General features: G+C 69.2%; 52 protein-coding genes, 1 tRNA gene and 1 pseudogene. 28 read left to right on the forward strand and 26 right to left on the reverse strand.

Going from position 1 to position 53,050, the window contains the following annotated elements:
- The 3 genes and pseudogenes from VGO10_RS13020 to VGO10_RS13030 all read right to left on the reverse strand — a co-directional run.
- Positions 1–1,358 (reverse strand): annotated as a pseudogene (locus VGO10_RS13020) (hypothetical protein); the annotation flags it as partial.
- A 59-nt stretch (positions 1,359–1,417) separates the two neighbouring features.
- Positions 1,418–3,787, reverse strand: a complete 2,370-nt coding sequence (locus VGO10_RS13025) for a hypothetical protein (RefSeq protein ID WP_327468957.1) — start codon at positions 3,785–3,787, stop codon at positions 1,418–1,420.
- Positions 3,784–5,871 carry a hypothetical protein gene (locus VGO10_RS13030; RefSeq protein WP_327468959.1) on the reverse strand — a complete coding sequence of 696 codons (2,088 nt, stop codon included), beginning with the start codon at positions 5,869–5,871 and terminating at the stop codon, positions 3,784–3,786. The genes VGO10_RS13025 and VGO10_RS13030 overlap by 4 nt, the downstream gene beginning before the upstream one ends.
- A gap of 1,040 nt (positions 5,872–6,911) precedes the next feature.
- Here VGO10_RS13030 and VGO10_RS13035 point away from each other — a divergent pair.
- Entirely contained in the window at positions 6,912–7,601 is a 690-nt protein-coding gene (locus tag VGO10_RS13035; protein WP_327468961.1) for a hypothetical protein, read from the forward strand.
- Between the two features lie 479 nt (positions 7,602–8,080).
- On the opposite strand, the gene VGO10_RS13040 is transcribed toward VGO10_RS13035, so the two are convergent.
- Positions 8,081–8,154 (reverse strand) — tRNA-Pro (locus tag VGO10_RS13040).
- Between the two features lie 53 nt (positions 8,155–8,207).
- On the opposite strand from VGO10_RS13040, the gene VGO10_RS13045 reads away from it, so the two are divergent.
- The 4 genes from VGO10_RS13045 (at position 8,208) to VGO10_RS13060 (ending at position 12,349) form a co-directional block, all read left to right on the forward strand.
- Entirely contained in the window at positions 8,208–9,485 is a 1,278-nt protein-coding gene (locus VGO10_RS13045; RefSeq protein WP_327468963.1) for a DUF1015 domain-containing protein, read from the forward strand.
- 22 nt (positions 9,486–9,507) lie between these two features.
- Positions 9,508–9,912: an OsmC family protein gene (locus VGO10_RS13050; protein WP_327468965.1), complete on the forward strand. Its 405-nt coding sequence runs from the start codon at positions 9,508–9,510 to the stop codon at positions 9,910–9,912.
- A gap of 10 nt (positions 9,913–9,922) precedes the next feature.
- Positions 9,923–10,483 carry a CoA pyrophosphatase gene (locus VGO10_RS13055; RefSeq protein WP_327469058.1) on the forward strand — a complete coding sequence of 187 codons (561 nt, stop codon included), beginning with the start codon at positions 9,923–9,925 and terminating at the stop codon, positions 10,481–10,483.
- A 189-nt stretch (positions 10,484–10,672) separates the two neighbouring features.
- On the forward strand, positions 10,673–12,349 hold the full coding sequence (locus VGO10_RS13060) for a hypothetical protein (protein ID WP_327468967.1): 1,677 nt from the start codon (positions 10,673–10,675) through the stop codon (positions 12,347–12,349).
- Between the two features lie 205 nt (positions 12,350–12,554).
- On the opposite strand, the gene VGO10_RS13065 is transcribed toward VGO10_RS13060, so the two are convergent.
- A complete protein-coding gene (locus VGO10_RS13065) occupies positions 12,555–13,040 on the reverse strand; it encodes a hypothetical protein (protein WP_327468969.1) in 486 nt (161 codons plus the stop codon).
- Positions 13,037–13,456: a hypothetical protein gene (locus tag VGO10_RS13070; protein WP_327468971.1), complete on the reverse strand. Its 420-nt coding sequence runs from the start codon at positions 13,454–13,456 to the stop codon at positions 13,037–13,039. The genes VGO10_RS13065 and VGO10_RS13070 overlap by 4 nt, the downstream gene beginning before the upstream one ends.
- Positions 13,457–13,491: 35 nt before the next feature.
- On the opposite strand from VGO10_RS13070, the gene VGO10_RS13075 reads away from it, so the two are divergent.
- The 4 genes from VGO10_RS13075 to VGO10_RS13090 are packed head-to-tail and all read left to right on the forward strand — an operon-like array spanning position 13,492 to position 16,359.
- Complete coding sequence (locus VGO10_RS13075) at positions 13,492–15,054, forward strand: 3-hydroxyacyl-CoA dehydrogenase NAD-binding domain-containing protein (protein WP_327468973.1); 1,563 nt, start codon at positions 13,492–13,494, stop codon at positions 15,052–15,054.
- A 13-nt stretch (positions 15,055–15,067) separates the two neighbouring features.
- A complete protein-coding gene (locus VGO10_RS13080) occupies positions 15,068–15,256 on the forward strand; it encodes a hypothetical protein (protein ID WP_327468975.1) in 189 nt (62 codons plus the stop codon).
- A 51-nt stretch (positions 15,257–15,307) separates the two neighbouring features.
- Positions 15,308–15,772 (forward strand): sigma-70 family RNA polymerase sigma factor, encoded by a 465-nt coding sequence (locus tag VGO10_RS13085; protein ID WP_327468977.1) that lies wholly within the window; start codon positions 15,308–15,310, stop codon positions 15,770–15,772.
- Positions 15,769–16,359, forward strand: a complete 591-nt coding sequence (locus tag VGO10_RS13090; RefSeq protein WP_327468979.1) for a methylated-DNA--[protein]-cysteine S-methyltransferase — start codon at positions 15,769–15,771, stop codon at positions 16,357–16,359. The genes VGO10_RS13085 and VGO10_RS13090 overlap by 4 nt, the downstream gene beginning before the upstream one ends.
- On the opposite strand, the gene VGO10_RS13095 is transcribed toward VGO10_RS13090, so the two are convergent.
- The 5 genes from VGO10_RS13095 to VGO10_RS13115 form a co-directional block, all read right to left on the reverse strand.
- Positions 16,356–16,478 (reverse strand): hypothetical protein, encoded by a 123-nt coding sequence (locus tag VGO10_RS13095; protein WP_327468981.1) that lies wholly within the window; start codon positions 16,476–16,478, stop codon positions 16,356–16,358. The two genes, VGO10_RS13090 and VGO10_RS13095, sit on opposite strands and share 4 nt — an antisense overlap.
- A 366-nt stretch (positions 16,479–16,844) precedes the next feature.
- Positions 16,845–17,111 (reverse strand): helix-turn-helix transcriptional regulator, encoded by a 267-nt coding sequence (locus VGO10_RS13100; RefSeq protein WP_327468983.1) that lies wholly within the window; start codon positions 17,109–17,111, stop codon positions 16,845–16,847.
- Positions 17,112–17,199: 88 nt separating this feature from the next.
- Positions 17,200–18,219 carry a thioredoxin-disulfide reductase gene (gene trxB, locus VGO10_RS13105; protein WP_327468985.1) on the reverse strand — a complete coding sequence of 340 codons (1,020 nt, stop codon included), beginning with the start codon at positions 18,217–18,219 and terminating at the stop codon, positions 17,200–17,202.
- A 25-nt stretch (positions 18,220–18,244) separates the two neighbouring features.
- On the reverse strand, positions 18,245–19,381 hold the full coding sequence (locus tag VGO10_RS13110; protein ID WP_327468987.1) for a lysylphosphatidylglycerol synthase transmembrane domain-containing protein: 1,137 nt from the start codon (positions 19,379–19,381) through the stop codon (positions 18,245–18,247).
- A complete protein-coding gene (locus VGO10_RS13115) occupies positions 19,378–20,310 on the reverse strand; it encodes a phosphatase PAP2 family protein (protein ID WP_327468989.1) in 933 nt (310 codons plus the stop codon). Before VGO10_RS13115 ends, VGO10_RS13110 begins: the two co-directional genes overlap by 4 nt.
- A 122-nt stretch (positions 20,311–20,432) precedes the next feature.
- Between VGO10_RS13115 and VGO10_RS13120 the strand changes: the two genes are divergently transcribed.
- Positions 20,433–22,469, forward strand: coding sequence for a protein kinase domain-containing protein (locus tag VGO10_RS13120; protein ID WP_327468992.1), 2,037 nt, complete (start codon positions 20,433–20,435; stop codon positions 22,467–22,469).
- 84 nt (positions 22,470–22,553) lie between these two features.
- Here the strand turns inward: VGO10_RS13120 and VGO10_RS13125 are convergent, their stop codons facing one another.
- Both VGO10_RS13125 and VGO10_RS13130 read right to left on the reverse strand, forming a co-directional pair.
- Positions 22,554–23,153 carry a hypothetical protein gene (locus tag VGO10_RS13125; RefSeq protein ID WP_327468994.1) on the reverse strand — a complete coding sequence of 200 codons (600 nt, stop codon included), beginning with the start codon at positions 23,151–23,153 and terminating at the stop codon, positions 22,554–22,556.
- A gap of 327 nt (positions 23,154–23,480) precedes the next feature.
- On the reverse strand, positions 23,481–23,858 hold the full coding sequence (locus VGO10_RS13130; RefSeq protein WP_327468996.1) for a GtrA family protein: 378 nt from the start codon (positions 23,856–23,858) through the stop codon (positions 23,481–23,483).
- A 58-nt stretch (positions 23,859–23,916) separates the two neighbouring features.
- Here VGO10_RS13130 and VGO10_RS13135 point away from each other — a divergent pair, with 58 nt between their 5' ends.
- Positions 23,917–24,891, forward strand: coding sequence for a phytanoyl-CoA dioxygenase family protein (locus tag VGO10_RS13135; RefSeq protein WP_327468998.1), 975 nt, complete (start codon positions 23,917–23,919; stop codon positions 24,889–24,891).
- Positions 24,892–24,906: 15 nt separating this feature from the next.
- On the opposite strand, the gene VGO10_RS13140 is transcribed toward VGO10_RS13135, so the two are convergent.
- Positions 24,907–25,590 carry an FHA domain-containing protein gene (locus tag VGO10_RS13140; protein ID WP_327469000.1) on the reverse strand — a complete coding sequence of 228 codons (684 nt, stop codon included), beginning with the start codon at positions 25,588–25,590 and terminating at the stop codon, positions 24,907–24,909.
- A gap of 172 nt (positions 25,591–25,762) precedes the next feature.
- Here VGO10_RS13140 and VGO10_RS13145 point away from each other — a divergent pair, with 172 nt between their 5' ends.
- The 3 genes from VGO10_RS13145 to VGO10_RS13155 all read left to right on the forward strand — a co-directional run bounded on the left by VGO10_RS13145 (position 25,763) and on the right by VGO10_RS13155 (position 29,143).
- On the forward strand, positions 25,763–26,359 hold the full coding sequence (locus VGO10_RS13145; protein ID WP_327469002.1) for a sigma-70 family RNA polymerase sigma factor: 597 nt from the start codon (positions 25,763–25,765) through the stop codon (positions 26,357–26,359).
- Positions 26,360–26,483: 124 nt separating this feature from the next.
- A complete protein-coding gene (locus VGO10_RS13150; protein ID WP_327469004.1) occupies positions 26,484–28,610 on the forward strand; it encodes a hypothetical protein in 2,127 nt (708 codons plus the stop codon).
- On the forward strand, positions 28,607–29,143 hold the full coding sequence (locus VGO10_RS13155; RefSeq protein WP_327469006.1) for a gamma-glutamylcyclotransferase family protein: 537 nt from the start codon (positions 28,607–28,609) through the stop codon (positions 29,141–29,143). The genes VGO10_RS13150 and VGO10_RS13155 overlap by 4 nt, the downstream gene beginning before the upstream one ends.
- Here the strand turns inward: VGO10_RS13155 and VGO10_RS13160 are convergent.
- Positions 29,140–29,907 (reverse strand): gamma-glutamyl-gamma-aminobutyrate hydrolase family protein, encoded by a 768-nt coding sequence (locus tag VGO10_RS13160; RefSeq protein WP_327469008.1) that lies wholly within the window; start codon positions 29,905–29,907, stop codon positions 29,140–29,142. The genes VGO10_RS13155 and VGO10_RS13160 overlap by 4 nt on opposite strands.
- Positions 29,908–29,994: 87 nt before the next feature.
- Here VGO10_RS13160 and VGO10_RS13165 point away from each other — a divergent pair, with 87 nt between their 5' ends.
- The 5 genes from VGO10_RS13165 to VGO10_RS13185 all read left to right on the forward strand — a co-directional run bounded on the left by VGO10_RS13165 (position 29,995) and on the right by VGO10_RS13185 (position 34,954).
- Positions 29,995–30,792 (forward strand): enoyl-CoA hydratase/isomerase family protein, encoded by a 798-nt coding sequence (locus VGO10_RS13165; protein WP_327469010.1) that lies wholly within the window; start codon positions 29,995–29,997, stop codon positions 30,790–30,792.
- A gap of 302 nt (positions 30,793–31,094) precedes the next feature.
- Positions 31,095–31,934, forward strand: coding sequence for a cytochrome c oxidase subunit II (coxB, locus tag VGO10_RS13170; RefSeq protein ID WP_327469012.1), 840 nt, complete (start codon positions 31,095–31,097; stop codon positions 31,932–31,934).
- 20 nt (positions 31,935–31,954) lie between these two features.
- On the forward strand, positions 31,955–33,655 hold the full coding sequence (ctaD, locus tag VGO10_RS13175; RefSeq protein WP_327469014.1) for a cytochrome c oxidase subunit I: 1,701 nt from the start codon (positions 31,955–31,957) through the stop codon (positions 33,653–33,655).
- A 27-nt stretch (positions 33,656–33,682) separates the two neighbouring features.
- Positions 33,683–34,588 (forward strand): heme o synthase, encoded by a 906-nt coding sequence (locus tag VGO10_RS13180; RefSeq protein ID WP_327469016.1) that lies wholly within the window; start codon positions 33,683–33,685, stop codon positions 34,586–34,588.
- Between the two features lie 132 nt (positions 34,589–34,720).
- Positions 34,721–34,954, forward strand: a complete 234-nt coding sequence (locus VGO10_RS13185) for a hypothetical protein (RefSeq protein ID WP_327469018.1) — start codon at positions 34,721–34,723, stop codon at positions 34,952–34,954.
- An 81-nt stretch (positions 34,955–35,035) separates the two neighbouring features.
- On the opposite strand, the gene VGO10_RS13190 is transcribed toward VGO10_RS13185, so the two are convergent.
- Positions 35,036–35,470, reverse strand: a complete 435-nt coding sequence (locus tag VGO10_RS13190; RefSeq protein ID WP_327469020.1) for a cyclic nucleotide-binding/CBS domain-containing protein — start codon at positions 35,468–35,470, stop codon at positions 35,036–35,038.
- 128 nt (positions 35,471–35,598) lie between these two features.
- On the opposite strand from VGO10_RS13190, the gene VGO10_RS13195 reads away from it, so the two are divergent.
- The 6 genes from VGO10_RS13195 to VGO10_RS13220 all read left to right on the forward strand — a co-directional run bounded on the left by VGO10_RS13195 (position 35,599) and on the right by VGO10_RS13220 (position 40,722).
- Positions 35,599–35,994, forward strand: a complete 396-nt coding sequence (locus tag VGO10_RS13195; protein ID WP_327469021.1) for a helix-turn-helix transcriptional regulator — start codon at positions 35,599–35,601, stop codon at positions 35,992–35,994.
- Positions 35,995–36,177: 183 nt separating this feature from the next.
- A complete protein-coding gene (gene coxB, locus VGO10_RS13200) occupies positions 36,178–37,176 on the forward strand; it encodes a cytochrome c oxidase subunit II (protein ID WP_327469022.1) in 999 nt (332 codons plus the stop codon).
- Complete coding sequence (gene ctaD / locus VGO10_RS13205) at positions 37,173–39,086, forward strand: cytochrome c oxidase subunit I (protein WP_327469024.1); 1,914 nt, start codon at positions 37,173–37,175, stop codon at positions 39,084–39,086. The genes coxB (VGO10_RS13200) and ctaD (VGO10_RS13205) overlap by 4 nt, the downstream gene beginning before the upstream one ends.
- Before the next feature lie 16 nt (positions 39,087–39,102).
- Positions 39,103–39,945: a hypothetical protein gene (locus VGO10_RS13210; RefSeq protein ID WP_327469026.1), complete on the forward strand. Its 843-nt coding sequence runs from the start codon at positions 39,103–39,105 to the stop codon at positions 39,943–39,945.
- Positions 39,946–39,955: 10 nt separating this feature from the next.
- Positions 39,956–40,567: a cytochrome c oxidase subunit 3 gene (locus tag VGO10_RS13215; protein ID WP_327469028.1), complete on the forward strand. Its 612-nt coding sequence runs from the start codon at positions 39,956–39,958 to the stop codon at positions 40,565–40,567.
- A complete protein-coding gene (locus tag VGO10_RS13220; RefSeq protein ID WP_327469030.1) occupies positions 40,567–40,722 on the forward strand; it encodes a hypothetical protein in 156 nt (51 codons plus the stop codon). The genes VGO10_RS13215 and VGO10_RS13220 overlap by 1 nt, the downstream gene beginning before the upstream one ends.
- Before the next feature lie 538 nt (positions 40,723–41,260).
- On the opposite strand, the gene VGO10_RS13225 is transcribed toward VGO10_RS13220, so the two are convergent.
- Both VGO10_RS13225 and VGO10_RS13230 read right to left on the reverse strand, forming a co-directional pair.
- Positions 41,261–41,905, reverse strand: coding sequence for a c-type cytochrome (locus tag VGO10_RS13225; RefSeq protein ID WP_327469032.1), 645 nt, complete (start codon positions 41,903–41,905; stop codon positions 41,261–41,263).
- A 130-nt stretch (positions 41,906–42,035) separates the two neighbouring features.
- Entirely contained in the window at positions 42,036–43,625 is a 1,590-nt protein-coding gene (locus VGO10_RS13230; RefSeq protein WP_327469034.1) for a glycosyltransferase family 4 protein, read from the reverse strand.
- Positions 43,626–43,672: 47 nt separating this feature from the next.
- Between VGO10_RS13230 and VGO10_RS13235 the strand changes: the two genes are divergently transcribed.
- Complete coding sequence (locus VGO10_RS13235) at positions 43,673–43,960, forward strand: hypothetical protein (RefSeq protein WP_327469036.1); 288 nt, start codon at positions 43,673–43,675, stop codon at positions 43,958–43,960.
- A gap of 11 nt (positions 43,961–43,971) precedes the next feature.
- Positions 43,972–44,418, forward strand: a complete 447-nt coding sequence (locus VGO10_RS13240) for a hypothetical protein (protein ID WP_327469038.1) — start codon at positions 43,972–43,974, stop codon at positions 44,416–44,418.
- On the opposite strand, the gene VGO10_RS13245 is transcribed toward VGO10_RS13240, so the two are convergent.
- The 5 genes from VGO10_RS13245 to VGO10_RS13265 form a co-directional block, all read right to left on the reverse strand.
- On the reverse strand, positions 44,375–46,189 hold the full coding sequence (locus VGO10_RS13245) for a hypothetical protein (protein ID WP_327469040.1): 1,815 nt from the start codon (positions 46,187–46,189) through the stop codon (positions 44,375–44,377). The genes VGO10_RS13240 and VGO10_RS13245 overlap by 44 nt on opposite strands.
- A gap of 63 nt (positions 46,190–46,252) precedes the next feature.
- Positions 46,253–46,903 (reverse strand): hypothetical protein, encoded by a 651-nt coding sequence (locus VGO10_RS13250; RefSeq protein WP_327469042.1) that lies wholly within the window; start codon positions 46,901–46,903, stop codon positions 46,253–46,255.
- A gap of 79 nt (positions 46,904–46,982) precedes the next feature.
- The gene (locus VGO10_RS13255) at positions 46,983–47,585 is read right to left on the reverse strand and encodes a hypothetical protein (protein ID WP_327469044.1); all 603 of its coding nucleotides are present in this window, start codon (positions 47,583–47,585) and stop codon (positions 46,983–46,985) included.
- 3 nt (positions 47,586–47,588) lie between these two features.
- Positions 47,589–48,368 carry an enoyl-CoA hydratase/isomerase family protein gene (locus VGO10_RS13260; protein WP_327469046.1) on the reverse strand — a complete coding sequence of 260 codons (780 nt, stop codon included), beginning with the start codon at positions 48,366–48,368 and terminating at the stop codon, positions 47,589–47,591.
- A complete protein-coding gene (locus VGO10_RS13265) occupies positions 48,365–48,790 on the reverse strand; it encodes an HIT family protein (RefSeq protein ID WP_327469048.1) in 426 nt (141 codons plus the stop codon). The genes VGO10_RS13260 and VGO10_RS13265 overlap by 4 nt, the downstream gene beginning before the upstream one ends.
- 81 nt (positions 48,791–48,871) lie before the next feature.
- On the opposite strand from VGO10_RS13265, the gene VGO10_RS13270 reads away from it, so the two are divergent.
- Positions 48,872–50,068, forward strand: a complete 1,197-nt coding sequence (locus tag VGO10_RS13270) for a M28 family metallopeptidase (protein ID WP_327469050.1) — start codon at positions 48,872–48,874, stop codon at positions 50,066–50,068.
- Here VGO10_RS13270 and VGO10_RS13275 read toward each other — a convergent pair.
- The 3 genes from VGO10_RS13275 to VGO10_RS13285 all read right to left on the reverse strand — a co-directional run.
- Positions 50,065–51,459 carry an HD domain-containing protein gene (locus VGO10_RS13275; RefSeq protein ID WP_327469052.1) on the reverse strand — a complete coding sequence of 465 codons (1,395 nt, stop codon included), beginning with the start codon at positions 51,457–51,459 and terminating at the stop codon, positions 50,065–50,067. The two genes, VGO10_RS13270 and VGO10_RS13275, sit on opposite strands and share 4 nt — an antisense overlap.
- Positions 51,456–52,583: an alanine racemase gene (gene alr / locus VGO10_RS13280; RefSeq protein ID WP_327469054.1), complete on the reverse strand. Its 1,128-nt coding sequence runs from the start codon at positions 52,581–52,583 to the stop codon at positions 51,456–51,458. Before alr ends, VGO10_RS13275 begins: the two co-directional genes overlap by 4 nt.
- A gap of 49 nt (positions 52,584–52,632) precedes the next feature.
- Positions 52,633–53,050: ADP/ATP-dependent (S)-NAD(P)H-hydrate dehydratase (locus tag VGO10_RS13285; protein ID WP_327469056.1), on the reverse strand; the 418-nt coding region annotated here is incomplete at its 5' end.

The raw sequence follows: 53,050 nt of genomic DNA on the forward strand, positions 1-53,050 counted from the left end.
ACCGTCGACAGATCCGTCGAGTCATTGGACTGCGCAAAACTCAGATCAACCCGATACCCCGACGGCGCATCAACCTGCAAGCTCCCCGAACCAGGGGTCGGCCGGAGATCGATCGCCGGCTGAAACTGCGAGGCCAACCCCTCAGCGTCACACCCCGTCACCGGAGGCGCCGGCGACACCGCAGACTTCCACCGCCCATCCCCCACAACCGGGAACCCATCAGCCAACACCGGCCCCGGATGCAACCAAGAATCAACAAAAAGCTTTGTCACCGGCGACGCGGCCAGGCAATCCGCCGGATCTGACAAAAACGGCACCGGCGCACCACCCGACCCATTCCCCACCGACGGCACCCCATACAACCGCGCGCTGATCCGCGTGATCCAGATCCGATCCGCGCCCGGCGACACCACCGTCACCCCATACTGCCCGCTCCGCGGCCGCAGCTTCGGATACAACACCACCGCGTTGTTCAACACCTTGAACGCGAACTCCGCCGGATACCCCCGCTCCGGCACCATGTTGTACACCGGATACTCAGCCGCTGACTGACCGGCCGTCTCCAGCGCCAGCTGCCCGACGATGCTCGCCGACGGACACGACGGCAAGGCCGGCTGGAGATCGGTCAGCTTGCACCGCGGAGCCGCCGCCGCGTTACCGACAAACCCCGCCGGCAACTCGGTCACCACATCCTTGACCTCCTCCACCGGATACGGACGAGAGGCCGTTTGCTGATCAGCGGAGTAGGTGGGCAACGCGAACTGCGTGGTCGCCTGATCGGGATGACCACCCGCGACCGTGTCAGGCTGACCCGACCCATCCAACGACTGGGCGCTGAAATCCAACACGTCAAACACCGGACGATCGGCCACCGGCACCGCGTCAGAGAACGGCGCATCCGGCGCACCCCCACCCGACACCGACACCACATTGACCACCGAATCCGGCGCATCCGTCGCCGTCGCCACCAACAACTGCACCGACAACCCATCACCCGGAGCCAACACGGCACCGGTCGTGCACACCATCGACGCACTCGCGATCAACTCCACGGAGCTCGGGCAGTTGAGGCCGTTTGCCGACAAGCGGCGGATCCTGACCCCTGCCGGGAGGGCGTCGGTCAGCGTGATCGTGCCCGACGTCGCGGCATCACCCGTGTTGGTCACCGTCAACGTGTAGACATCGCCCGTGTCCCCACGAAGGAAGATGGCCGGGCTGTGGGTGACCGCGACCGTCAACACGGGAGCCTGGGCCTGCCCCGAAGCGGCATCTTGAGCGACCGCCCAATACTGCAGCGCAACAGAGATCACGAGCAAAAGCAACTGCAGAGACTTGGCAACGGCAACACGGAAGGGCATGGGGTTCGTCTCTCTCGCGCTCAACATCGGCAGGGGATCGGGATGGGAGCCGGCGCGCCTCATGACGGCACCTTCCCGACCGCGATGGCCGCACCGGCGACCAGCGAGCTCTTAGCTGCTCGGTTCTTGGTTTTGGCGTGGGTGAGTTTGAGCGTCGTTGACCGTGGCAGCGCGACCTTGGAGTCACGCACCGTGATCTTGACCGCCAACTTGCCCTTGGCCGCCAACTGGGTTCGGGCCCTCTTTGACAGTTCCAGGTTCAGCTTGAAGGTGCCAGGCGCGGCCATCACCCGCCGAGCCGACCCAACCCCCACCAACTTGCCGCCGATCGTCACGGTCGCCGTTGCGCTCACCGTCCCGGGCGTGTTGGCCGCACCCGTCAACGTCACCCTTCCCGTCGCGGCCAGGCGCTTGCGCTGAGCCACGGTCACCGCCCGCAACGAGAACACCGGATCGACATCCGGAACCGCGACACCTCCAGACACGTTCGGTGGCGGGGTCGCCAGCGCGGGCGGTGCGCTTGAGGCTGCTCGGCATTGGTCTTCGGTGCAGGGTGTGGGTTGGGTGAGGTCCAGCCCGCCGTTGATGCGTGCGGTGTAGAGGTCGAAGTTGGTGTCGCTGTCTGCCGCGGTCAGCGGCTGGCTGGTGTTGAAGAACACATTGTTACCCGAGGGGGAGATCGCCGATTCCTGCGCTCCGCCGGTGGTGATCGCTGAGACCTGCCCGTCGTGCCACTCATAGACATCGGAGGCGGTGTCGGTGTCGTGTGGTGCTAGCTGCTCGCTGGTCTGAAAGACCAGCGTGCGGCCGTCGGCCGCCATCGCTCGGGGGCCGTTGAAGACCACATCGGCGCCCGCCTGGTCGCCCCCAGCGCCGGAGGTCGTGGTCGAGAGCCGCTGGATGGTCTCGGTTTGGGCGTCATAGCGGTACAGATCGGCGGCGGTGTCGGTGTCGGCGCCCGGACCGGCGGTCACCAACGCGTCAGAGGTCGAGAACGCCAGATAGCGCCCGTCGTCAGAGACCGCTGAGAAGCTCAGGTCGACCTTGCCGACAAACACCGTCTCACCGCTGGGATGCGCCGCGTCCTTCTGCCACAGATACAGGTTGTGATCACCGGCGACCGCCGCGGCATCATGGAAGCCGTGATTGGAGGCCAGGACCCCGGTGGCAAAGAAGTACACCCGCGACCCGTCCTTCGAGACGCCGACAGCGTTCTGGACATCAGCGCCGGTCGCCGCGCCCGACACCTCGGTCAACGCAGCGCACCGGTTGAAGGGCACGACCGGCGCCGGTGTGCCCGGCGGGATGTCACAGGCGTAGAGGTCACTGGTCTGATCGGTATCACCATCGACCAGCTGTGCGCTCGTGGTGAAGAACGCCCGCGACCCATCCACCGCCATACCCTGGAAACCGGCGTCATCAGAGCCGGTGCACACCCGCGTGCACGCAGAAGCCGACATGTGGATGCTCGTCGTACCGTTGATCCGCGCCCAAACCGTCCCCCCACATGGGGGCTGAAAGAAGACGACGCGGCCGTCGTTTGAGATTCCGTTCGCGCACGTCCCCCCCGTGCTCACCAGGGCTCCCGTGTTGTCAACACCCACCAAGCGCGGGCGATCGTTGCCGGTCCCCACATACTCATACAAAATCGTGCCGGTGGACGAATCGCCAGGAAACGCAACCGTAGGCGGGACGCCAAAAACGACATGTGATAAATCCGACGATACGTTAGGTACACCGGGCGAGTCCAGAGGAAAAGGACTTCCGGTTCCAGGGGATCCGGGCGGACGCGTCGCAGGGTTGGCCGCGGGGCCGATGCGGGTGAAGACCCCATCAGGGGTACGAAGGTAGTAGTCCATCAGATCGTCCGACTGATTCGTGCGGCGCATGAGCCACAGCGAGGAGCCCAGATCAGCCGACAGCGCCTCGGCACCGCCGCGGGCACTGAAGCTGCTGACGTAATCCGGCCCGGAGGGGTTGGACGCGGTGGTCTGCCAGCCGGTGGCCGTCCGCCGGGCGACGTACTGGTTGCCCAACGCGCCCATGCCGTTGCCGGCGAAGTTGCCGAGCGAGGTGTATGCGACGGCGTTGTCGGTGTAGGTGGGTTGGTTGACGATCGCGAAGCCTTCTTTGAAGGGGCTGGTGACCAGCTCGTAGGCGCGGCACTCGGGGAGGCTGGTGGAGTTGTTCTGGGCGCGCAGGGTGGCGTTAGGACAGTCATCGGCCACGGCGGGCCCAGCGGTCATGGCGAGGCTGCCGATCGCGGCGGCGATCCCAGCGATGACGGCGTTGCGCGCACGGCGGCGGCGGGGGAGGTCGCGGTCCTTTGGTGGGGTGGGGTTGGTGGTGGGGGTCATGTTGGGGTCCTTGGCGGGTGCGGCGGGGACAGGAACGGTGGTGGTGGTGGTGGTGGTGTGTGGGGTGGTCATGCGTGACCGTTGGTGTTGCGGGTGTAGGTGAGGGTGGTGGTCTGGGTGTGGGGTAGGCCGCCGGTGGGGGTGTAACGAACCCTCACAGCGATTTTGAGCTTGGCGCTGTTGGTCTTGTGGAGGGTCTTGGCGCCGGCGCTGGTGAGTTTGATCTTGATCGTCTTGGTTGAGGCCTTGGCGATCTTGGTCGTGGTCGCCGTCGTGTGGCTACCGGTGCTCTGCAGCTTGCCCGGCCCCGGGACTTTGACCGCGAGGGTCGCGGTGTTGCCGGCAACCGTCTTTTTGGTGATCGTGAACGTGTTGGCCGGCTGCTGGTAGACCGCGATGGCGATCGTGTTAGACACCGTCGCGCAGTTGACCGTCAACCCCAGCGTCCCTCTGGCGTCGGTGGGGATCTCGACCCTAAACCCGCTGCTGGTCCAGTCCTGCGGGGTCAGGCTGCGGTCACCGAGGGTGACGGTGCCACCGACCCCGAGATCAGCACCGGTGATCTGCACGGTGCTTGCGGGCTTGGGATGTGCGTTGAACGCGTGCAGCACCGGTGCCGTGCAGCCATAAAGCGCCGAGGGTGGCGGCGGCGCCGGGAACACCCGCGGCAACGCCGGGCTGCTGAAGGTCACCTGATCGCTGTAATCGACACTGTCATTGCTAGACAAGACCAACTGAACGGCGAAGGTCTCATCGGCCGGCAACCCATCCACAGCAGCGCTGACCCCATGAACACCCACACCACCTGGGGCGGCCTGCTCGGCCGTCGCGACCGTGTAGGCGCTGTCTAGCGAGGAGAGCTCGAAGTGATAACTGCCCACCAGACCATGCGTGTCGACCGTCCCGGCCACCGTCGCTGTGCTGGTCGTGACGGCGGTCGCCTCAGCGGCGGTCGCGACCGGTGCGGGCGCGGTCGTGAACGTGACATCGGCGCCGGTGTGGGTGATCCCGTCGGTGGTCGCGACGAGCTGGACGTGATAGGTCGTCCCTGGATCAAGGCCGCTGACCGGTTGGGAGACGGCCTGCTCAGCGTCACCCGATCCTGCCTGGGTCTCGTCGGTGCTGGCCCCGTAGCTGGTGCTCGGGCCGTAGTCGAAGTGATAGGACGTCGCGACACCATGCGGATCGACCGTGCCGGTCAACGTCGCCTTACGCGTGGTCAGATCAGACGCTGTGGCCGGCGCGGCCGGCGCGGTGACAAACGACCCATCCGTGCCGTGCTGCGGGCCGCCGGTCCCGTTGTCGGCCACGATCCGGTAGTGATAGACCGTCCCGGGCTGCAGGCCGGTCAGAGACGCGGCGACCGGGCCGGCAGCATCCGCCCCACCCGCACTCGCAGGGGTGGTCGAGGTTCCGTAGGTGGTGTCGGTGCCGTACTCGACATAAAAGGTCGTGTCGCTGTGACCCGGGTTGACCGTGCCATGGACATTGGCGCTGGTCGGGGTGATCTCGGTCACCAACGGGCTGCCATCAACCGTCGGAGGCGTCGTGGCCGTCGTAAACGCCAGGTCATCACCGGTGATCGAGCCCGCACCATTGGAACCGACGATCCGGTAGTGATAACCGGTGTTGGGCCGCAACCCCGAAACCACCGCCAAGGCCGGAACCGCGCCCGAGCCACTGCCGGCATCGGCAACAGGTGTGCTCGTCCCATAGGACGTGTCAAGGCCCCACTCGAAGTGGTAGCTCGAGCTGACCCCGCCGGGATCGATCGCGCCGTTGAGCGTCACCGATCCCGCACCAACCCCCGACACCGGGGTCGTGGTCACCGTCGGACCGACAAAACTCGTGTAGCGCTGCACCACCGCGTTGGCGTAGTCAGCGGTGAAGACCGTCCCCGAACCCGGATCGACCGCCATCGCATACAAAGCACCCACCTCAGGCGCGTCAAACCGGCCGACCACCGCACCGCCACCCGCACCGAACTCGGTCACCTGCAACCCCGTCGCGCCGAAGCCCGCGACATAAACCTCACCCGAGCCCGGGTCGACCGCCACCCCGGCCACGACGCCGGCGCTGTCGGCAAACGACGCAGCCAGCACGCCCGACGTGCTGAACCGGTTGACGCGCCCCAGACACGATTCGGCGACATACACACTGCCCGCACCATCAGCAGCCAACTCCGACGGACACGCAAACCCACCCGCATCCGCCCCATCAAACGACGACACAAACAACCCGGTCGCCCCATCAAAGACATCAACCACCTGCCCACCACTGCCATCGGTCAAGGTCGCGGACGCGTACACCGACCCATCTGACGGATCAACCGCCACCGCTGCCCCACCATTGATCGTCGTACCAGACCCCGACGCATCCAACGCATACAACAAGGTCCCGGCCGTCGAGTACTTCAACACCACCCCGCTATAAGCCGGCGTCTCATACGCCGACACATACACCGCGCCAGCCCCCGAAGAATCAACCGCCAACCCACCCGGCAACGCATACAACGAACTACCCACCACATTCAGCGAAAACACAGACTCAAAGACCCCCGCGCCACTGAAACGCTCCACCCGCGGATCCGCAGACCCATCCCCCGGATCCACCCCAAACACATCCCCAGAACCCACCAACACCCCAACCCCCAACGGACCACCCGAAAACAACCCATCACCATTCCCAGCCCCACCAAACTGACCACCAAACCCATGCCCCACCGACCCCCACGCGCCACCACACACCACCAACAACACCACGCACATCACCCAAGCACAAACCAACACCCTCAACCCACCACGACCCGACCCAACAACCAAAGACCCCAACCCACCACGCGACCCCACAACCAAAACGCTCAACACCAACTCCTCATCATCAACCCACACGGACCCAAACCCCGGCTCTCCCGAACCCCACGCACGGCATCCAACTGCACGTAAATTGCATTCCTACACGAATCCGTTTCCTGTAGTCAAGTCGCAATCCACCATACGCCGATGCCCTGCTATAGAAACCGATCCGTTCTCAAGACTATGGCGGTGCCCAGGGCAGATCAGCATGAGCGTCCCAGGATCAGCTACGACGCTGGGGCCGCCGATCCCGGCGGCCCCAGCACCACATCCACGACACAGGCCTTAGCCCTGCAGGCCTAGGCCAACCGACCAGTGGTTCCTAGTCCCTCATAGTCACGTTGAGGTTAGTGCTGGCCAAAGTCCCGCTGACCGTGACGGGCGAGTTCGGAGCACCAGGGATGCCGTGGGCAAACGGTCCCGGTGCGCTCGTGAACGTGACCTCGCGACCCGTGTTGTTCCAGCTGCCGTTTTCCAAGTTGCCAGTCACCCTGACAGTGATCGGGGTGGCACATGCCGTCGCGTTGCCCGGAGTGTTCTCGAAGTGGACCGTCACGTCGATCTTGTGGATAGTGACGTTGGTAGTCGTGGTGTTAGTGATAGTCCACGGGAACGACGCTTGGTTCGCCACGGGAGTCGCAGTGCAGTTGACGGCCAACTGCGTTCCCATGCAGTTCTGGAACCCAGCGTTAGTGACAATCGCGTCCGAAGAGCTCCTGATATCGACATCGAACTGCGCGACCGCACACGTCGAACCGGCACCCGCCGCCGTGGTGAACGAAAGACGACCCGTGGTGGGATCGGGATTGGGCGAATCAAGGACCGCAGTCACCGGGAAACCGCCCGCCGGGTCGACAAACCAGCTGGCGGCCGACGCCACGCCCGGCAACGCAAACGCGCACAACGACAGAACTCCGGCAAAGAGCAAAACGCTCTTCTTCGACAACATCTTCATCTCAAAACTCCTTGTGAGTCCCGGCAACAACGCCGGGATAAATGGCTCGGTCCCGCCAGCGCCAGCCTTTACGTGAGCGACGCGCCTCGGGGCCCTACATAATTCGGGTCTGCCACCGCCAGGATCCCGCGACAACGCAGACCAACCAACCCGCTCCAAACTCGAGCACGGCTCCTTCCCTCAAAACACAGCGCCAGCCGGCAACACCGATCGATCCCCAACCAGCCGCAAGACCAACGCACCAACACCACCAGTAGTACGCCGCCGCCGAAAAAGTGTCAACCTCCGAAACCCGCCGCGACGGCAGCACGCAGGTCGGGTCGACCTACTGACGCGCGAGAACTCCCTGCAAAGACGGCACACTCATCGCCGTACGCGGTGGGCAAGAGCTATTGCTAAGGATCCCTGCCCCGCGGCACAACGGGCGCTTCTCCAAAATCCGGCGCGCGGCGAGCCGAGTCACCTGACAGTGTTACCTTACACTGTCACCTCACAGTGATAGTGAAACTCAGCGGGTTCACCTGCGCCGCCGGCGCACACCACCGGGCCTCCAGATCGGGACGACTGGATTCGAACCAGCGACCCCCTGCTCCCAAAGCAGGTGCGCTACCAGGCTGCGCTACGTCCCGTCCCAGCCGAGTCTAGTGGGCGAACGCCCGATCACCGGTAGATTCGCAAACCCATGGCCGACGTCCAAGCCTTCCGCGCCCTCCGCTACGACCTCGGCGTCGTCGGCTCCCTCCAATCGGTGATCGCGCCGCCGTACGACGTCATCGACCCCGAGCAGCGCGCCGCCCTGGCCGCCCGCTCCTCGCACAACGTCGTCAACATCGACCTGCCGGAGCCCCCGCTCGGCGGCGACGCCTACGAAGAGGCCGCGCGCCTGCTCGACCTCTGGAAGCGCCAAGGCGCCGTCGCCCGCGACCAGACGCCCGCCCTCTGGGCCCTCCAGCAGGACTACACGGGACCCGACGGCCGGCAGCTCACCCGCCGCGGCATCTTCGCGCGCGTACGCGTGGAGGAGTACGGCCCCGGCAAGATCCGCCCGCACGAGCGCACGCACCCCGGCCCCAAGGAGGACCGCCTCCGTCTCACGCGCGCGACGCAGACCAACCTCTCCCCCATCTTCAGCCTCTACGACGACCCCGCCAACGCCGCCTGGGCCGCGCTCGAGCCCCACCTCACCAGCGACCCCTGGGGCACCGCAACCGACGCCGACGGCACGCTGAACAAGCTCTGGCGCATCGAAGACGGTGGGGCCATCGCGCGGGTGAAGATGGCGCTCGACCCCACCGAGCTCCTGATCGCCGACGGCCACCACCGCTACGAGACCGCGCGCGTCTACGCCGAGGAGATCGGCGGCGAGGGCGACCATCGCTACGTGCTGATGTGCCTCGTCGCGCTGCAGGACCCAGGCCTGACGATCTTCCCCACCCACCGACTGCTCAACAAGGTCAAGACGCCCGAGATCCAGCAACGCCTCGGCAAGTACCTCAGAGAGCACTTCGACGTCACGCCGATCGAGACCGCCGAGCTCCGTCCCCCCGACGAACCCGACGGCCCGCCCACCCCGCTCACCATGGGCTACCTCGACTCCTTCCACCAGCAGCCTTACCGCCTCGTCCTCAAGGACCAGGCCCTCGCTGACGCCGCCCTGGCCGACTACCCCGAGCCCTACCGTCACCTCGACACCGCCGTCCTCGAGGCCCTAATCTTCAAGGGCGTCCTCGGCATGACCGAGGACGACATCTCTCACCTCGACGGCCTCGGCTACTCGCGGACCGACGACGAGGCGCTGCAACTCGTCCAGTCCAAGGCCTACGACTGCGCCTTCTTCCTGCGCGGCAGCCCCGTCAAGCAGGTCCAGGAGATCGCGGCCGCCGGCGTCAACATGCCGCCGAAGTCCACGTTCTTTTACCCGAAGGTCCCGACCGGACTGCTGTTCAACCCACTCGCGTGAGCCGCGTGCCATCATCGATGGCATGAAGGCGACCGCAACGCGGTCCGGCAGCCTGCGCCAGGCCGTCCGGATCCGCGACCACCAGTTCACCATCGACGAGCCGACCGACAAGGGCGGTTCGGATCAAGGCCCCAGCCCGCAGGAGATCCTGGCCGCCTCGCTGGCCGCGTGCACCGCGATCACGATGGAGATGTACGCCAAGCGCAAGGGCTGGGACGTCGGCGACGTGGAGGTCGCTTGTGATTACACGCCGGCCGAGCGCGGCTGTCCCACGCGCTTCAACCTCGTGATGCGCTTCCCGGACACGATGGGCGACGAGCAGGTCGAGCGCCTGCGCGTGATCGCCGCCAAGTGCCCCGTCCACCGGACCCTCGAGGGCGAGGTGATGTTCGACGAGCGGATCGAACGCGTCACGCTCGCGCGCTGACCTGCGCGAGCTGCTCGAGGGCGTCCTCCTCGACCCGGTCGAGGCGGCCGCCCTCGACGTCCACGGCCGCACCGACGCGGCCGTGCTCGTCCCGCTGTTCCTCAACGCCGACGGCGAGCCGTCGGTCGTGCTCACCCGCCGGCGCGAAGACCTGCGCCGCCATCCGGGTGAGATCTCGTTCCCGGGCGGCCGGCAGGATCCCGAGGACGCGAACCTGTGCGCCACCGCCCTGCGCGAGGCCCACGAGGAGATCGGCCTGGAGCCCAGCGGCGTCGAGCTGATCGGTGCCCTGCAGCCGACGCCGACGATCGCGACCGGCTACGCCGTCTACCCCTTCGTCGGGCTGATCGAGCCCGGACAGACGTGGCGGCCCGAGGAGGCCGAGGTCGCGCTCGTCTTGGAACTCACCCTCGCAGAGCTGCGCGCCGGCTACGCGCGCCGCCGCCTGACGCGCCGCGGCGTCCCGTTCAGGACCGACACCTACGTGGTGGGCGACCACCTGGTGTGGGGCGCGACCGCACGGATGCTCGCCGACCTCTTCGAGCGGCTCGACCGCCGCGCCGCGGCCTGACTCGGCAACGCACGCGAACCTCGCGTCCTGCCGACTGGCTCAGGGCACGTCGTCGAGCACTGCCGCTGACTGGTTACGGTCACTCAAATGCGCACGTCGCCGCCAGACGATCGGCCTGCCGGCGTCGGCCGCGCGCAGCGCTGGGCGTCATCATCGCGTCTCCCCCGCCGGAGCATCACGATCCCGCCGATGGCGCAGGCCGTGCTCATGGCGCTCGCGGTCTGCGCGCTGCTGATCCTGCTCGTCTGGCCTCTGATCAGCGACACCGAGTACCTGATGGGCGACGCCGCGGCCGACGCGGGGTTCATCGGGCATCAGGCCGACTCGCTGCGCCAGGGCTATCTCCCGTCGCACTTCGTGTACTCCGATTCGGGGATCTTCTACGCGGTCTTCGCGTTCTACGGTGGGACGCTGTTCGCCATCGCGGGCGCGATCTCACTCCTGGTGGGCTCGCCCACGGCCGCGCAGGCCATCGTCTACGCGCTCGCCCTCGCCGCGGCCTATGGCGGCTGGCTGTGGCTGGCGCGGATGGCCGGCGTGCGCTCGTGGCACGCGCACGCACCAGCGATCCTGTACGTCACGGCACCGTATGTGCTGACCAACGTCGACGTCCGCGAGGACCTGACCGAGTCCGTCGCGACGGCGATGCTCCCGCTGCTGCTCGCGTCGGCGCTGAGCGTGTTGCGCGCCGATCGCCTCCGCGCGGGTCCCGCCGCGGCGCTGGCGGCGTCCACCATAGTGCTGGGCGGCACCCACAACCTCACGCTGCTGTGGGCGACGACGGTCCTGGGTCTTGCTGCGCTGGCGCTGCTCGCGGGCGTGCCGCAGGCACGCCACATGGTCACCCGGCGCGGCCTCCTTCGCGTGCTGGCCATCGCCGTGCCGGCGATGGCGGTCAACGCCTGGTACCTGCTCCCCGACCTCGCCTACTACTCCCACACGGTCATCGCGCACCGGATCGACGAGTGGCGCGCCTCGGCTCGCACCGTGAACCCTGCGATCGACGCCAAGCACCTGTTCTCGGTCGGACGCGTCACGCCGTTTCCCGGCTCGGCCTTCAGCGCTGCGCTACCGGTGCTCGCGATCGCTTGGGTGCTGCTCGCCGCCGTTGTCGTCCACCGGCAATGGCGACAGGCCTGGGCACGGACCCTGGCGGTCATCTCGCTGGTGACCGTGGCCGTGCTCGTCGTCATGACGCACCCCCGGCTCATCTCGGCGCTTCCCGACCCGTGGCTGATGATCCAGTACAGCTACCGGCTGGAGACCTTCGCGCTGCTCGGCATCTGCGGTGCCGTGATCGCCGCGCTCGCGCTGATCGGGCACGGCAGGCACCGCTGGCTGACCGCGCTGCTGCTCCCCATCCTCGCGTACAGCGTGTTCAGCGCGCTCAGGCAGGTGGGTAACGTCCCACGCGCTGACATCCCCGCCCCCGTGAGCATCGACAACCTCGCCACGTTCAGCACCGGCGACTTCGCCGACGTGAGCGTCAGGCAACGGCCGCCCGAGCAGGCGCAGGTCGTGGTCTTCACCCGCAAGGACGCCCACCGAGACCGCTTGGATGTCACCGTCAAGGCACGCCCTCGTGAGGTCATCTACATGGACGTGATGGCCATCGCGCCGATGGTCGACATCCAGGGCGCGAGGGTCGTGGGGCGCTGGGCGCGACCGCCCCTGAGATCGACATGGCAGCCCTACTGGTACCTCGCACTCCAGGTCGACGACGACGCCACCCCAGGCAAGGCGCACATCACCATCCGCGAGGCGCGGACCCTGCCGATCGTGGGCGGCCGGATCATCTCGATCCTCGGCCTGCTCGGCCTCGCCGCCAACGCCGTGGTGATCGTCCGCGGCCGCCGGCGGAGCTGACGACGCGCCCCGGCAAACGCGCGGCGGTGGCCGTCGCCGCCGCCGCGCCTTCCTTTACCGGGAGCAGCACACCAGTAAGGGTCCAACAACCGTGGACGCTACTCCAGTGTGATTCCCGAAGCAATCACCAGAAACGGGAGTTCAACGCCCCTTAATGTCGTATCTCCCGATTGTCACTGGCCAGGCAGCCAATGACGGCCCATTGTCAATCGGCAGGGACCGCTGAGGTCGCGCTGCCGCGTGGCGTCAGCAGGACCCCGTCGATCGCCGAGAGCACCGCAGCGACCCAAGTGTCCTCCTGATCGCGCGCCGCATCCAGGATCGCGTGCGGGATCTCGTTGTACTCCGCCATCCGCGCGATCTCCGCAGCACCGTCCGCGGTCCCCTCGTAGACGACTCCGCGCACGGTCGTGTCGATCGTGCGCTCCATCATCATGGTCAGCCGCGAGCCATGCAGGTCGCCGGCGGGCGCCTTGCCCATGAGCCACAGCAGCACGGTCACGTTGTCCAGGCCGTAGCGCAGCGAGCCGATCCGGTCGGGGTCGCCGATGTAGCACTCGCCGCCGGCCGCCTCGATGTCGCCGCGGAAGCCTTCGTGACGGGTGACGAAGCGCACGGCATGGCCGTCGGCGGTCAGCGTGCGCGTGAGCGCGAGACCGGGCTTGCCGCCGCCCACCAGCAGGACCCTCACGCCTGACCCCCGCGCCCGCCCTCGCCGAGGATCCGTGCGCGGTACTCCTCCACGCTGATCTCCGGCAGGCCCTTCGCGCGGCGGCGCGCGTTCTTGGCGTCCAGCATCTGGACGACCTCCAGTTCTGCGAGGTGCTCCTCGCGGCGCTTGATGGTCTCGGCAAGGTCGGAGCCGACGGTGGCCCGAATCCCCTCTTCGGTGAGCTCGGGCGCCCCGCGCTGACGACGGCGCGCGTTGGCGGCCTCGAGCATCTGATCGAGGTCGTCGATCTCGTTCTGGATCTCCTGCTCGACCGACCGCGTCGGCTTCCAGTCGAGCGTCTGCGCCCCCGAGCGCGGGTGAAAGAGGCCGAGCAGCACCAAGCCGACGAGCATCCCGCCGACGATGCCGATCATGATGACCGCAAAGGGGTCCACGGAGCGCGAGTTTACGACCTGGCAAGCTGCCGGACATGAGCGCACCGCAGGTGATCGGCGTGGTCGGAGCCGGAACGATGGGATCGGGAATCGCGCAGCTTGCGGCGCAGGGCGGTGCGCGGACGCTGCTGTTCGACGCGGTCGAGGGCGCAGCGGCCGCCGGTGTCGAGCGTGCGCGGGCCGGCATCGTCAAGTTGGTGGAGAAGGGCGTGCTGTTCGAAGACGCCGGCGTGATCGCGACGCGGCTGGAGGTCGCGGGCGCACTCGAGGAGCTCGCGCCGTGCGGGCTGATCATCGAGGCGGCCCCCGAGCGGCTCGAGGTCAAGCACGAGCTCTTCGCTGCGCTGTCACACATCGCACCGCGCGCCGTGCTGGCGTCCAACACCTCGTCGATCCCGATCACCGCAATTGCACGCGCCGCCGCCGACCCGTCGCGTGTGGTCGGCCTGCACTTCTTCAACCCGGCGCCGCTGATGCAGCTCGTCGAGCTCATCGCAGGGCTGCAGTCCTCTGAGGAAGCGCTGGCGGTCGCGCGCGCGGCGGGCGAGGCGATGGGCCGCCGGGTCATCGAGGCGACCGATGGGCCCGGCTTCCTGGTCAACCGCTGTAACCGCCCGTTCGGGCTCGAGGCGTTGCGACTGCTGCAGGAGAAGATCGCTGATGTCGAGACGATCGACGCGATCGTCCGCGCCGCAGGCTTCCGGATGGGGCCGTTCGAGCTGCAGGACCTGGTGGGGATCGACGTCGGCTTCGAGGTCGCCAAGTCGTTCTACGAGCTGAGCTTCGGCGAGCCGCGCTGGCGGCCGTCGCCCCTGAGCGCGCAGATGGTCGACGCCGGACGGCTCGGGCGCAAGACCGGCCAGGGTTGGTACACCTATGACAACGGCACGCCGCATCGCGTTGCGGATCCTGATGCTCCGGAGCCCGGCGTCCCGGCGGGCGTCGACGGCCCGGTGCTGATCAGCGGTTTCCTGCCCATCGCCGACGAGCTCCGCGCGCTGGCCGACGACGCCGGCTTCACGGTCGCCAACGAGGCCGACGGCGCCGTGCCGTGGCTGATCCTCGAGTGCGGGCCGCCCGAGGATGACGCGGCGCCGCTGCAGGGCGCGCCGCGCGCGCTGCTCTGCGCCGAGGGTGCGCTGCAGGCGCTTGACCAGGGCGCCGCGGCAGCCGGCTTCCACGCGCTCTCCCCCGTCGGGCTGGTGGAGCTGACGCAGACGGAGGCGACCGCCGACGTCGCCGCGCAGCGCACCGAGGCCTTCTTCTCCGCGCTCGGCCTCCCCACCGCCTGGGTCGCCGACGCGCCCGGCCTCGTCCTCGGCCGCATCATCGCCCAGGTCATCAACGAGTGCGCCTTCGCCGTCGGTGAGTCCATCGGCACCGCCGCCGACATCGACGCCGGCATGAAGCTCGGCATGAACTACCCGACCGGCCCGCTCGCATGGGCCGACGAGATCGGCCTCGACCACATCGTGATGGTCCTCGACGGCCTCCGCGAGGAGTACGGCGAAGAGCGTTACCGCACCGCCCCACTCCTGCGCCGCATCACCGCCTTCCACGAGCACGAGCACTTCGAGCACGACCACGGCGAGCCGTGATCAACTAGAGCCCATGGCCCTCGCCATCTTCCTCATCATCGTCTGGCTGCTCCTGGCCTTCCTGTTCCTCGCGCAGGCGCGGCGACTCGAAGCCGACCCCTCGAAGATCGTCGACGGCCAGCCACCCGCTCGCTGGCGCCTGCTCGGCGCCGTCATGATCGGCCTCGCGATCATCAACGGCGTCGCGCTGCTGTTCCTCTGACGCAGCGGCCACCCACCTCACGCCGCAGCCCCTCGTAGCGTTGTACCGGCAGTGATCCCCTTCCAGCGCTTCCTCGACGAGCACCGCGAGCCGGTCTACCGGTTCCTCGTGGCGTCGGTCGGGCGCGACGGGGCCGATGACTGCTTCCAGGAGACCTTCCTGGCGGCGATGAACGCCTACCCGCGGCTGCGCGCGGACTCCAATCACCGCGCATGGGTGATGACGATCGCGCACCGCAAGGCAATGGACCACCATCGGGCGAAAGCTCGGCACGCGATCCCACTCGCCGAGCCGCCCGAGCAAGCTCACCACGACCCGCCCCTCCAAGACGACGACACCTGGGAGCGCGTCCGCGCCCTCCCACCCAAGCAGCGCGCCGCCGTGCTGCTGCGCTACGCCGGCGACCTCAGCCACGCCGAGGTCGCCGCCGCGCTGGACTGCTCACCGGAGGCGGCCCGGCGCTCGGCCCACGAAGGCCTCAAGAAGCTTCGCCACGAGATGAGCCCCACGTCATGACCAACCGCCTCCATCCACCCCAGGTCGACCCCAGCGCCGTCGCGGCCGCCGCGGCGCGCTTTGCAACCCACGCGCAGCCCGACGTCGCCTACGCCGTCGTCGACTCCCCCATCGGCGCGCTCGTCGCGGCCGCGACGCCCAACGGCCTCGTCCGCCTCGCCTACGAGGACTTCAACGGCGGGCTCGACAACGTGCTCGACACCCTCGCCACCAAGCTCAGCCCCCGCATCCTCGAGAACCCGGCGCGCCTCGACGACATCCGCCGCGAGCTCGACGAGTACTTCGACGGCAAGCGCACCACCTTCGACCTGCCGATCGACTGGGCGCTCTCCTCCGACTTCGGCCGCCGCATCCTGCAGGCGACCGCCGCGATCCCCTTCGGCCAGACAGCAAGCTACGGCGATGTCGCACGCGAGGCGGGCAACGCCAAGGCATCACGAGCGGCGGGACGGGCGCTGGGCGCCAACGCGATCCCGATCATCGTCCCCTGCCATCGCGTGATCGGCACCAGCGGCAAGCTCACCGGCTACACCGGCGGCATGCACCGCAAGGAGGCGCTGCTGCGCCTGGAGGGAATCGCCTTTTAGGCGGCTTGCGGGCGCGACGGCGTCTCGGAGGAGGCGCTCGGCGCGGCGGCCGGCTTCGGGGCGGCGCTCGCGAGCGGCGTCACCTTCGGGTACTGAAACGTATGAGGGGAGGGCTGCATGTCTATATCTCTCTACGCACGAGCCGCGGTCGAGTTGCGGCACATTCGTATTAAGCGATGTTGTTCGCCGCCCAGCGCAAGGTTCCTTGCGCGCGATGCGTCGACGTCCCGGCGGCTTCTCCGGATCCACCGCCGGGACGTTGACGTGGCGCTCTCCCCCGACCATCGCTCGGGGTGAACTGCCGTGAGCCAGGACATGGCGCGCGCGCTGCAGGTGCATGTCCCAGGGGACCTTCGACCCGTCGTCGGCCGAGATTCGGCGCGTCGAAGCTCTCGGTTGCGAAGCTAACGCAAGAAGGCCGCAGTCGTGGGAAAGTTGCCCCTGCCAATCCGGCAAGTCCTGGTCACAGCGCCGGGGATCTCTCGTTACTGCGCACGCGAGGCCGCCGGCGTGGCGAGCAGGAGGCTGACGGCTTCGGTCCGGTTCGCCGCACCGAGCTTGCGCAGGATCTGCAGCACGTGCGATGCGGCCGCCGTCTCCGACATCGCCAGCCGCGCGCCGATCGCCGCGCTCGACGCGCCCTCCGACATCAGGCGCAGCATCTCGACCTCACCCGCGCTGAGGGCGGCGAGACGCCCCGGGCCGCCCGCAAGCTCGAACGCCAGCTCGTCGAGCTCGGCAAGCACATCCATGGCTGACACCCGACCCACCACCTCCTCCTGAAGCCGGAGGAAATCCTACCCCCTGATCGGGTGGGTCGGCAACCCCGCCGGCTACGGCCTACGCGGACGCCTGCGGCGCCCACTGCGCCTCAGCCAGATCACCCTCGGCCAGCGACGGCGGCGTCGGGATCTGCGGCGTGTCACGCAGGTACCACTCGGCATCCAGCGCGGCCTGGCAGCCGGAGCCGGCGGCGGTGATCGCCTGGCGATAGGTGTGGTCGACCAGGTCGCCGGCGGCAAAGACACCGGGCTTGTTGGTCTTCGTCGAGCGGCCGTCGACCTTGACGTAGCCCTCGTCGTCGACCTCGATCACGCCGTCGACGATCTCTGACTGCGGCTCGTGGCCGATCGCGATGAACGCGCCGCCGATCGCGACGTCCTCGATCTCGTCGGTCCCCGAGCGCTTCAGGCGAGCGATGCGCTTGAACGGACCCTCGCCGTCGAGAATCGCCTCGACCACATACGGTGTCTTGAACTCAATGTTGTCCATCTTGCGCGCGCGAGCCTCCATGATCTTGGAGGCGCGGAACTCGTCGCGACGGTGGACCAGCAGCACCTTGCTGCCGAACTTGGCGAGGAACATCGCCTCCTCCATCGCGCTGTCGCCGCCGCCGACGACCATGATCACCTGGTCGCGGAAGAAGGCCGCGTCACAGGTCGCGCAGTACGAGACGCCGGCGCCGGCCAGCTCGGCCTCGCCCGGCACGCCGAGCTTCTTGTGCTCGGCCCCCATCGAGAGGATCACGGTGCGGGTGCGGTAGACGTCGGGACCGACGTGGACCTCGTGGATCCCGCCGGGCTCGTCGGCCAGCTTGACCGACGTCGCCTGGTCGGTGATGAAGCGCGTGCCGAAGTCCTCGGCCTGGTCGCGGAGCTTCTGCATCAGCTCGGGGCCGGCGATGCCGCCGCCCGGGAAGCCGGGGTAGTTCTCGACCTCGGTCGTCTGCTGGAGCAGCCCACCCCACAGGAAGCCCTCGATCACCAGTGGGTTCAGGTTCGCGCGCGAGGTGTACAGCGCAGCCGTGTAGCCCGCAGGGCCACTCCCGATGATGATGACGTTCTCGATGGTGTCGGCCATGCTGGTTGGTGTCCTTCCAAGGTTCCTAGGTCGCTTCACTTTGTATAGTACCGACCGCCGCACGGGCGTTACGCCGTGCCAGCCGCTCGTCCTTCCACCGGGCAACCGTACGTCGCAGCTGGAAGTAGGCGATCGCGCCGGGGATCGTCGGCAAATAGAACGCGAACAGGCGATAGGTGAGCACCGCGACGACGATCGAGTCCTTCGACTCCCCGCCAAACGCGACGAACGCGCCGATCATCCCACCGTCCACCCCGCCGACGCCACCCGGCAGCGGCAGCAGGTTGGCGAGCATCCCGACGAAGTAGCCCATCACGATCACGGCCCACGGCGGCGCCTCGCCGAAGGCGCGAAACGACGCCCACAGGACCGCGATGTTGAAGCCCCAGTAGGCGATCGAGCCGGCCAGCGCGGGATCACCCGCGCGCACGAGGGAGACCGAGATGCGGATGCCCGACGAGATCGCCGCCGGCAGGTTCGCCGCCCTCTGGGCCCACTTCGCCCAGCGCCCGTGCCGGTGGGCGTAGCCGTCCAAGCGCCGCTGCAGGTCGGTCGGCGTCAGCGACGCCAGCAGCGCGATCGCGAACGCGACGATGCCGATGATCGCCGGCAGCAGCGTGATCGCCCAGTCCTGGGAGCCCGGCAGGATCCCGAAGTAGAGCCCGAAACCGCCGACGACGACCGCCGCCATGTAGACGCCGTAGGTCAGCACGAGGAACGCGAGCGTCTGGTCGGCGACCGCGCGCTTGGGCATCCCGGCGCGGCGCAGCGCCCACGCCGTCAGCGCGATGCCGCCTGCGCCGCCCGCCGCGAAGACCCGCGTGGCGGCCAGGCCGGCCATGGTGATCTGGTAGCTCTCGACCGCCGTGAGCCGGAAGCCGCCGCGCACGTAGACGCCCTGGAAGAGGACGACGTAGCCGGCAAACGACAGCGCGGTGAAGACGCCGGCCACGATCAGCCACAGCGGGTCGCCGTCCTTGACCTGCTTCCACGTGTCGCCCAAGCCGGCGAGCTGCGGCAGCACCGCCGTCAGGAAGACGATGCACAGGACCACGAAGAGCGCCATCAAGAACAAGGTCCGCCGCGTGACCTTGATCAGCGGCATCTCCTCGTCGTCGTCGACCTCCTCTTCCTCGTCGACGAGTGCCGGCTCCGCGGTCATCCGCGGGCCTTCCGCTCCAGTGCCTGCAGCGTGCGGCCCAGGCGGCTGACGGCGGGCGCGACGGTCGGCGCCGCGGCGCGTACGCTCTCGGTCAGCGTCGCGCCCACGAGCAGGTCGACGAGGTAATGCTCACCGAGGTAGACCAGCGCGAAGCCGAGCGTCAGCGCATAACTCCAGCCCACCGCGCCCTCGACCGGACCCGCCTCCGTGAGGAGATGCGCAGCCATCAGCGAGGTCGCGAAGTGCAGCGAGGGCATGGCAGCCAGGGGGTTGCCTCCCAAAACACTGTAAAGGGGCTCCCAGCTGTCCTTCCAGAACGCCTCTCCGTGCTCGACCATCATCCGGCGGATGGCGATGTCACCGCTCTCGCCCAGGCGGCCGTGCAGCGACGCGTACCACGGCGGCGCGGTCGGGACCGCCCAGTAGCCGATGAGGCCGAGGTCGAAGACCGCGTAGGTCAGCGCCGCGGTCCGCGGGAAGCGGTCGGGATGGCGCCACAGGATGTAGGCGACGGTCCCGTGCGGAAACAGGAACCACAGCCAGTGCGACCAGACGAGCACCTGGTCGCGCTTGCGAATCCGGCCCGGCTGCGCGAACCAGCGCTGCAGGCGGACGTTGGGCATCTCGCCAAAGCCCAGGAGACGATCGATCCGCACCGGGTAGTCGAGGTGGACGCGCCGCTCGAGCTCCTCCGGATCGTCGTTGGGCATCTGGTAGGTGACCGTGTAGGCGTACATCTGCAACACGCACAGCGCGACGTCGCGCTTGATGGAGCGCGGCAGGGCGACGCTCAGGGCGAGCGGGGCAGAGGCGGCGATGGCGGTGACGACCGGCGGTGGGATCCGCGCACGCCGGCGAACGAGCGGGATCGCGACACCAGTGGCGACAACGCCCCACGCGGCGACGCGGAGGGCAGAAGACAGGCGCACGAGCCGGCGGAGTGTATTGCGCGGGTCGGACTCGACGACGGCGCCTACGCCGGAGTCCGCCGCAACGAAGTCGCCCGCGACGACAGCGCGTGCGCTCCGCGCCAATCGATACCGTCGCGGCCTTGAGCGCTGTCGACAGCGAGCTGCAGCCCGGAGACGTCTTCGCTGGCTACCGCGTGACCGGGGTCGCCGGTCGCGGCGGCATGGGCGTGGTGTACGAGGCCCAGCAGCTCGACCTGGAGCGTCCTGTCGCGTTGAAGCTCATCGCAACGCCGCTCGCGCGCGACGAAGCGTTCCGTGAGCGGTTCGTGCGCGAGTCACGTGCGGCCGCGGCGATCGACCATCCCAATGTGATCCCGGTCTACTCGGCCGGCGAGGACGACGGGCGGTTGTTCTTGGCGATGCGCTTCGTCGACGGTGAGGATCTGCGCTCGCTCGTGCAGCGCGAGGGGCCGCTGGAGCCCGCGCGCGCCGCGTCGATCATCGCCCAGATCGGGAACGCCTTGGATGCCGCGCACGCGCGCGGGCTCGTGCACCGCGACATCAAGCCGGCCAACGTCCTGCTCGATCGCGACCACGCGTATCTGACGGACTTCGGGCTGACCAAGCGGCTGACTGGCGAGACGACGATGACCGGCTCGGGGCGCTGGGTCGGGACGCTGGGCTACATCGCGCCGGAGCAGATCCGTGGTGAAGGCGTTGACGCGCGGGCTGACGTGTACGCGTTGGGCTGCCTGTTGTTCTATGTGTTGACGGGCGTCGCGCCGTATCGGCGTGATTCGGATGAGGCGACGCTGTACGCGCACTTGAACGACGTCGCGCCGGACGCGCGGGCGCTGGTGCCCGAGGTGCCGGGGGCACTGGCGGAGGTCGTCGCGCGGGCGCTGGAGAAGGATCCGGACGATCGGTATCTGTCGGCGGGAGACTTGGGGCGCGCGGCGCTGGCCGCGGTTGGTGACGGGCCGGTGCCCCCGCCAGAGCGGGTGGTGGCGCGAGGTGCGGCGGCGCCGGGTGGGTTTGCCGATGATGAGACGGCGATCCCCGGGGGCGCGGGCGGCGCGAGCGCCACGCCGACGGCGCCGACCGCGCTGGCGCCGGATCCGGATCGACGAGGACGGGGTGCTTCGCCGGGGCGGGCCGGCGCGCGCACGTGGATCACGCCGGTGCTCGCGCTGCTCGCCGGCGCGGCGATCGTGGTGCTCGTGGTCGTTTTGCTCGGTGGCGGCGACGACAAGTCCGGCTCCGGAACCTCGTCACAGCCGACGACGACAACGCCCGCCGGCACCGGCACGGCGCGCGTCGGGCAGACCGCGACCGTCGACCCGCGTCCCAATGCCATCGCCTACGCCCGCGGTCGCGTCTGGGTCGGCAGCGTGCGCAGCGGGCGGCTGATCGGCCTGCCGGCCGACGGCAAGGGCGCGCGCCGGACGATCAAGCTGCCGTGGGCGAGCGGGACGACGAGCGTCGCCGCCGGCTTCGGCTCGCTATGGGTGACCAACGGCGACCAGGCGCGCCTCGTGCGCATCGATCCGGTGTCGGGCCATGTGCAGGGCGACCGCGTCGTCGGCTCCGGCGAGGCCGTCGTCGTGGTGACCGGCGAAGGCTCCGTCTGGGTCGGCCGGCGCGCCAAGCGCACGACCGATCCGCCCTCCTCCATCGTCAAGGTCGACCCGCGCGGCGGCGACACCAAGGAGATCCTCTTCGGCCAGGAGGGCGTCGGCGACATCACGACGGGCGGCGGCTTCGTCTGGGTGCCCAACCGCCGCCGCGACCGCCTGAGCCGCATCGACCCCTCCAGTGGCGCCCGCAAGTCCACCCCGATCGGCCTCGGCAAGCACCGCGTCGCCTTCGGCGCCAACCAAGTCTGGGTGACCAACTACGACGACGGCACGATCTCCCAGAACAACCGCTCGCTGAGCAACGCGGTGACCGACGCGCTGAACGTGCGCGGACCACTGGACCTGACGGTGTCTGACGGAACCGTGTGGGTCGCGAGCTACCTCGACGACTCGGTCGTCCGCCTCGACGCACAGACCGGCAAGGCGATCGGCGAGCCGATCGCGGTCGGCCGCAACCCCTTCGCGATCGTCGCCCACGGCGATCACGTGTGGGTCACGAACCTGGCGAGCACGACGGTGTCACGGATCGACGTCGGCTGAGCGCGTTCCATGGCTTCCAGCTCGACGCGATACTGGAGCCGACCCCCGCGGCGGCCTCAGCATCGCGTCGCCTTTCCTGAGGCTCTAGTCAGTCATAGTCAGGTTGCCGGAAGTGTCAAAGAAAGTCCCCGTGATAGTGAAGGGGATCGACATTCCGGCGCGATGGACGAGCAGGCCCGGCGCATTGGTGAACTCGAACTCGTGCCCCGCGTTAGTCCAAGTCCCGTTGCGCAAGTCCCCAGTGAGAGTCTCCGTGCCGGGGAGCGCGCACGCCGTCGGATTGCCCGGAGTGTTCTCATAGAGCACGGTGATGTGCAAGCCGTCAATCGTGATCGTGTGAGTCGTGGGGTTAGTCAGAGTCCACGGGAGCCTTTGCGGCGTAAGAGTGACAGTGCAGTTGACATCTGCCCCAGTTCCGTGACAACTGCGCGCGCCGAAGTTAGTGATCTTCGCGTCCGTGGGGCTGAGGATGTCAACGTGAAGCTGCGCGAAGCCACAGTCCCAGCCGAAGTTGTTCGGCGGGCCCGATGTGGCGGTCAGCTGGCTAGGGCTGGTGCTCAAGGTGTCAAACACGTGAGTCGAGGGAAACGGCCCGTGCCAAGTGGCCGCCGACGCCATCGCCGGCAGCGCAAACGCGCACACCGCGACGGCCGAGGCAAAGAGCAGAGCGCCCTTCTTCGACAACTCCAACATTTTAACTGCTCCTGGTGAGCTCTCGGCAGCAACGCCGAGATGTATGGATTCGACCACCGGCGCCGGCTCGGCTGAACACTGCGCCCAGGGCCGCGACGGAGCTAGTTGTACGCGTCGCATCAGGCAGATGTCAACAGCCAAAGCCCCGCGCCCCAAAGCGCCCTACACGTCTTAGGCTAGGCGTCGGTGACCATGAAATCCTTGCAAAGATAGGCCTTTGCTCATCGCCTAACAGCGTACAATCAGGAACGTTAAGCATCGATGCTCATTGGCACAACGGACGACTTTCCGAATTTCGGAGCCCGCCGATGCCACGTCTCACGCGCGGCTGAACACCCAGCGCCGCCCCACGACATACGTCACCACGGGCGTCACCGGCAGCAGCACGGCCTGGGCGAGGATCTTGTCAGCCTCGAACCCGTCGACCAGCACGGCCAGCAGCACCAGGTTCAACCCCGTCGCCCCGCCCTGGGCCAACAGCCAGCTCAGCCACCCGCGCACCGTCGGCGTACGCCCCCTGAACGTCCAGTGCTCGTGCAACCAGTACCCCAACGAGGCCGACAGGGCGAACGCGATCAGCGCCGACAGCAGATACGGCACGCCGATCAGGACCCCGGCGGTGTAGCCGCCGAAGTACGTCGCGGCGTTGAACCCGCCGACCAACCCGAAGCGCGCGAGCTCGCGAAACCTTCCCACGCCCCTAGGTGTACCGGTTCGCCCGCTCTTCACGTCGCCTCACTACCTTGTCGAGGCGATGGACGACCTTCGCCAAGCTTGGGAGCGAGACGGCTACGTGGTGCTCCGCGGTGCCGCGCCGACCGATCAGTTCGACGCCTACGCACAAGAGCTCGAGACCGCCCGCGACGGCCTGCTCGTCCGCGGTCCCGGCGACGAGCACGTCTCGCTCGCGGCCGCCACGGCCCAGCCCCCAGACAACCACCCCATAGGCGCCGTCGACCCCTATGCGCTCTCACCGGCCGCCCGCACCCTCTTGCTTCCGCCAGACCTCGTGCGCTTCCTCACCCGCGACGTCCTCGGCGGCGACGCCCCGCTGCTGTTCGACGCCACCGAAGCCAGCGCCGGATCGCCCGACGACGGCCCGTTTCGCGACGCCACCTACGTCGCCCTCGCCGCCGAGCCCGAGACGCTGGTCACCGCGACCGTCGCGCTCGAGGACGGCGCCGAGCTCACGGTCTTCCCTGGCTCTCAGGAGATCGCGACCACCCCGTTCAGCGGCCGCTACCGCCACCACAACCCCGAGCGGGACGGCGACGCCGCGCTGCAGCAGCACCGTGAAGCGCTGTCCGCCGGGCTCGGCCAGGACCCAGCGGGCGACACGATCACCCTGAACGCCGGCGACGCCGTCCTCTGGAGCGCCGACTTCGTCCACACCCCGATCACGGGCGCGGCGCTCATCGCCCACCTCTGCCCCATCCACGTCGAGCCGTCCTGGTTCACCTACCGCCCAGAACGGGCCCGCCACGCCGCCTACGCCGACGGCACCGCCTGGATCGCCACCCAGCACTACGACCTCCTCGACGCCATCGCCCCCGAAGCGCCGCCGGTTGGCGTACAAGACGAGCCGGAGCTCGCACGCGTCGAGGAAGCACTGCGCCAGCACGACCAAGGCACCACACCCTCCGGACCCTCGTCTGCCGGCCAACGCCGCGGCGGCGGCCTCGTCGGCTCCGTCCGCGGACTCATGAACCGCCGCGGCCGCAACCGCTGACAGACCAGACCCGAGTTATAGGTCTCGCTGCGTCAGCATCCCCCGCTGGAACGCCTCGGCCACCAGCCGCGAGCGCTTCTGGTTCTGCGGCAGCGACTCGATCCCGAACTTCTGAAACAGCGAGCGCAGGTGCGCCTTGACCGCATCGACGCTCAGGTGCAGCTCGCCGGCGATCTCCTGGTTGGTCGCCGGCGTCGCGAACTCGGCCTGCTTGTAGGGCCGCGCCAACGCCACGAGCACCTGACGCTGGGTCGCCGGCAGATCGGCCAGCGCGACGGGCTCGCCCGCGATGACCGTGCGCTCAACCGTCTCCTCAGCATCCGGCCGCCGGTAACCGAGCGTGGTGCGGCCGATGTGGATCGTGTCGCCGTCGCGCAGCCGTGCGCGGCCGGAGATCCGGATGCCGTTGACGTAGGTGCCGTTGCGGCTGAGCCCGTCGTCGACGACGGTCCACTCGCCGGCGATGCACTCGAGCTCGGCGTGCAGCCGGCTGACCTCGGTGTCCCACGGCAGCGGCACGCCGTTGGATTCCGCGCGCCCCACGCTCAGCCGCTCGCCGTCGAGACGCAACAGACGCTGACGGCCGTTGCCGTCACGCAGCACGATGAACGGCGCGCCGTCGCGCTCGGCGCTCAGGCGCTCCTGCAACTCCGCGGGCGAGGCGGCGTGGGCTGCGAGCGGGGACTCGTCGGCAGACACGCTTCTCAGCCTAGAGACCACGTCGGCGCGGCCAGGTGAGGCCACCCGCACCTCGGCCGCGCCAGCGCAGCACCAGGCCCACACCTAGGTGTGGGCCGGCCTCACCTGGGTGTGGAACGTGTAGCCCCGGGGTCCCTGGGAGCCACCTGAGAACAGCGCGAACATGGTGAACATGAACCCGGTTCTCTCCTCCTCCCCCAACGCCCGTGCCCCGCGCGCCGGCACCGCCTCCGACGAGGCGCTCGTCGCCGCCGTCCGCTCCGGGTCTGACGCCGCATTCACCGCGATCGTCCACCGCTACGAGCCGCAGCTGACCGCCTACGCCCGCCAGGTCCTCGGCGGCCACCACCACGACGCCGAGGAGTGCGTCCAGGACGCGTTCATCCGCGCCCTGCGCTCGATGAAGGGCAACGACGCCGAGATCGCGCTGCGCCCGTGGCTGCACGCGATCGTCCGCAACCGCTGCCTCGACCAGCTGCGCAAGCCCAACCGCACGACCGACCTCGACCCTCACGAGGCCGTCCTGGCCGACCACGGACCCGGACCGGTCTCCCTGATCGCCCACCGCCAGCGTCTGCACGAGGTCGTCGGTGGCGTCGAGCAGTTGCCCGAGCGTCAGCGCCGCGCGCTGGTCATGCACGAGCTCGAGGACCGCTCGCACTCCCACATCGGTCGCGTGCTCGGCGTGTCGGCCGGCGCCAGCAAGGCGCTGGTCTGCCGCGCGCGCCAGGGCGTCGCCGCCGCGGTCGGCGGCCGCACGGCCGCGTAGCGCACGCTGCAACGGCCCCACCCCGGCGATCCGGGTCGCTGAAAGCTGCCCTGCCCAGCTCTCAGCGACCCGGATCCTCGCGCGACCGTCCCCGTCGTCGCGGCCGCTGGCTAGAGTCGTTTTGATGCGCACCGCGCGGGCCGCCGAGCCCACCGCTGCCCACCGCGCCGGCGCGGCCGGCTTCCTGTCGTCGCCGTGGGCGTGGGTGGTTGGGCTCTACCTCGTTGCCGCCGCGCTGTACCTCGTGTTGGCGCTGCGGTCGCCGCTGCCTGTCCTGTTCCCGGACGAGTTCCGTTACTCGCACCTCGCGCGCGGGCTCGCCGATGGGACCGGTACGGACTGGCGCGGCGCGCACATCGGCCAGACCGCGGCGTTGTACGTGTACTTCATCACCCCGGCGTGGGGTCTCTTCAGCTCGTCGGTCGACGCCTACCACGCATCCAAAGTGCTCGGGACGCTCGTCCTCTGCGCCCAACTGATCCCGGTCTGGCTCCTCGCGCGTGAGCTCGTCGGACCGCGGCTGGCGCTTGTTCCCGCGGCGCTCTCGGTCGCCGGAACGTGGATGCTGACGAGCGCCGAGACCGTGACCGAGGTCCTCGCGTTCCCGCTGACGACCGCGGCGCTCTGCGTCGCGGTGATGGCACTGCGAAGGCCTGGCAGCCGCCTCGGCTGGCTGGCCTTCTTCCTGCTGGTGCTGGCGACCTGGGCCCGGATCCAGATGGCCATCCTCGTCCCCGCGTTGTTGATGGCCTTCGTGCTCGACGCGCTGCGCGACCCGACGCGGCGCGCCGAACGGCTGCGCGCCCACCGCGCATATCTTCTCGCCACGTCGATCGGCTTCGCCGGCCTCGTGCTCATCGCGCTCGCCGCACCCGGCGTCACCGGGGACTACGGCGGGTTCTTCGGCCTCCGTCCGTCGCTGCACCGGATCCTCTCCAAGAGCGGCCTGCAGCTGCTCGAGCTCGTCGCCGTCGGCGGCTTCGCGCCGGTCCTGCTCGCGGCGGGCACCGCCTGCTCGCGTCGCGCCTGGCGCGACGACCGCACCGGCCCGCTGCTCGCGGTCTTCTGGCCCGCGGCGCTGGCGACCGTCATCCAAAGCGGCTTCTTCCTCGCCGGCTACCCGCCGGCGCTCTCGGCAATCGACCGCTATGTCACCTACGCGCTGCCGCTCGCGCTGATCCTGATGACGGTCCTGCTCGCGCAGCCCAAGCTGCTGTCGCGGACCGCGCTGATCGTCTCGGGGTTGTTGTCGTTGATGCTCCTCGCGCGGCCCGCGGTGCAGATGATCGGCGAGGAGCGCGCGACCTGGGGCATCAGCTACCGGCTGGACTATGTCCTAGGACTTGGCATCGGGATCGGGCTGACGCTCGTCGCGCTCGTCCTGCTCTGGGCCATCGGACTGGTGCGCGCGCGCGGAACACCTCCGGCGCGCGCGGTGCTCATCGTCAGCGCCGCGGTGCTCGCGGTCTTCGCCGTCCAGAGCCAGGCCGCGTGGTGGCAGATGACCAAGACCGGCACGTCCTTCCGGTCGATCATGCCCGCCGACCTCGCATGGGTCGACCACCACGCGTCCGGGCCCGTCGCGCTGCTCGGCATCACCCAGAACGCACCGCAGTTCGACGACATCGACTTCTTCAACCGCAAGATCACGCAGGCCTACGGGCCGGCGGCGGGCTTGCTGGGGCGCAAGGTCCAGGGAACGGTCTGCCCGATGCGCTTCGCGGTCTCCGGCGAGCTTGTCCTCGGCCCGGGCTGCGGTCCACGACCGTCGCGCTTCCTGATCAACGACCCGTCGGCGCGCGTCACCTTCCAGGATGAGCTGCGCTCGGCGTCGGACCCGAACATCGGCCGGCTGGTCGAGCTCAAGCCCTCGACGATCCCGCGCGCGCGGTCGCTGATCGTCCTGCCCTGCCCGCGCCGCACACCCGGCTACGCCACAACAAGCCCTGACGTCGTCGGCGTCGACGCGCCGATCACCTGCGCCCGCGCGATGACCGGCGCTTTGTGGCTCGACGCGCCCGCACAGGTGGAGATCGGATACCACGGCGGGCGCCGCGATCAGCAGGTCGAGGCCGGCGGACGGCGCTGGAAGATCCCGGCGGGTGTCGACACGACGATCCGCTTCGGCGCGCCGAAGGGCTACTCGCAGTTCGTCGCGCAGGCCGATTGGGCGTCGAGCGTGGGGACCCCGCAGGTGCGGTCGGTCGCGCTGGTGAGCGACGGCAAGCGCACCGTGATCGCGCAGCCGTGAAGACCTACATCTTTGGCTACGCATCCCTCGTGGCGGCACCAGCCACCGCCCGCGCCACGCTCCGCGGCCACCGCCGCGTCTGGGGCGTCGCGATGGACAATGCCGTTGAGATCCAGGGATACAAGGTGTATGCCTTGCCCGACGGCACGCGACCGGCGGTCGCCGTCACGTTCCTGGACCTCGAGGAAGCCGACGGCGCGCGGGTCGACGGCTTGCTGCTGACCGTCGATGCGGCCGGACTCGCCACCCTCGACGCCCGCGAGCGCCAGTACGAGCGCGTCGACGTGACCGCGCTCGTCGATCCGGCGCCCGACGGCACCGTCTGGACCTACGTCGGCCGCCCAGCCGGACGGGCACGCGTCGCCGCCGGCAGGGCCGGCACGGCCCCGATCGCCATCCAGCGCTCCTACCTCGAGCTGGTCGAGACGGCCTTCGCCGCCCTCGGCGACGGTGCGCTCACCCGCTACCGAGCCGGCACCGAGGACCCACCCTTCCCGGTCCTCGACCTCACGCGGATCGACCTGCCGGGCTAAGCAGCAGAGCGGCCGCGCGCACGAGCCTCCCGGATGTCCGCCATCCGCTCGCGCGCCTCATCGACCAGCGCAGCGACGAGCTTGCTCGTCTCATCGACCTCCGGATGCCACTGCACCCCAAGGACGAAGCGCGAGCCGGACAGCTCCACGGCCTCGGGCAGCTCGTCGAGCTCCGAGCGGCCGGTGACCACCAGCCCTTCCCCGACGCGGTCGACACCCTGGTGGTGATGGCTCAGCGTCCGGTGCGCCTCCTCGCCCGCAGCGCGCGCGGCCAGGGAGCCCGACGCCAGCCGCACCTGATGGTCGGCGCCCTCGAACGAGCCGGGGTTGCGGCGGTGATCCTCGTGGCCGTGGCTCTCCGGCAAGTGCTGCAACAACGTGCCGCCACGAGCGACGTTCAACACCTGCATCCCGCGGCAGATCCCCAGAAACGGCAGATCACGCTCGATCGCACGCTGCGCCAGCGCGATCTCGAACGCATCACGCTCCGGGTTGATGTTGATGGTCTCGGGATGCGCGGCTTGGCCGTAGGAAGCCGGGTCGATGTCAGACCCGCCCGCGAGGATCAGGCCGTCAAGAAGATCCAGCAACTCATCGGGATGCTCGGTCACCCGTGCGTCAGGCGGCAGCAGCAGCGCAATGCCGCCGGCACGCTGCACCGCGTCGGAGTACTCGCGCGGCAGCAGATGCGCCGGCGTGTCCCAGACGCCCCACCGCGCGCGCTCCAGCGCCGCGCACAGCCCGATCACTGGTCTGTCGCCCATACCTTCAACGCTACTGCGTAGCCGCACCGCAGTCCCGCCACGGCCGCCCAGCTGGCCAGACAGCCAGCCCCCATAAGATCCCCGCCCATGACCCAGCTCGACACGATCAAGATCCACCGCCGGGGCGGCGCGGCCACCATCGAGCTGGCGCGCCCCGAAACCATGAACGCGTGGAACAAGCAGTTCGGGCTCGACCTGCTCGCCGCCGTCGAAGAGGTCCGCGATGACGAGACCGTGCGCGCCGTCTGCATCACGGGCGCGGGCCGTGGCTTCTCCTCCGGCGCCGACCTGCGCGACATCTCCGACGAGCAGACGCCCCAGGGCCGGCCCGATGTCTACAAGGTGCTCACCGAGCGCTACCACCCGATCATCACCGGCCTGCGCACGATGCCCAAGCCCGTCGTCGCCGCCGTCAACGGCCCCGCCGTCGGCATCGGCCTCAGCCTCGCGCTGACCGCCGATCTCGTCGTCGCCAAGGAGTCGGCCTACTTCCTGCTCGCCTTCGTCAACATCGGCCTCGCACCCGATGGCGGCTCCTCGCTCTTCGTGCCCGAGCGCATCGGGTTCACGCGCGCCATCGAGATGGCGATGCTCGGCGAACGCGTCCCCGCGCGCCAAGCCGCCGAGTGGGGCCTGATCAACAAGGTCTTCGCCGACGCCGAGTTCGACGCCGAGGTGGCCGCGCTCGTCGACCGTCTCGCGGCCGGTCCGACCGCCGCCTACGCCGGCATCAAGCGCCAGGCCAACGCGTGGCTGTACGCCCGGATGGACGGCCAGCTGGAGCTGGAAGCCCAGGTGCAGCGTGAGATGGCGCACTCCGACGACTTCGTCGAGGGCGTGTCAGCGTTCCTGCAGAAGCGCCCACCGGTGTTCAACGGTCGCTGACATTCGTGTCAGCGTTCCTACAGAAGCGCCCAGTCGCCTTCACCGGGCGCTGACGTTCCGGCAGGCGACCCCGAGAACCCGTACGGTGCCGAACTGAGTGCGGCCGCCGGGCGGGCCGGACGGGCTTCACGCAACCGGCGGCCGTCAGACGCCGGTTCATGAATAGAATCCCCGCCGCCTTGGACACCTCCCGCCTTCGCACCCTCATGACCTCGCGCCGCGCCATCAAGACACCTGCTTCAGCGGAATCCGTGGCGGCCTCTCGCAGATCGCGCCATTTCATCCTGACCCTGCTCGCCGTCGTGACCGGCGCCCTGCTGCTGGCGCCCGTCGCCGGCGCGGATCTCCTCACGCCGGAGTCGGGCGGATCGCCGAACGCCGACGACATCGACACGCTCTACAAGTTCATCTTCGCCGTCGCGATCGTGGTCTTCGTCGGCGTCGAGGGCGTGCTGCTCTACTCGGTCTTCAAGTTCAAGGCCAAGAAGGGCCGCGTCGCTGCCCAGATCCGTGGCAACACGCGTCTGGAGATCGGCTGGACGGTCGGCGCCGCGCTGATCCTGGTCGTCCTCGCGGTGATCACGTTCGTCAAGCTCGACGCCATCCGCAACCCGCCGGACTCCTCGCCCGACGGCCTGCAGCTCGCCGACACCAGCCGTCGCCTGCCGCCCAACGGCAAGGCGCTGAACATCTGCGTCAACGGCCAGCAGTACATCTGGCGCTACACCTACGCCGACAACTGCAAGACCGGCAAGAACCTCGGCGCGCCGTTCTCCTACGAGGAGATGGTCGTCCCCGTCGACACGACGGTGACGCTCGACATCGGCGCCCAGGACGTGGCCCACTCCTGGTGGATCCCGAAGCTCGGCGGCAAGTTCGACGCCATCCCCGGCTACACCAACCACACCTGGTTCAAGGTCCCCGGCAAGTTCGGGACCAAGCCGGGTGGGACCGTCTTCTTCGGCCAGTGCGCCGAGTTGTGCGGGCGCAACCACGCGAACATGACCGCCCGCGTGCGTGCCGTGTCCGTGCAGGAGTACCAGCGCTGGCTCAGCGATCGCGAGGCGGACATCAAGTCCGCCGAGAAGCAGGGCGCCGCGCAGCGCAAGCAGCTCGACTCCGGCAACACCACGAACCCGTAGCTCAGGATCTGACTGACCGCATGGCCGCCACCATCGAAGCTCCCCGCCCCAACGTCGCGCCTGTTCCGCAGGTCGTCGCGCGCAAGGTCGACTCGTCGTCGACGGGCTGGACGTCGTGGATCACCACGACCGACCACAAGCGCATCGGGATCATGTACTTGGTCCTGACGTTCGGCTTCTTCATCCTCGGTGGCGTCGAGGCGCTGCTGATCCGCCTGCAGCTGGCGGTCCCGAACAACGACCTGCTGACGCCGCAGACCTACAACCAGCTGTTCACGATGCACGGGACGACGATGATCTTCCTGTTCGTCGTGCCGGTCATGGCCGGCTTCGGCAACTACTTCGTGCCGCTGATGATCGGCGCGCGCGACATGGCGTTCCCGAAGCTCAACGCGCTCTCGTTCTGGCTGCTGGCCGCCGGTGGCATCGTCTTCTACGCCTCGATCTTCTTCAGCCCGCCGGAGTGCGGCTGGACCTGTTACTCCCCGCTGAGCGACACGAGTTACTCGCCGTCGGGCGGCGTCGACGCCTGGATCTACCTGATCCACCTCACGGGCCTGAGCTCGCTGGTCGGCGCGGTGAACTTCTACGCGACGATCGCCAACATGCGCGCGCCCGGCATGGGTTGGGGGCGCCTGCCGCTCTTCGTCTGGGCGATGCTGACCTACGCGGTCCTACTGATCCTCGCCCTGCCGGTCATCGCCGCGGCCGTCACGCTGCTGCTGACCGACCGCCACTTCGGGACGCACTTCTACGACGCGTCGAACGGGGGCTCGCCGCTGCTGTGGCAGCACCTGTTCTGGTTCTTCGGCCACCCCGAGGTCTACATCATGGTGTTGCCGGGCTTCGGCATCATCTCCGAGGTCCTGCCGGTCTTCGCCCGCAAGCCGATCTTCGGCTACAAGGCAATCGCCGCCGCGACGCTGGTCATCGCCTTCCTCGGCCTGCTCGTGTGGGCCCACCACATGTTCTCGACGCCGAGCCCGTCGCTGGTGCTCATCTTCTTCATGATGAGCTCCTTCCTGATCGCGGTGCCCACGGGCGTCAAGATCTTCAACTGGATCGCGACGCTCTGGCGCGGGACGATCGAGTACACGACGTCGCTGCTGTTTGCCGTCGGCTTCATCGGCACGTTCCTCGTCGGCGGGATCACCGGCATCTTCGTCGCCGTCTTCCCCGTCGACTGGCAGCTGACCGACACCTACTTCGTGGTCGCGCACTTCCACTACGTGTTGATGGGCGGCGCGGTCTTCACGATCTTCGCCGGGCTCTACTACTGGTTCCCGAAGATGTCAGGCCGGATGCTGAGCGAGCCGCTGGGCAAGGCCAGCTTCTGGCTGATGCTGATCGGCTTCCACGTCACGTTCCTCGTGCAGCACTCCGCGGGCCTGGAAGGCATGCCGCGACGGATCTACGAGTACTCCGACGTCCAGGACCTCGCGATCCTCAACCTGATCTCGACGATCGGCGCCTTCATCCTCGGCGTCGGCATCCTGCTCACGCTGGTCAACGTGCTGATCTCGCTCAAGAAGGGCGCGATCGCCGGGCCGGATCCGTGGAAGGCCAACACGCTGGAGTGGTTCACCACCTCTCCCCCGCCGGTCAACAACTTCGACTCGGTGCCCCGCATCCGCTCGGTCGAGCCGATGAAGGACATCCGCCGTCAGGTCGCCATGCAGACCGGTGGCGTGCCCGAGCCCGAGCCCGTCTACTCCCACTAGATGGTCAGGGAGTAGGCTCGCCCCGCCATGGAGGCGTCACGCGCAACCACCGCCGCCGCGCTGCCGGCGACCGGGGCCCGTCAGCTCGCCAGCGATCTGCTGGCGCTGACCAAGCCCAAGGTCCAGTCGCTGCTGCTGCTGACCACGGTCACCACGATGCTGGTGGCCGGCACGCCGTCGATCGGCCTGATCATCGCCACGTGCATCGGCGGGTACCTGAGCGCCGGGGGCGCCGGGGCCGTCAACCACTGGTATGACCGCGACATCGACGCGCAGATGGAGCGGACCGCTTCCCGGCCGATCCCCGCGGGGCGCATCGCGCCGCGGACCGCGCTGTGGTTCGGGATCGGCCTCGCCGTCCTTGGCTTCGTCTGGCTGACGCTGACGGCCAATGTCCTGGCGGCCTCGCTGTCGTTCTCCGGCTTCTTGGGCTACACGCTCATGTACACGGTGTGGCTCAAGCGCCGCACGTGGCAGAACATCGTCTGGGGCGGCGCCGCGGGCGCCGTGCCGCCGCTGGTCGGCTGGGCTGCGGTCACGGGCGGGCTGTCCGGCCTGCCGATCTACCTGTTTGCGATCGTCTTCTTCTGGACCCCGCCGCACTTCTGGGCGCTGTCGCTGCTGATGAAGGACGAGTACGCGAAGGTCGGCGTGCCGATGCTGCCGGTCGTCCGCGGCGAGGACGAGACGCGCCGCCAGATCGTCCTCTACAGCGTCCTGCTCTACGCCGTCACGCAGCTGCCGTTCTGCGGCGGCGGCGGCTTGGACGCCATCTACCTGATCGCCTCGCTGGCGCTCGGCGTCGCCTTCGTGACGCTCGCCGTGCTGCTGCAGCGCCAGGCGACCCGCAAGGCCGCCCTGCGGCTGTACCTGTTCTCGCTCCTCTACCTCGCGCTGCTGTTCGTGGCGATGGTGGCGGACGTCAAGCTGTAGCCCCGTCTGGGAGAATCGCACCCGTATGGACCGCAACCTCGCCCGCAAGAACGTGCGCACCGGCCTCATCGCCGGGACCGTGTGCTTCCTCATGTTCGGCCTGACCTTCGTCGCGGCCTGGATCTACGTCGCATGAGCCGCGATCCTGAGATCCCACCCGTCGGCGAGGAGATCCACCTTCCCGGCGGCTCGATTCAGCCGCTGCTGCTGACCATCGGCATCACGGTGGCCCTCCTCGGCGTCACCCTCGGCCTGCCGCTGGTAATCGCCGGCGGCATCCTCACCCTCTGGGTGATCATCCGCTGGGTGGCCGACACGCGGCGCGACATCGCCGAGCTGCCGCTGCACGACAGCGAGCACCACTAGCGCCGGCGGTTCATCCTTGGCTTGCGTTCGGAGGGCGGTCGACGACCGCCCTCCGTCGTTCTGCAGGCGGTTCGGACGGGGTCAGCCTTGGCGCGCGGCCCCGATGGCCGCAGCGGCGCTCTCAGGCACGTCGCAGATGGCGCCGTCATCCGTCCAGCACCGCACCACATCGCGCACCGACAGGATCCCGATGATCTCGCCGTGCTCCATCACGATGAGGTGGCGAAAGCCGCCGCGGACCATCGCGACCGCAGCCTCCTCCAGCGACCAATCGGGCGAGGCGTAGACGACGTTGCTGGTCAGGTGCTCGCCGACGAGCTCCGCGTCAGGGTCCTGTCCCAGGCCAACGGAGTCCAGGACATCGCGCTCGGTGAGAATGCCCGGGCCGGCCGCATCGGGGTCGAGCACGACGGCGGCGCCGACGCGCCGCTGCGACATCGCCTTCGACGCTTCTCGCAGGGTGTGCCCCGGCCCGATCGTCAAGACCATGCTGCTCATCCCGTCACGCACCTGCATCCCGGACCGCTCCTTCGTGTATTGACCCTTGCAACGTTTGCCTCAAACTCAATCTACCATCCACCTCCACAGACGCCAATCCCTACGGTGATCCACCAATCCTCGCCCGTCGTATCCCCCGTGACGCCATGCACCGACCAGCCACCATCCGCCTGCGGACCAGCCTCTTTGAGGACGCGGTCGCCATCGTCGAATCCGAGTTCGCCTCGGACCTGTCGCTGGACGACATCGCACGGCGGGTCGCCTCGTCGCGGCGCCAGCTGCAGCGCGCGTATTCCGAGATCGGCTCGACCACCTTCCGCGAGCATCTGACCGCGGTGCGCATGGAGCGCGCCGCCGACCTGCTGCGCATCCGTGGCCTGACCGTCCGCGACGTCGCCCACCGCGTCGGCTATCGCCAGCCCGCGCAATTCGCCAAGGCGTTCCGGCGCCATCACGGGATCGCCCCCTCGGATTTCCGCGCAAACGGGCGCTTTGGGCGGCTCGACGCCGTCTCCGCGACGCCCAGCAACGCCGCCGCGTAGCCCCTCTGACAGGGGCAAAAGTCCGCTTGGCGCGGAACGTCGTTGCTTCCCGTCGCGCCCTACCCATAGGATCGCCGGGCTATGGGTGAGGAGAGCACTCGAGCGGAGGCTGATTCCCTGCGAGGGCAATCAGGCCGGCGCACCGTCACAGAGATGGTGGTCGTCGGCCTAATCGCATCGATTTTGGGAATCACCCTCGGGCTCGTCATCGATTGGTTCCCCACACAGGGGTCAGAGCAGGCCAAGAAGATCGACACGTTCTGGGACGTGTTGATCATCTGCTCGGTCCCGGTGTTCGTCCTCGTGACGACCGTGGTGCTGTTTGCCGCGCGCAACTTCCGGATGCGTCCGGGCGAGGAGCATCTGGATGGCCCACCCATCCATGGCAACACGCGGCTCGAGGTCGTCTGGACCGCGATCCCCGCGATCATGCTCGTCGCGTTGTGCACCTACGCGTACCTCGTGCTGCACGACATCGAGAAGGCGCCGGCAGCCGGCAACGAGCGTCAGATCACGGCTATGGGCCAGCAGTTCACGTGGACCTTCGACTACGTCGAGAACGGCAAGAAGTTCTCCTCGGCTCAGCTCTACGTGCCCCAGAACGAGTCGGTGAAGTTCAACGTCAAGACCAAGGACGTCCTGCACGACTTCTGGGTCCCGGCGTGGCGGATGAAGATCGACGCCGTCCCCGGCATCACCACCAACTACCGGGTCACGCCGATCAAGCTCGGCAGCTACCCGGTCGTCTGTGCCGAGCTTTGCGGCCTCGGCCACGCCTTCATGCGCCAGACCGCCCACGTCCTGCCCAAGGCGCAGTTCAACGCGTGGGTCAAGAAGATGACGACGCCCGTCAAGGCTGCTGTGCCGGCCGGAGGCGGCGCGGCTCCGGCCATCGACGCCAAGGCGCTCTTCACCCAGGGTGAGACGCAGACCGGCGCCACCGCCTGCGGCGCCTGCCACAAGCTCGCCGACGCCGGGACCGCCGGCGGCGTCGGGCCCGATCTCGATCAGGTCCTCAAGGGCAAGGACGCGGCGTTCATCCACGAGTCCATCGTCAATCCGGACGCCGAGATCGCCAAGGGCTTCAACAAGGGCATCATGCCCGCGAACTTCGGCAAGCTCCTGAGCCAGCCGGAGATCGACGCGCTGGTCAAGTACCTCGAGGAGGTGGCGGGTAAGTGACCGTCAAGCTGCGGCAGGCCGGTTGGTATCGCGCCGGGTGGTACATGCTCATCGGCGCGTCGTTCGCCGTCGCCATCAGCTGGCTCGTGCGCATGCTGTACGGCCACGATCGCTACGCGCACTTCCTGGAGGCCGAGTCGATCGTCCTCATCGGGATGTTCGTGCTGCCGTTCGCGTTCCTGATCGGCCTCGGCTGCTTTGACTACTGGTTCTACTGGGCGGCCGGCAAGCCGACGCGCCCCGAGGATCACTCGTCGCACGGGGCAAAGACGTGGAAGGACTACTTCCGCCCGAACACCGACCACAAGGTCATCGGGATCCAGTACACGGTCCACTCGTTCTTCTTCCTCTTCGTCGGCGGCCTGATGGCCATGCTGATGCGCGCCGAGCTGGCCCAGCCGGGCCGGCAGTTCGTGGACTCCAACACGTTCAACGGCCTGTTCAGCGTCCACGCGTCGATCCTGATCTTCCTGTTCATCATCCCCGTCTTCGCGGGGCTGGCGAACTTCGTCCTGCCGCTGATGATCGGCGCGCCGGACATGGCCTTCCCGCGCCTGAACGCGCTGTCGTTCTGGCTGCTGCCGTGCGCCGGCGTGTTGATGCTGGCGTCGTTCTTCGCGCCGGGCGGCTCGTTCGCCTCGGGCTGGACGGCCTACGCCCCGCTGTCGACGACAGCCCCGCTGGGGCAGATGTTCTTCACCATCGCGGTCCAGTTCGCGGGGGCGTCGTCGATCGCGACAGCGCTCAACTTCCTGGTGACGATCATCACCATGCGCGCGCCGGGCATGTCGTTCTTCCGGATGCCGCTGCTGGCGTGGGCGAACTTCTCGACCTCGCTGCTGGTCGTCATCGCCACGCCGTTCATCGCCGCGTCGCAGTTCTTCGTGCTGCTGGACTACGGGCTGGGCTTCCACTTCTTTGACGCCGACAAGGGCGGCGACGTGCTGATGTACCAGCACGTCTTCTGGTTCTACAGCCACCCGGCCGTCTACATCATGATGTTGCCCGGGTTCGGCATCGTCAGCGAGGTGCTGTCGGTCAAGGCGCGCAAGCCGATCTTCGGCTACCGCATGATGGCCTTCTCGCTGCTGGCGATCGTCGTGCTCGGCTTCACGGTCTGGGCCCACCACATGTTCGTCTCGGGCATGCAGTCGTGGATCCGGATCCCGATGATGGTCACCACAGCGGTCATCGCGGTGCCGACCGGCATCAAGATCTTCTCCTGGCTGGCGACGCTCTGGCGTGGCGTCATCAAGCTCGACACGCCGATGCTCTTCGCGCTGGGCTTCCTGACGATGTTCACCTGCGGCGGCATCTCGGGCGTGATGCTCGCGATGATCCCGCTGGACATCCACGTCAGCGACACGTACTTCATCGTCGCCCACATCCACTACGTGCTCTTCGGCGGATCGCTCTTCACGATCTTCGCCGGCGTCTACTACTGGTTCCCGAAGATGACGGGCCGGATGTACGACGAGCGCCTCGGCAAGCTGCACTTCTGGATGACGTTCGTGTTCTTCAACGCGACCTTCGCGCCGATGCACATCATCGGCGTCAACGGGATGCCGCGCCGCGTCGCCGATTACGCCGACGAGTTCGCGACGTGGAACCTGATCATCTCGCTGGCCTCGTTCGCGCTGGGTCTGAGCACGCTGATCTTTGCCTACAACATGGTCGCCTCGTGGCGCGGCGGCGCCCGCGCCACCGCCAACCCGTGGCGTGCGATGACGCTGGAGTGGCAGGTGTCCTCGCCGCCACCGGTGTTCAACTTCGACCAGATTCCGACGGTCGTCGGCGGGCCCTACGAGTACGGCACGCCGGGCGCGGTCCACGGCATCTTCGGCCCGGCCGCGCCGGCCGAGGCCAAGGCGACCCCGGCGGGTACGCACACCCAGCCACCTACCGAGTGATGAAGGGGAGCACCACATGAGCACCATCCTGGTCGTGGCCAACGAGACGCTCGCGGGCGCTCAACTGCTCGAGACCGTCAAGGAGCGCGCGAGCGCCGGCGGCGAGGGCACCCGCGTCATCGTCTGCGTGCCGCGCAACAAGCCCAAGCACGGCAACATCATTTACGACGACTTCGTCTTCGACGCGGCCAAGGTGCGCATCGACCTGGCCCGCCGCTTCCTGCGCGACCAGGGCATCAACGCGGTCGGCGACATCGGCGACACCGATCCGTACACCGCCACGATGGACGCCGTCGCCGAGCATCATCCCGACGAGATCATCGTCTCGACCTTCCCGGCGACGGTGTCGGGCTGGCTGCGCCGCGATCTGATCGAGCGCATCGAGCAGGCCAGCGGCCTGCCGGTCACCCACGTCGTCCAGGACATCGACGCCGAGGGCATCCCCTTCCACGTCACGCTCGTCGTGGCGGCCAAGACAGCGAGCGGCGACGCGCTGCTGGACTCGTTGAAGAAGAAGGCCGGTTCCAACCCACGTGGCTCGCTCTTCATCGTGATCGTCCCGCAGGAGGGCGGCGAGGGCCATCACGCGGCAAATGCGCGGGCGCGCATGGCGCAGGTCGTCGACCGCCTGATCTCGGAGAACCTGATCGCCGCGGGCATGATCGGCGACCCGGATCCCTACACGGCGACGATGAACGCGCTGCAGTTCTTCCGCGTCGACGACATCGTCATCTCCACCCTGCCGGCCACACGCTCGGGCTGGCTGCGCGCCGACCTGATCGAGCGCGTCCGCAAGGTCACCAACAAGCCGGTCGACCACGTCGAGACCACCGACCGCGCCGCCGCCAGCGCCGCGTAAAGAGAGACCCATGGAAGCCGCCTCGATCGCCCACGGCCACGACCACCACGGACCGCCGCCGGCCAACCGCAGCTCGCGCGTCGAGCCCGCGCTGCTGGGGATGTTGTTGTTCATCATCTCCGAGATCATGGTCTTCGGGGCCTTCTTCACGGCGTACTTCTTCATCCGGATCGTCGCCGAGCCGGGCGGATGGTTCCCGACCGACGGCAAGGACCTTCCGGTCGCCGTGGCGGGCGTCAACACCGCCATCCTGGTGTCGAGCTCGCTGACGCTGCACTGGGCGCAGACGTCGATCAAGAACGGCAACCGCTTCGGCCTGCAAGCCGGCATGACGGCCACGTTCCTGTTGGGCCTGACCTTCCTCTTCATCCAGATCAACGAGTACGTCCACATCGGCTTCGCGCCGCAGGACAACGCGCAGGCCACCGTCTTCTTCTCGCTGACGGGCCTGCACGGCGCGCACGTCACCATCGGCCTGATCCTGCTCGGCATGGTCACGATCCGCGCCTTCAAGGGCCACTTCTCGGCCGAGGAGCACCACGGCGTCGAGATCCCAGGGATCTACTGGCACTTCGTCGACGTCATGTGGATCGTCGTGTACACGACGGTCTACGTGTTGTGATGGGCGACACGCCCCGCGACTGGAACGCGCTGCTGCTGCGGGTGCTGGAGCCGTTTCGGTCCGAGGCCGCGGCGTTCCGGGTGTTGTTGGGGACGATCGCGGTGTTCGGGACGATCATCGTGCTCGTCGTCGTTGCGCGGGCACTCGGCGCCTGAGGGCCAGCGGCGCTGCTAGGCGCCGGGTGTGTCGGTCGCGGGACGCTGCGTGGTTGGCGCTCAGCGCGTGGTGTTGGCCGCTGATTTGCGGCGTGGTCCGTCGGCATCGAGGGAGTGAGCGTGAGGAGCGCGTCGTGGCGTCCCTCGTCGTCCGCGAGCGCCCCGGGCAGGCGATTCACAGCCGTATTCCCGCCAAACGCGCCCGACCCGCCATATACGCGGGTTCCACGCGCTCGACGACACCAAAGCCGCGCATATCGCGGGTTCAGTGTCGTTGACCGCAGCGCGAGGATGGATGGCACCTAGGCGTTGAGATGCGACGTCGAAGTGCCATCGACCTCACCCTCGGACGACAACGGACGACGGGCAACGCCGCGAGATGCCGCTCACGCTCGCCCCCTCGGTGCCGACGGGCCACACCGCGCGCCCTGGCCAACGCTCGAACTGGGCGCCAGCCAGGCTGGCATTCAACGAACCACGCTGCGCGCAGCGGGCCAGCGTCGCGAGGCTGAGCGCCACGGACGCTCGCGCCGCCGCCCTACTTGACCGTCAGCGTCCCCTGCATGCCCGCCGCCCGGTGCCCCGGCACGGAGCAGTAGTACGTGTAGGTCTTGCCCGTGTCGAGCGTCGCCTTGAAGGATGACGTCCCGTTGGCCACGACAGCGCCCTTGCCCAAGCCGTCGATGACGATGTCGTGCTGCGTGCCGGACTTGTTCGGCATCTCGATCGTCACCGGGCCGGCGGTGCCGGTGGCCTTGGCGGCGGCGAAGGCCAACTGGCCACCCGGATCGGCCGGGATGCTCAGCACGCCGGCCTTCTCGACCGCGGTGCCGGCGCCGGCGGCCTTGACCGCGCTCGCCAGACGCCCGGTGTCCTTGCCGCCCTTGGCCGTCACCGATGCGACGTAGGCGGCGACATCATGCGCGTTCTGGCCGCTGACGAGCTTGGCCGGCATCTTGATGCCGTCGGAATTCGGCAGCCGGTTCGGGAACAGGATCTGCTTGAGGATGACCCCGCGGATCGCCGTCTCGCCAAAGTTCTCCTTCACCGGCTGCTGGAAGGCCTCATCGAGGTTCGGGCCGGTCGTGCCCTTGGTGCCGGCGCGCGCCAGCGTGTGGCAGGAGCCGCACTTCTGGACGAAGAGCTGCTTGCCCGCGACGACGTCGGCCTGGGGGTCTTTCACCCCTCCACAGGCAGACAGCGCCGGAACAACGGCGACGATGGCAGCGCAGAGCGCCGCTCGCGGCAAGATCCTCTTCCCCATGATCGCCGGGGATCCTAACCGCAACCCAGGAGGGCAACGCAACCAACCGTCATGGCTCTGGCAGCGCGGCGGTCTCGCCGAGGGCTGCGGAGACCACTCCGCGGGCCACGCCGTCCCACGAGAAGCGCTCGCGCGCGACCGTCTCCAGCCCCTCGCGCGTCGTCTCGCGCAGCGCCTCGGGCGCCTGCAGCCAGGCGATCAGGCGGTCGCTGAGGTCGCGCACCGCGCGCGGGCCCGCAGCGAAGCCCAACCAGGCCCGCGCACCCACCGGGACCGCGCCGGCCAGGATCGCTCGGACCTCACCGAGGCCCGAGTGGTCGGCGACGACCGGCAGCGCGCCGCACGCCGCGGCCTCGACGGCGACCATCCCGAACGCCTCCGGGAAGGTCGAGGGCACGACCTGCGCTTCGCTGGCGGCCAGCAGCGGCGCGAGCTCGGAATGCTCCAGGCGCCCAGTCACCACAACACGCTCACCCAGCCTCTGAGCGGCCGCCAGGTAGCGGTCACGGTCGGGGGCGCCATCGAGGTCATCCAGGAACGCCTCGAGCAGCATCAGCGGCGCGTGCGGGCCGCCCTCGGCCGCGCGGCCCTCGGCGGCCAGTTCTCGCACCGTCGACAGATCCCCGGCCGCCAGCGCGGCCAGGAGCCGCTCCAGCGCGTCGCGGTAGCCGCCGAAGCCCACGACCACGAGCTTGGCGTCCGGAACCGCGGCCAGCACGAGCGGCCACGCGGCCACGAGCAGGTCGACGCCCTTGGAGACGATCAGCTTGCCCACGAACGTCACGAGGCGGTCGCGCTCACCGTCGAGATCGTGCAAGGCGCGGGCCGCCTCGGCGGGGTCGCGGGTGAAGGCCGAGACCGACGCGCCAGCAACCGCCGGCGGCGCCGCGAGCGCCTCCTCCGCCAGGCCAGCAGCCAACGCGTGCAGCTCCGCGGTCGCCTGCGCGCGCGGGCGCGGCCGAAACGCCTCGACGTCCACCCCGGGCGGGCCGAGGCGCGTGCGGGCCGGCAGCGCCGGATCCTCCATCGCCGTCCACAGCGACTCGGCGGTATGGCGGGAACCGACGAGCACCGTCCGGGCACGCGCCAATCCCTCGCGGGCAGCCGGCAAGAAGCGCTCGGGCTGCGGCTTGACGGCGTACTCCAGCGCGCTGCCGTGGACCTTCACCGCGTACGGGACGCTCTCGGCCAACGCCCGCGCGAGGACCAGCGGGCCCATCACGAGGTGGTTGGCCAGCGCGATGTCGGGCTGCACGCGCTCGGCGACCTCGGCGACCGCCGCGACGTTGCGGGCGACGTAGTCGGCGATCGCCGCGTCGTCGAGCTCGGCGAACGTGCGCGCCTGCACAGCCTCGTAACGATCGGCGACATAGACCGGCAGGATCCGCCCCACATCGGGGCGGTAGGTCGTCACGCGGCGTCCATCGCGGATCGGCCGCACGCGCAGCACACCGCCGTCGTCCCAGTCGCCCGCCGCCCCGACAGCATCGACATCCTCCGGATGGCGTTCCTGGCAGAGCAAGTGCACGTCGTGGCCCTGGCGCGCGAGCGCGGTGGCCAGCAGCGCGTTGTAGACGTTGGAGCCGGTGCCTCGCAGGAGGTAGCCGTGGAAGATCAGGATCCGCAAGGAGGCCATCATGCCCGCTCACGTCTCGTCTGACGCCCGTCATCGCTAGGCTTTCGCCCGTGAGCCTGAAGCAGCGCTACCGCATGCGCACCCCCTCTACGGGGCGCGAGATCTTCCTCGAGGCCGAGCCCGGCAAGATCTACCGCGACCGCGACACCGGCGAGACCCTCGAGGTCGTCGGCAAGGTCATCCCGCTGGCGCCGAGCCCGTCACGGCTGCCGTTCGCCGTCGAGAACCTCCGCTTCTGCAACTGGTGCGACCAGTTGGCCCAGAAGGACCTCAACGACTGCCCCACGTGCGGGCGCCGCATGGGTCCCCTCGGCGTCCCCGTCCCGGCATCCGACTAAGCGAGCCACGCATGCGCCGTCCCGCCACGGCAGTCACCCTGATGCTCCTCGCCACCGTCGGCCTCACGGCCTGCGGCGGCAGCAGCGCGACGCATGACGTGATCCCGAAGAAGCCGCAGGCGCTCATCGCGCCCGCGAGCACGTCGATCGGGGGCGCCGCGGCGTCCTCGGGCGACAGCACGTCGACCACGGCGGCCGATGGCGCCTCCAGCAGCACGCCCTCCTCGACCACGCCGAGCACCTCGTCTTCCAGCACCGGCGCCGCCGTCACGCCCGCAGCCCCGAGCAGCGGCGCGGCGACCGGCGGCACCAACTCCGGCGGAACGTCAACGGGCGCCGGGACCGGCGCGGCCACCGGCGGCACCGGCTCCGGCGGCACCTCGACGGGCACCAGCACCACCAACTCCGGCGGTTTCAGCGACTTCTGCTCGCAGAACCCCGGCGCCTGCCCGGGCTGACCTTCGCCAGCACGCGCCGCCGCCGCACCGACCGACCGAGGCTCACGACGCATGCGGTCAGGAGCAGGGCGAAGCTGAGCAGCGTGAGCAGCCGCCCGACGCGCAGTTGCCACCCGCCGCCGGCGCCGTCGAGGCAGAGCGCACATTGCCCGCGCACGGTGGCGGTGAAGACGCGGTTGGGGTCGGTCCGGGTGACCTCGAGCAGGATCGTGCCGTCGGCGGTGCGCCCCGCAATCCGCACGTCGCCGGTGATGTGCACCAGCGGCGACCACACGACGTCGCTCACGACCTGATCGCCGACGTTGGCCGCGCCCCGGATCGTCGCCGCATCGGAGGTCAGCTGGGATGTCAATGTGGAAGCGACCTCGCCCACGGCCGTCTGCACTCCCTGCGGCTGGCCCAGCACCCGGAACTGCGCCGGCACCAGCTCGCGCGGGCCCGAGAAGGGGGACGGCTCCTCTTCGACGCGAATGTCCTTGTGATGGACGACGGTGGCCGTGAGCGCGACGCCGGGCTGTCCGGAGACGACGACGTAGATCGCGGCGATCGCCTGCACGGAGACAGCGATGACGAGGGCGGCCACCAGCGGCCGTCGCGCCCGCGCATGACCGATGCCCGTCAACAGCACCGTCACGGCGACGGCCGTGACCATCGCCAGGTACGGGATCGCCCGCATCGGCATCTGCACGGTCTGCACGGTCCGTGGGAAGTGCGACCACCACAGCGGATGGGTGATGATCGTCAGCAGGGCGGCGCCGAGCACGACCAACGCCACAGCCGAGAGGACGACGCCGCGCGTCGCGCGGCCGCGCGATCCGATCAGCGTGAGGACGAGCGCGACCAGGACCCAGCAGATCGCAAGGACCGGGGCCTGCGCGTAGATCCACATGAAGCCCTTGAAGTTCCCGGGAACGATCGGCCACGGCGACAGCACGTTGCTGATGCGCTCGAACGACGCGGTCCCGACGAACGTCAGCTGGTTGAGCGCGGTGTCGGTGATGTAGGTCTTGGACCCCAGCCAGATGTTCGGCACCAGCCACGCGCCGGTGAGGCCCACGCCGATGGCGACGGCGAGGGCGCCCCGACCGAGGCGTGAGAGGAAGTCGCGGCGCCCCAAGCCGCCGACCGTGACGGGCAGCAGCGCCAAGACGATGAACGGCAGTACCAGCCCCGTCATCATCAGCGCCACGTTGTGCGTCCCCGCGATGACCGCCGCGGAGCCGACGAGCGCAGCCAGCCCGAGGCGCGGGTGGCGAGGCTGCGGGCGCAGCAGCGCCGTCCAGCCGGCCAGCATGACCGGCACGGCGTTGACGCTGACGAGCTCGGCCCAGGCACCGCGGCCGTAGGCGTCGCTCAGGACATAGGGCGTGGTCGCGTAGATCAGGCCCGGCAGGACCGCCAGCCGGCGCGACAGCCCGAGGTTGAGCGCCGTCCACCAGATTCCGAGGTAGCCGCTGACCATGGCCGCGGCCATGCTCGCCAGGAAGACCGGCCACGCCCCGAAGAGCACTGCCGGATAGGCCAGGAGCCCGATCGTGAACCCGCCGTAGTACAGGAAGAACGGGTAGAACGTCCCGTCCTTGGTGTGGAGGAAGAACGTCGGGACCCCGTGGGCCGAGACATGCGCGGCCTCGCGCTGCAGGAACCAGTAGGCGTTCTCCCACTCGTACCACGCGTTCTGGTGCACGACGAACGGGATCAGCAGCGCCGCGACGAAGAGCGGCGGCAGGAACGTCACGATGCGCCGCTCGATGACGGGCGAGAGTGTCATGCACGCTGGACTCTCGCCACCACCTTGCGCTCACGCCAGAGCCAACTGGCGTTGGATGGCGCCTTACGGCGTCGAGATGACCCGCGCCGAGTACATGATGCGCGCGGTGCGGTAGAGGCAGTAGTAGCGGCCGATCTGGTTGACAGCCTGCGCGGTCTGGGCCTGGCTGTCGTCGCAGGTGCCCTTGGCTCGGCTGGCGCGCCAGGAGGTGTCGCCGCCGAGGCCCGCGGCCAGCGCCGGCGCCCATGTCGGCACGGTCAGTCCGAGCACCCAGCCCTTTTTGACCGGGATCGTCTTCTGCAGCGCGAACTCGACGGTCTGGCCGAAGTACGGCGTGAGCTTCTGGACCTCGCCCTGGGCGACCAGACGCGCGTGGAGCTTGGTGCCCATGCGCAGCACCGAGATCGCCGCCTGGGACTCGCCACCGAGGCTCTTGTTGAAGAAGTCGATCTGCTTGTCGCTCGGCTTGGAGAGCTTGATCGTCCAGGAGACGAGCACGCCATCCTTCTGGACGGTGTAGAGACCACGGTTGGTGCCGACCTTGGCTTGGTAGCCCGTGGTGCGCCCAAGGGCGTAGCAGGGCTTGTCCGGGCAGCTGGGGATGGCGTCGCCGGGATCGACGGCCGGGACGGGGTCCAGCGTGGCGGGAGCGACGGCCGGCAGGGCGAGGCCGGCGCCGATCAGGGCCGCCAGCAAGGTGCGGAAACGAGGCATCACGCCAATTCAACACGACGCGGCGGCGAAGTTGCGGGCGCCAGCGCCCACGCCCACCCCGATATCCGGGGCGACCGGCTCACGTCGTGGCCTTGCGCAGCACCAGCTTCAGCGTCTTGGGCGCGTCGGGCACCAGGTCGATGCAGCTGCCGCGCGGGCAGCCGGGGCGCGTCGACTCGGCGGCGACGTAGAGCGTCGCCGGCTTGCCGATCGCGGTCTGCGAGAAGCGCAGCGTCACCGTGCGCGTGCTCGGTCGCGAGACGTCCGCGCCGCCAGTGCGCTCCGGCAGCTTGTTGGCGCGCTGCTTGAGGATCGAGCCGCGCAGGGCGCCATCGGCGTTGGCGGTCGTGCAGATCAGGTAGTCGGGCGTGGTGTCGGGCGGCGCGGTCGTGGTCCACGCCTTGAGGCAGAGAGAGCCCGGAGGGGTGGGTGGGGTCGTATTACTTTGGAGGTCGCTGCCGGTCCACGCCGCGGCGACGGTCAGCGAGGCGCGCAGGCGGCCGTCGGCGGCGCGGGAGAGCGCGACGCGCGTGAGGTCCAGCGGGCTGCGCACGTCGCCCTTCGGGTCGGTCGCCGCCTGCGTGTCGGGCGCGGTCTCCGCGGGCGCGATCGTCGATCCCACCGACCAGGCCGCCATCGTCAGCAGGCCGAGCGTCGTCAGCGTCCTCGTCGCGCGCCGCATGGCTCAGCGTCCCTCGTAGGTGGCCTTGCCGGGCCCGTCGGTGAGGAACGAGCGGACGGCGTTCTTGAGGTCCTCGGTGTCAAAGAGCGCGCCAGAGACCTCGCCGACGATCGCGTCGGCCGCACGGGCGCCGCCCTCCTTCTGAGCTCGGACGATCGCCTTCGTGGCCGCATGCGCCTTGGTCGGCCCGTTGGCGATCTTGGTGGCAAACGCGCGGGCCTCGTCCTCGAAGGCGTCGTTCGCGTAGACGCGGTTGACGACGTTCCAGCGCTCCAGCGTCGCGGCGTCGAAGAGCTCGCCGGTGTAGATGAGCTCCTTGGCGCGGGCCGGGCCAGCACGTTCGGCCAGCCGCTGCGGGCCGCCCATCGAGGGCGTGAGGCCGACGACGATCTCCACCAGCCCGAACTTCGCGCGCTCGCTGGCCAGCAGGATGTCGCAGGCCAGCGCGATCTCGAAGGCGGCGGTGAGGCAGAGGCCGTGGGCGGCGAAGACCGTCGGCAATGGCAGCTCCTCGATCTTGTGGACGACCTCCAGCAGCTCGTCCCACAGTGCGCCACCGCGCTGAGCCGACATGCCGTCAAAGACCTTGCCGACGTCGACGCCGCCAGAGACGACCTTGCCCTCGGCCCGGATCAACAGTCCGCGCGGCGGGTCGGCGGCGACCTTGTCGATCGCTGCGCGCACGCCCTCGAAGACCGCGTCGTCAAAGAGGTTGAGCGGCGGGCTGTCGAAGGTCAGGACGGCCAGCGGGCCCTCCTGCTCCAGGCGGACGACGTCGGTCACGAGTAGTGCTCCTTGAGCTGCTGGCCGGTCGCACGGATGCTGTCCATGTCGCCGGGGCCGGGGATCCAGGGCAAGCGCAGAGGGTCGCCCTCGTAGCGCGGGATGACGTGCAGGTGGAAGTGCAAGACGGTCTGCCACGCATCGGCGCCGCAGCTGTTGAGGAGGTTGACACCGTCGGCCTCAAGCACCGTCTTGGCCGTGCGCGCGAGGCGCTGTCCGGCCAGCGCCACGGCCGCGAGATCGTCGGGCTCGATCTCCAGCAGATCGCGGGCGTGGGTGCGCGACACGACGAGAGCGTGCCCGCGGGTGGCCGGGTTGATGTCCATGAAGGAGACCGTCCGCTCGTCGGAGGCGACGATCGTGGCCGGGATCTCGCCGGCGACGATCTTGCAGAAGAGGCAGTCGGGGTCGGTGGCGGACATTGCGGCACCTTATCCACGCGGCGTGTCGTTCAGGTTCCGATCAGCTTCCGTGAGGCGGTCCACCAGTACGCTCCATCGTCGATGTCCGGCGCGGTCAGCACCCCCACGCAGGAGGCCCTGCACGCCGACGTGGCGACGCTGGCGGCGCTCGATCGCCTGCCGTGCTCGCCCGGCGAGGCCCAGGCGGCGGCGTGGATCGCCGAGCGGATGGCCGCCTGCGGCGCACGCGTGGTCGTCGACAAGGAGCTCGTGCACGGCACGTACTTCACGCCGCTCGGCGTTCTGAACGCGCTCGGCGCGGCGGGCGGGGTCGCGGTCCTGGCGGGCCGGCGCGGTCTGGGTGGCGTGCTCGCCGGTGCGGGCGCGGCCGGCATCTGGCAGGACCTCACCGGCGGCCGGCGCCGCGCTCTGCGACGGGTGCTCAAGCGCCAGTTGACCACCAACGTGGTCGCCGAGTTCGGCCCGGAGGACGCCCACCACACGCTTGTTGTCCATGCCCACCACGACGCGGCGCGGACCTCGTTCATCTTCGACCAGACGTTCGCGAAGTTCATGGTGGAGAAGTTCCCCGGCGTCATGGCTCGGACGGACCGTTGGCCGCCGTTGATGGGGCTGGTCATCGGCGGGCCGGCGGCGGCTGCGATGAGCGCCCTCACCGGTGGGCGTCGCACCGCGGCGTTGGGGACGGCGTTTGCGGCCGGCACCGCGACCGTCATGGCGCACATGATCCGCCAGCCGGTGGTGCCCGGCGCCAACGACAACCTCAGCGGCGTCGCGGTGCTGCTGGAGGTCGCGCGCAGGCTCCAGGACGCACCGCCTCCGAACGGTGTCCGCGTGATCCTGCTGTCGGCCGGTGCCGAGGAGGCCAACCAGGAGGGCATGCTGGCGTTCGCGCGGCGCCACTTCAGGCGCCTGAGCCCGGAGTCCACGTCGTTTCTCTGTCTCGACACCGTCGGCTCACCCGAGTTGGTGTTGATCGAGGGCGAGGGCTTTCTGCGGATGTACGAGTACCCCTCGGCGCAGAAGGAGCGCGTCGCCGCCGCGGCCCGCGACGCCGGCGTCCACGTCCGGCGCGGCATCCGCTTCACCTTCGCGACCGACGGGCTGGTGTCGCTGCGCCAGGGCTACCAGACCGCCACGATCGGCTCAGTCACCGAATACCTCGTGCCGGCCAATTACCACTGGCCGACCGACACGGCCGACAACGTGGACTACGCGTCGGTCGCGCGGAGCGTCGAGGTCGTCATGGGGACGATCACGCGCAGCGTCCCGACTTAGAGGAGCGTGCGCGCCAGCGCGATCGCCTCGTCGGCGGTCGAGACGTCGCCGGCGTAGCGAGCCTCGGCGATCGCGGCGAGCAGCTGACCGAGCTGTGGGCCACGGCGGATCTCGAGCGCCTGGGCCAGCTCATCGCCGCGGATCAGCGGCGGCTGCGCGACCCAATCGGTGTAGGCGAGCGCCTGGGGCAGGACCACGCGGGCGACCTCGAGGTGCTTGACGATCGCCTCCTCGGCCTTGCGGCCGCGGGTCGCGAGGCGGTCGGCGATCGAGAGCAGCGACACGTCGACCTCGACCGGCGCCGTCTTGACGAGGTACTGGTGGATCGTCCGGCGATCCAGCGGCGCCTTGTGCACGAGGTAGCCGAGGCCGAGATGATGGCGGGCGAGCGCCGCGACGTGGGCGCGCAGCCTCTCGCTGGTGCGCAGCCGGGTGAGCGCGGCGCGGGAGCGCTCAGCGCCAAGGTCGGCGTGGCCGGGGAAGCCGAGGACGGTCCCGTCGGCGTGGAAGGCCTGGGTCTCGGGCTTGGCGGCGTCATGGAGCAGCGCGCCGAAGCGCAGCGCGGTGGCGCGGGTCAGCTCGTCGGCCAGCGGCTGAGCGAGGAACGCCCGTAGCGGCGCGTCGAGCTCGGCACCGAGCGTGGCGCCCGGGTCACGCTCCAGCGCGACGGTCTCGGCGAGCACCTCGAGCGTGTGGTCGTGGACGTCGAGGTGGTGGTAGCGGTTCTGCTGCACGCCGCGCAGCGCGCTGAGCTCGGGCAGCACGTGCGGCGTGAGGCCGAGCGTGTCCATGAGCGCGAGACCCTCGAGGACGCGATCGGCGGCGATGACGCGCTTGAGCTCGGCAAAGACGCGCTCGGCAGCGACGCCGGCGATTTGGGGCGCGCGCTGGGCCGCGGCGGCTGCGGTTTCGGGATCGGGCTCCATCGCGAGCTCGGACGCGAAGCGCGCGAGGCGCAGGGTGCGCAGCGGGTCATCCTCGAAGCTTGACGGGGCGACCATCCGCAGGCGGCGGGCGGCGAGGTCGCCGGCGCCATCGTGCGGGTCGACGAGCTCGCCGCCGGCCAGCGGCCGCGCCATCGCGTTGATGGTGAAGTCCCGCTTGGCGAGATCCTCGATGAGCGAGTCGCCCTGCAGGCGCATGATGTCGACCTGCCAGCGATGCTCGGGGCCGACAACCCGCCACGCGCCGAAGGCGTCTGAGAGCTCGAACGCCGGCCCGCCCGCGGCCCGCGACAGCGCCTTGGCCAGACTGCGCACGTCGCCGTCGACGACGAGATCGAGATCCGCGGTCGGTCGCCCCAACAGCTCATCACGCACGGCCCCGCCGACGATCCACGCCGGCACGCCGGCCAGCGCACCCCGCGCGGCCTCCAGCGCCTCACCGCTCACCCCGCGACAGTCTCCCCGTCGCGGTGGTGGAGCCGTGGCACGCGCGCGGTGATGCCGGTGGTGATCTCGTAGTTGATGGTGTCGATCAGGCGCGCCAGGTCCTCGGCGGTGATGCGCTCGGCGCCCTGGGCGCCGATGAGAACGACGTCGTCGCCGAGCTTGGGGCCGAGGCCAGCAGCGCCCACATCGAAGGTCACGTTGTCCATGGACACGGTTCCGACGAGATCGATGCGGCGGCCGTGCAGGAGCGCGTGGGCCTGGTTGGTCAGCGCGCGGCGGTAACCGTCCCCGTAGCCGATCGGCACGGTCGCCAGCCACGTCTCGCGCTGAGCGATGAAGCGACGGCCGTAGCCCGCGCTCTCCCCCGGCTGCGCCGTCTTGAGCGCCGCGACGTAGGACACCAACTCGAGTGCGGGCTCGAGATCGCGCGACGCCGGATCCTCGCCGAACGGATCCAGGCCGTAAATCGCGATCCCACAGCGCACGAGGTCAAAGTGGGATGCCGGGTCGCGCAGGACGGCCGCGCTGTTGGCGGCGTGGGCGAGCAGGCCGGGATGGGCCGCACGCAGCGGCTCGACCCACGCCTTGAAGATCGCGAGCTGCTCGCCGAAGAACGCATCGCCGCGCTCGTCGGCGGTGGCGAAGTGCGTCCACGCGCCCGCCAGCTCGAGCTCCTCAGCGGCCTCGACGGCGGCGACGACCGCGTCGGCCTCCTCCGGATCGCGCGTGCCGAGGCGACCGAGGCCGCTGTCGAGCTTGACGTGCACGCGCGCGGAACGACCGGAGGCGACCATCGCCTGCACCCGCTCCACGGTCCAGACCGACACGTCGGCGCCGGCGTCGAGCGCGATCGGCAGCTCCTCGTCGCTGAGCGCGCCGAGCACGAGGATCCGGACGTCGTCGCCGACCCCGGCGCGCAGCTCGCGCGCCTCCAGCGCCGTGGCCACAGCGAGCCAGGTCGCACCGCCGCGCAGCGCGGCCTGGGCGCTCGGAACCATCCCGTGGCCGTAGCCGTCGGCTTTGACGACCGCGCAGAGCGCGGCCTTCGACGCCTCGCGCTTGAGCTGGGCGACGTTGCGCTCGATCGCGCTGAGGTTCACGCGCGCCAGCGCGCGGACCGCCACGCTCAGCGCTCCAGGATGTCGGCGACGATGGCCATTGCGTGCGAGGACTCTATTCGAGCGTCCGGGCCAGCTCGTCGACCACATCGGAGGCGATCACGCCATCCGGGCCGCCCAGCGCGCTCGCCGCGCGCCTGCCGGCCTCCGCGTGGGTGAAGACGGCGGCGCAAGCGGCCTCGAAGGGCTCCATCCCACGAGCCAGGAAGGCTCCGAGCACGCCGGAGAGGACGTCGCCGGTGCCGGCGGTCGCCAGCGCAGGCGAGCCGCCGCGCGAGATGCCGACGCGACCGTCGGGCTCGGCGACCAGCGTGTCGTCGCCCTTGAGGACGACGATCGCGCCGGAGCGGCGCGCTGCCTCACGTGCGTGGTCGAGACGATGGGCGGCGATCGGGTCGGAATCGACGTCGAGCAGCCGCCCCAGCTCTCCCCCATGCGGCGTCAGGATCGTGGGTGCGCTGCGCGACGCCAAC

This window comes from Baekduia sp. (assembly GCF_035996765.1).
GTDB lineage: Bacteria > Actinomycetota > Thermoleophilia > Solirubrobacterales > Solirubrobacteraceae > Baekduia.

Coding starts and splice junctions, on each gene's coding strand:
- ctaD (WP_327469014.1), top strand. CDS start 31,955: ATGGCCGCCACCATCGAAGCTCCCCGCCCCAACGTCGCGCCTGTTCCG.
- VGO10_RS13240 (WP_327469038.1), top strand. CDS start 43,972: ATGCGCCGTCCCGCCACGGCAGTCACCCTGATGCTCCTCGCCACCGTC.
- VGO10_RS13145 (WP_327469002.1), top strand. CDS start 25,763: ATGAACCCGGTTCTCTCCTCCTCCCCCAACGCCCGTGCCCCGCGCGCC.
- VGO10_RS13215 (WP_327469028.1), top strand. CDS start 39,956: ATGGAAGCCGCCTCGATCGCCCACGGCCACGACCACCACGGACCGCCG.
- trxB (WP_327468985.1), bottom strand. CDS start 18,219: ATGGCCGACACCATCGAGAACGTCATCATCATCGGGAGTGGCCCTGCG.
- VGO10_RS13220 (WP_327469030.1), top strand. CDS start 40,567: ATGGGCGACACGCCCCGCGACTGGAACGCGCTGCTGCTGCGGGTGCTG.
- VGO10_RS13250 (WP_327469042.1), bottom strand. CDS start 46,903: ATGCCTCGTTTCCGCACCTTGCTGGCGGCCCTGATCGGCGCCGGCCTC.
- VGO10_RS13060 (WP_327468967.1), top strand. CDS start 10,673: ATGGCGCAGGCCGTGCTCATGGCGCTCGCGGTCTGCGCGCTGCTGATC.
- VGO10_RS13135 (WP_327468998.1), top strand. CDS start 23,917: ATGGACGACCTTCGCCAAGCTTGGGAGCGAGACGGCTACGTGGTGCTC.
- VGO10_RS13180 (WP_327469016.1), top strand. CDS start 33,683: ATGGAGGCGTCACGCGCAACCACCGCCGCCGCGCTGCCGGCGACCGGG.
- VGO10_RS13095 (WP_327468981.1), bottom strand. CDS start 16,478: ATGCAGCCCTCCCCTCATACGTTTCAGTACCCGAAGGTGACGCCGCTC.
- VGO10_RS13195 (WP_327469021.1), top strand. CDS start 35,599: ATGCACCGACCAGCCACCATCCGCCTGCGGACCAGCCTCTTTGAGGAC.
- VGO10_RS13090 (WP_327468979.1), top strand. CDS start 15,769: ATGACCAACCGCCTCCATCCACCCCAGGTCGACCCCAGCGCCGTCGCG.
- VGO10_RS13150 (WP_327469004.1), top strand. CDS start 26,484: ATGCGCACCGCGCGGGCCGCCGAGCCCACCGCTGCCCACCGCGCCGGC.
- VGO10_RS13165 (WP_327469010.1), top strand. CDS start 29,995: ATGACCCAGCTCGACACGATCAAGATCCACCGCCGGGGCGGCGCGGCC.
- VGO10_RS13185 (WP_327469018.1), top strand. CDS start 34,721: ATGAGCCGCGATCCTGAGATCCCACCCGTCGGCGAGGAGATCCACCTT.
- VGO10_RS13265 (WP_327469048.1), bottom strand. CDS start 48,790: ATGTCCGCCACCGACCCCGACTGCCTCTTCTGCAAGATCGTCGCCGGC.
- VGO10_RS13045 (WP_327468963.1), top strand. CDS start 8,208: ATGGCCGACGTCCAAGCCTTCCGCGCCCTCCGCTACGACCTCGGCGTC.
- VGO10_RS13230 (WP_327469034.1), bottom strand. CDS start 43,625: ATGATGGCCTCCTTGCGGATCCTGATCTTCCACGGCTACCTCCTGCGA.
- VGO10_RS13100 (WP_327468983.1), bottom strand. CDS start 17,111: ATGGATGTGCTTGCCGAGCTCGACGAGCTGGCGTTCGAGCTTGCGGGC.
- VGO10_RS13050 (WP_327468965.1), top strand. CDS start 9,508: ATGAAGGCGACCGCAACGCGGTCCGGCAGCCTGCGCCAGGCCGTCCGG.
- VGO10_RS13245 (WP_327469040.1), bottom strand. CDS start 46,189: ATGACACTCTCGCCCGTCATCGAGCGGCGCATCGTGACGTTCCTGCCG.
- VGO10_RS13270 (WP_327469050.1), top strand. CDS start 48,872: ATGTCCGGCGCGGTCAGCACCCCCACGCAGGAGGCCCTGCACGCCGAC.
- VGO10_RS13110 (WP_327468987.1), bottom strand. CDS start 19,381: ATGACCGCGGAGCCGGCACTCGTCGACGAGGAAGAGGAGGTCGACGAC.
- VGO10_RS13190 (WP_327469020.1), bottom strand. CDS start 35,470: ATGCAGGTGCGTGACGGGATGAGCAGCATGGTCTTGACGATCGGGCCG.
- VGO10_RS13210 (WP_327469026.1), top strand. CDS start 39,103: ATGAGCACCATCCTGGTCGTGGCCAACGAGACGCTCGCGGGCGCTCAA.
- VGO10_RS13160 (WP_327469008.1), bottom strand. CDS start 29,907: ATGGGCGACAGACCAGTGATCGGGCTGTGCGCGGCGCTGGAGCGCGCG.
- VGO10_RS13255 (WP_327469044.1), bottom strand. CDS start 47,585: ATGCGGCGCGCGACGAGGACGCTGACGACGCTCGGCCTGCTGACGATG.
- VGO10_RS13025 (WP_327468957.1), bottom strand. CDS start 3,787: ATGACCACCCCACACACCACCACCACCACCACCACCGTTCCTGTCCCC.
- VGO10_RS13080 (WP_327468975.1), top strand. CDS start 15,068: ATGGCCCTCGCCATCTTCCTCATCATCGTCTGGCTGCTCCTGGCCTTC.
- VGO10_RS13075 (WP_327468973.1), top strand. CDS start 13,492: ATGAGCGCACCGCAGGTGATCGGCGTGGTCGGAGCCGGAACGATGGGA.